Genomic DNA, 57,671 nt, shown 5'->3' on the forward strand with positions numbered 1-57,671 from the left:
CAAACGCAAAGTCATACCAGTTGTGCTGGCGACCATAGCAAGAGTGAACCACCTGATCCCTTCCCGAACTCAGAAGTGAAACCTCTTAGCGCTGATGGTAGTGTGGGGTTTCCCATGTGAGAGTAAGTCATCGCCAGCTCATTATTCTAAAAACACCCCCTGTCAAATGGCAGGGGGTGTTTTTTTATGTAATTTTTTAATTTATTTCGAATTTTTAAAAGCAAATAAGATCATTTGATAAAAATAAGATACTAATTAATATTAATATTTAAAATGAATAGTTTAAATAGTGCATAAAAAGTACAAGGAATTGTATGTAATTTAACAAATCTATGTTATAAAAAAATAAAGCGGCATAAAAATTGCTTATAAAGCGCGGTTTGAATAATGAGGGGTAACAATGAAATTATCAGTGGGCTTAAAAGTTGCGAACTCGCTGTCATTAACTCCACAATTACAGCAAGCAATTCGATTATTGCAACTGTCGAGTCTGGAACTTGAACAGGAAATTCAGTTACAGCTAGATAGTAATCCTCTGCTGGAAAAAGTTGAAGAACAATCAAATTTAGAAAGTTTATCTACTTCTGAAGTTGAGCATGACCAAAAAGACTTAACCAATGAATTGAATGCAGATCATTTGCCTGATGATTTGCCTGTGGATACTGATTGGGATGATGTATATACCCATCAGCCCACTAGTTTAGGTGCAGCTGAATACGAAGAACGTGAGGATAATCGGCAGGGACATTTAAGCCTGCAGCAACATCTGATTGAACAGGTAAATCTTCTGCATTTTTCTAAAATTGATAAGTTGATTGCGCATTGTATTATTGACTCCTTAGATGATAAAGGCTTTCTTGAAGTCGAAATTTCGGAAATTACCACCTCAGTTCAACACTTGTTACAAAGCATGGGCTATGAGGAGGAAATTGAAGATGATGAAGTCCTTGTAGTACTCAAACATATTCAACGATTAGAGCCTATTGGTGTCGGTTCGCGCAATTTGGCTGAATGCCTGATGGTTCAGCTGGATAATTTGTCCGCTTCCACACCTTGTCGTAATGATGCGATCAAGCTGCTACAACACTATGAACTGCTCATTACCAATGAATTACCTCGGCTGATTAAGCAAACTGGTTTGAATCCAGATCAGTTGCGCTGTGCAGTAGATTTACTTAAAACATTAAAACCCCATCCTGGTCTGGAATTTGAAGATCGCGAATCTGATTATCAGGTGCCCGATGTTGTCGTGTTGAAAAAGAATGACTGCTGGCAGGTAATGTTGAATCCTGACGTGATGCCAAAACTACGTGTAAATTCTTTTTATGCCAATATGATCCGTCGTGCTGATCAAAGTGATGACAATCAATATTTAAGAAACCAGATGCTGGAAGCAAAAAATTTCATTAAAAGTATCGATGAACGTCATAAGACTTTGTTAAAAGTAGCCACTTGTATTGTCGAACACCAAAAAGCTTTTTTAGAAATTGGTGCTGAAGGGATGAAACCTCTAGTATTACGTGATATTGCTGAAGAAGTTGAACTTCATGAATCTACTGTTTCTCGGGTAACAACCAATAAATACATGCTGACACCGCGTGGCCTTTTTGAATTGAAATATTTCTTTTCCAGTCATGTCGGTACGACTTCGGGTGGGGAAGCATCTTCAACTGCGATTCGTGCCAAGATTAAGAAATTGATTTCTGAGGAAAATATACGTAAGCCGTTGTCGGATAATGCAATTGCCAATATGTTAAAAGAGGAAGGTATTGATGTAGCAAGACGTACAGTCGCTAAATATCGTGAATCGTTACATATTCCTTCATCTTCTGAACGAAAGGTCTTGATCTAAGTTTTAAAATCTGACTATTCTAGAGATTCATCATGACACTATGATGAATCTCTTTTTCTTTTGAGGAACCGTAAAATGATTTGATCCAATTTCTGAACTGTAACCTTGCATTGGTTATTGTCATCGAATCATTTGACTGTGACTCGTCTAATCCTAACGAAGTTGAGGGATAGAACTATGCAAATAACAATTCGTGGACATCATTTATCTATTACGCCAGCAATTGAAGATACTATAAAAACAAAGTTCCAGCAGATGACTAAACATCTGGATCAAGTGAACAGTATGCAGGTTAAACTTTCAAAAGATCATCAGATTGATAAGCGCTCTAAAAAAGGAAGCAGTAATCATATTGCGGAAGCAATTATCAGATTACCGGGAATCGAATTTTTTGCGCATGCCAATGCCGATGATATGTATACCTCGATCAAGCTTTTGACAGAAAAATTAAAAAAACAAATTGATCGATATCGAAAAATGAACCTGGATTATCAGCCATTGGCTTTATAATCGGGCAGAATGGAAAAAGAGGTTTTTAAAAGCCTCTTTTTTTATATATATAATGTATGTGACTAATGAATTATTTTTTTTATTTATAGTAAAATGATCCGTTTTACACCCTTAGTCCTATAAGAGGTCTTGTGATGAATAATGAACAGCTCGCTGAAATCTTAAAAGCCGCGTTCCCAGAGGCTGACATTGCTGTGAGTGGTCAGGGCGGCAAATATGATCTCCGTATTGTGGATGATCAATTCGATGGTAAGCGACCAGTTGCTCGACAACAAGCTGTTTATGCTCCTCTCAATTCTTATATCGCCAGTGGTGAAGTCCATGCCGTAACAATTCGCGCAATGACCAAAGAAGAATGGCGCAAAGCAAGCTTATTTGGAGCTTAATAGATTAATGGATAAATTTTTAATTCAGGGCGGCAATAAGCTCGAAGGTGAAGTGCGTATTTCCGGTGCGAAAAACGCAGCACTTCCACTACTGGCTGCAATGATTCTTGCAGATACTCCTATTACCTTGACCAATGTGCCTAATCTGAAAGATGTAAACACACTGGTTAAACTTATTGCCGGTCTCGGGATCACCATGAAATATGAAGGTGATACTGTTGTTGCGGATACTTCAACCCTGGATAACCAGTTTGCACCATATGAGTTGGTAAAAACCATGCGTGCATCCATTTTGGTGCTTGGTCCATTGCTGGCGCGCTACGGTAGTGCACAGGTGTCTTTACCTGGCGGTTGTGCAATTGGTTCTCGTCCTGTGGATCAGCATTTAAAAGCTTTGGAAGCGCTTGGTGCTGAAATTCAGGTTGAAGCTGGTTATGTCCATGCCAAAGTTGATGGTCGTCTGAAAGGTGGCGAAGTTGTCTTTGACATGGTGACCGTGGGTGGTACCGAAAATATTCTGATGGCGGCTGTGCTGGCAGATGGCGTAACGACAATCCGTAATGCAGCACGTGAACCTGAAATTACCGATCTTGCGCAAATGCTGATTAAAATGGGTGCCAAGATTGAAGGTTTAGACACAGATACGCTGATTGTCACTGGTGTTGAAAGCCTACATGGCTGTGAATATGCTGTGGTTGCTGACCGTATTGAAACTGGTTCATATTTAGCTGCTGCTGCAATTACTGGTGGTAAAGTAAAAACAACGAATACAGATCCAAACCTGCTTGAATCAGTATTGGAAAAATTTGAAGAAATGGGTGCAGAAGTTACACGTGGTGACGACTGGATCGAACTGGATATGATGGGTAAACGTCCGAAAGCTGTCAGCTTCCGTACTTTGCCGCATCCAGAATTTCCAACAGATATGCAGGCTCAGCTAATGGCAGTGAATGCAATTGGCCGCGGTTTTGCGACAATTTCCGAAACGATTTTTGAAAACCGTTTCATGCATGTTCCTGAATTGGCTCGTATGGGGGCAAATATTCAGGTTGAAGGTAATGATGCTGTGGTGACTGGTGTGGAAAAACTTTCTGCAGCACCAGTGATGGCGACAGATTTACGTGCTTCATTCTCTTTGGTATTGGCAGCGCTTGCCGCTGAAGGGGAAACAGTGATTGACCGTATCTATCATATTGACCGCGGTTATGAAGATGTCGAAGCGAAGTTACAAGGTTTAGGCGCCCAAATTAAGCGAGTAAGTTAATGAGCGATATGAGAAACGATGATCCAAACTTTGACGTAATGGGCAATTTTGATCATGGTTTAACTTTAGCATTAAGTAAGGGCCGTATTTTAAAAGAAACTCTACCGTTACTTGAAACGGCAGGTATTAACCTGCTGGAAGACCCGGATAAGTCTCGAAAGCTAATTTTCCCGACAACCCATAAACACGTTCGTATTCTGATTTTACGTGCTTCTGATGTGCCAACCTATGTTGAAAATGGCGCAGCAGACATCGGTGTGGCAGGTAAAGATGTGTTGATGGAGCATGGCGCGCAAAATGTCTATGAGCCATTAGATCTAAAAATTGCCAACTGTAAACTGATGACAGCAGGCAAGGTTGGTATGGAACGTCCGAAAGGCCGTCTTAAAATTGCGACTAAGTATGTGAATTTAACCCGTCAATATTATGCAAGCCTAGGTGAGCAGGTTGATGTGATCAAGCTTTATGGTTCTATGGAACTTGCACCATTGGTGGGTCTGGGTGATTATATTGTTGACGTTGTCGATACAGGCAATACACTTCGTGCTAACGGTCTTGAGCCACTGGAAGAGATCTGTAAAGTATCTTCACGTTTGATCGTCAATAAAGCCAGCTTTAAGCGTAAACAAGCGTTGTTAAATCCAATTTTGGCACAGCTTGAACAAGCGGTTGAAGCACGTGAACAAGCGAAAAAAGCTTAATTTTTATTGTTCTAAAAGACCGTCTGCAAGGACGGTTTTTTTATATTCAGAATTTGATAGAGAGTTTAGAGAAATCATTAATTTTGTCGAATGCTATTTTCAATAAAACTCATGCTCAAGAAAGTAGATAGATAACCACAAAGCCTGTTAAAACAGGTAAACTAATCTTTTCCATATCAACCTTGTGGGTAAATTGATGCGACGTTTATCGACTCAAGATCAAAACTTCAAGCAGGTATTTGCTGACTTGTTAGCTTTTGAAACAGTGAGTGATCCTGAACTTTTAAAAACCGTAGATCAAATCATTGCTGATGTGCGTCAGCATGGTGATGCTCATGTTCTTAAACTTACTCAGCAGTTCGATCGACATCCAGCGCATCAATTTTCAGATCTGGAACTGACTCAAGAACAATTGAAAGCTGCCTTTGATGGTTTAACAGTTGAAGTGCGTGAAGCTTTAGAACTCGCTGCCAACCGTGTACGTGAATTCCACCAAGCACAAAAGCAAGATGGCTGGACCTATGTCGATGCTTTAGGTAATACCTTAGGTCAAAAAGTCACACCGCTGGATCGTGTGGGTATTTATGTACCGGGCGGTTTGGCATCGTATCCATCTTCAGTATTGATGAATGCAGTACCTGCCCATGTTGCAGGTGTACCTGAAATTATCATGGTGGTTCCTGCACCAAATGGTGAATTGAATCCATTGGTATTGGCTGCTGCATATTTGGCGGGCGTAACACGTGTCTTTACCATTGGTGGTGCGCAAGCAGTTGCAGCATTAGCTTATGGTACAGAAAGCATTCCATCTGTAGATAAAGTCACAGGCCCGGGTAACCGTTTCGTTGCTGCGGCAAAACGTGCGGTATTTGGTCAAGTCGGTATCGATATGATTGCCGGACCTTCTGAAATTCTAGTGTATGCGGAAGGTGAAAATAATGCTGAGTGGCTGGCAATGGATTTATTGTCACAAGCTGAGCATGACACGGTTGCGCAAGCAGTATTCATTACACCTGATGAAGCGTTGTTGAATGCAGTTGGTGAATGGATTGAAAAACACTTAGAAGCTTTACCAAAAGCTGAGATCGCACGTACGTCTATCGAGAACCGTGGTGCACTGGTATTAGTGAAAGATCGTGCTGAAGGTGCTGAACTGATTAACCAAGTCGCGCCTGAACACTTAATGCTTTGTTTAGACGAAGCAGAAAAAATGGCTGAAGATATTCGTCATGCAGGTGCCATTTTCATGGGTCGTTATACGCCTGAAGCGATTGGTGACTACTGTGCAGGTCCAAACCACGTATTGCCAACCTCAGGTACAGCACGTTTTTCATCACCACTTGGTGTATATGATTTCCAAAAACGTTCAAGCCTGATTATGTGCTCTGAACAAGGTGTGAAAACTTTAGCGCAAACTGCTGATATCTTGGCGCAAGAAGAAAATCTTGATGCACATGCACGTTCTGCACGTTATCGTTATCAGTAATTAAAAATATAAAACCTCTCCCTAACCCTCACTTGTGCTTCATTTTAAAGCAGTGCTTTAAAACTTGCTCAGGAGAGGGAGATTACATGATTGAATTAATTATCTAGTAAAGCAATATGTAAGAGTTTGGAGATCCCTCTCCCTTCGGGAGGGGTTAGGAGAGGGCTAATAAGAGAACAAAGATGTCAAAGATCACTACAGAACAAATGCGTTTTTGGAGTCCTGAAGTACGTGAGTTAGAACCGTACACACCGGGTGAACAACCAAAAATCCAAAATCTTTTAAAATTAAATACCAACGAAAATCCATATCCACCGTCACCAAAAGTGGTGGAAGCGGTGCAGAAGGTTTTAGCCAATGGTGCAGATGTTTTACGTTTGTATCCTGATCCTGATGCCTCTGAACTGAAGCACGCAATTGCGAAACAGCAAAGTGTGCCAGTTGAGCAAGTCTTTGTCGGCAATGGTTCGGATGAAGTCTTAGCGCATATTTTCAAAGCATTCTTCGTTCAAGAATTGCCATTGCTCTATCCAGATATCACCTACAGTTTCTATCCGGTTTATAGTCAGTTCTTTGGTGTCGAAACTAAAGTATTGCCGCTCAATGATGATTTTGAAATTGTAGTGGCTGACTATAAACAGCCAAATGGTGGCATCATTATTACCAATCCAAATGCACCAACCAGTATTGCACTGGGTTTATCTGCAATTGAAGAAGTGCTTCAAGCTAATCCAAATTCGGTTGTGGTGATTGACGAAGCCTATGTGGACTTTGGTGCAGAATCAGCGGTGGCGTTGGTTGAGAAATACGACAATTTGGTGGTATGCCAAACGACGTCTAAGTCCCGCTCATTAGCAGGTCTACGGGTTGGTTTTGCGATTGCGCAGCCACATTTAATTGCAGCATTGGAAGCGGTTAAAAACAGCTTTAACTCTTATCCAATGGATCGTTTTGCCATTGCAGCAGCAGTAGCTTCCTTTGAAGACCAAGCTTACTTTGAAGCGCAAAATGCCAAAGTGATAGCGAGCCGTGAGAAATTGACAGCACAGTTAAAAGAACTTGGATTTAAAGTTTTACCATCGGCTGCCAATTTCATTTTTGCATCATTGCCAAGCAAAGATGCAGGTGAGTTAGCAGCTGAATTACGTGAACATGGTATTATCGTGCGCTATTTTAATAAGCCACGTATCAATCAGTTCTTACGTATTACTATTGGTACAGATGAGCAGAATCAACGTTTGATTGATACATTGAAAAATGAGATTTTGATTTAAGTGAATCTATCCCTTGCGGAGCAATGCTCCTCAAGGGGAGAGATTCATAAAAAAACGACTCAATTGAGTCGTTTTTTTATTTATTCAGGTGTGTACCAAGTATTGAGTAGATTCAACATCGCTTCGACTTTATCAAAACATTCCTGATATTCGGCATCGCAGTCTGATGAAATGGTAATCCCCCCACCAGCCCATAGTGACACCTCATTTTGGTATTTCTGTATTGAACGGATCAGAATATTCCAGGAACCAGTGCCATCAAAATTAAAATATCCCATTGAGCCACAATACGCTCCACGTGGTGCGTCTTCTAGTTCTTCAATAATCTGCATAGCACGGATTTTAGGTGCACCAGTAATAGATCCGCCAGGAAGGGCAGACATTAAAACATCAAATGGATTTACATCTTTTTTTAATGTAGCTTGTACTTCACTGACCATATGATGGACTTGATTAAAGCTTTCAATATTAAACAGCTTTGGTGTTTTAACTGAACCAGTTTCCGCATAAATACTCAAATCATTACGCAATAAATCCACGATCATCACATTTTCAGCTTGATCTTTTTCAGAATTTTTTAAAGTCTGTTTGGATTGCTCATCCAATATTGGATCTGTATAACGCGGCATCGTGCCTTTGATCGGTTTGGTAATAATCCGTCGCTCAGATTGAAAATCAATAAACAGTTCGGGTGAACAACTTAACAGCTCAAACTCTCCTACGCGTAAATAACCAGCATAAGGTGCATTGGTTAGTTGCCAAAATTGTTCTGCTGTAGCTAACACCGAGCCTTTAGCTTGTGCTGAAAATTCTTGAGTCAGATTGATCTGATAACAGTCACCAGCTTTGATATATTCCTGAACCTGACTGAAAGCCTCCTGATAAGCTGATTTATTCCAACGCGCTGTACATGGAGAAACTAAATTAAATTCAGACTTATCCTGGAATTGATCAAGTAAAGCCTGAATCTGCTGAAAAATATGTTCCGCTTGAGGATCACTACTCTTAAAAATCCATCCTTCACGACCAAGTTCTAAATAAGTAGAGAATTGCCCAATAAAAAGTGCTGGCTGCTGGCGCTGTCTATAATGAACTTGCTGCTGAGCTGCGTAGTCATAAGAAATGAATCCGACAAAGCCGCCATTAAATCTTGTAGAGTCCGAGATTGATTTAGACGTGAAATTAACAGTTAAATCTGGCGCAACGACTTCATAATGATTAAAAGAAACAGCCTGATAAGTTTGTATAATATCATCCTGCATAACTGTATAACGTTCAGCACAGCAGGCAATAAATGGCGTACCGTTGTCATATAAATATACAGCATGATCCAAGGAGCTCAATGCTTCCAAGATGGCATGTGGAGAAGTATTTGAAGCAGACAGGAGATGTTGATAAGTTGGGCTATGCATTCAGTTTAAAGCATTCAAGAGACTGAGATGATTCTATCTCAATTATCAAGAAAAATGAGGTAGAACTTGTATATACCGTTTATCGGTGAATAACGAAATGCGACCAACAACAGTTGAACAAAAAATGACACACGGCTAATTTAGGGGGGCGAGCAAATCACTCAAGGATTAATTGTTCGTGCTGTCGTAAAATAAAAATACATCATGGACAAAGAGTGATTCACAACCAAAAAAAATAATACTCTTGGGAGAGTACGAATGAAAAAATTCACTAAATTAGCTTTAATTTCTTCAATGGCAATCAGCGCAAATGCGATGGCAATGCAAGCCATGGACGATTCTGCACTTAGCGCAACTACAGGTCAAGATGGTTTGAATATCGGGATCGGTATCTCTAAAATCGAAATTAATAAATTATTTATCCATGATAATGATGGTTTGGCAGGTGGTTATAAAGAGCTTCAAGCTGATGGTGTTACACTTGTAGATAAAACTGCTGCTGCTGGTGCTATTTATATTAAAGGGAATGGTATTTCTGAGAAAGATAAAGATGGCAATGAGACTAACCTTGTAATAAATAAGGGTATTGTAATTGGTGCAAACTATGATGAAAATGGTAAATACCTTCTTCAATCACGTAATTTGGCTGACTTGGTAATTGATTCAGATGCAGGTGACGGTAATCCATTTATCAACATTGCAGCAAAAGTTTCAGGCTTAGATATCCATATTGGTGAGATTGGTGTAGTTGCGTCAGCTGCTAAACCAGCAGCTAACGCTGCGAATATCCAACGTGGTAGTACAGGTAAAGAAAACGCGATTTTATCAGGTCTTTCTATAAAAACTGGTCAAATGACTGCAAATATTCAATTAGGTGCTGCTCCGCAAGGTGCAATGATCAAGTTGAATACTACTATGATGGGTGGTTTAGAAATTAAAAATTTAGGTATTCTTGATAACTCAACGCTTGATAAGGTAGTTGTTCCTGCTGCTCTTTCACCGACTCAAGCCGATATCGTTACAACTAAGGCTGGTGAAATCTTTATTGAAAGTATTAAAGTGACAGATACTAACAGCAAAAATTTAACTTTGAATCAAAACATTAATGTATTCGGTGAATCAGCTGCAAACAAAGGTTTTATTCGTATTGTCAGCACAAGCGGTGCACATGATACCTACGTGTCAGGTATCCACTTAGGCAGCCGTGGTGCAGCCTCTATTGGTGATGTAGAAGTTCAGGGCATGCAAACTTACTATAGCCCATCACAAGGTACTTATAATCCAGGTGCAATCATTACTATTGCGGGCCATTAAGTCTAATCAAAAAAAGCGCGTGTTTACACGCGCTTTTTTTTGACTTTATCATTTATCTAAAAAAATAAAAAAAGACTGTATTTTTTTGAAAAAGAAGGTATCTTTCTAGTTACAAGGAAGTAGGGTGAAAACTCTATAAAAAGAATAATCAGGCGCATCATGCCGATGATAAGAAAAGTAAAAAAATATGTTAGAGATCGCGTTGGGCTCGGCATTGATCTACTACGCTGCCAAAGAAGCCTTTGATATAAAGGAACAACCCGCTGAAACAGTTCGCTATACCGAAACCCTAGACTCCCGTCAGGATTCTTTTGTACGTATGCATCGTGAGCCCGTGCGGATTAAACCTGCCTTACAGGATCAATTTAGGGGAATTGTTAGACAAGCTTTTGACTACAGTTGTGGCTCGGCAGCGCTTACGACCTTATTGAATGGTTATGTAGGTACGCAACTGGATGAGCAGCAAGTAATGAATGGCTTAATGCAATTTGGTGAAACAGATAAGATTGTTGAACGCCGTAGCTTTTCTCTTCTGGATATGAAACGTTTTGTAGCCGCTTTGGGCTTGGAAAGTGGAGGCTATAGAGGAGAATTTGAAGACTTGGTCAAACAAGGGCAGCCGGCTATTGTTCCTATTTCTTATGCAGGATTTAAACATTTTGTTGTCTACAAAGCATATAAAGATGGGCGTGTTTATGTCGCGGATCCAGCACTCGGTAATATTAGTTTTGATGAACAACGTTTTAAACAGGTCTGGGAAAATAATACGCTGTATTTAATCAATGTGCCTGAACAATATCGTAAAAATTTCTTAGCACTCCAAGATTCAGATATGCGCCATGTTGAGGATGCCACGATTAACCGTTATGCGTTGGTAGATTTTCAATATCCACAGTTCTATATGGAAAAAATCGCGGATAAGGCATCTACAATTCGTCTGGATACCAATATGAATCCGGAGTCCGCTTCCTATGGGAAGCCAACCTATAACTTCTTAAGACTTTATTATAAGAGCAAGTAAAAGCGAATTAAAAAACTGAATTAGAAAAATAAAAATGGTGGGATGCAACATGAAACGTGAATGGATGAACAAAACTCTCTTGGCACTTAGTGTTCAAATGGTCATGGGGGCAGCATATGCTGCAGGTGAGCCGGCATTAGGGGAATACGAGGAAGTCGTAGAAGTAGAAGAAACTGTTGCTGAATCTGTAGCTGAACCTGAATTAGGTGGATATGAGCAAATCATTGAGACAGAGGAGAAAACAGCAGAATCTACACAACCAACTACCGTAGAACAACGAGTTACAGAGCCAGTACAAGCTTCATCTGCATTACAACAGCGTGAAGGGGATGCATCTCAAGAAACGAATCTTGAGGAGGTCTTTACTTCAAATGAGCGTCAGTATTCACTTATTAAGCAAGGTGAAATTTCATCGTATTATGATATTGACTATACCTATTATCGCGATACTCAGCTAGATCTAGAAATGGCACAAGGCCAGCTGTATCAGTTACGTGTTCAGGAAAATGCAACCCATACGCTGACTAACACATTCACTGCTCAATATGGTTTAAAAGATAACTTAACCTTAACTGCGTCTTTACCGCTGGTGACTAAAACAGATTTACTGAAAGATACGTCTACAGCAGGTTTAGGTGATATAAGTCTTGGGGCGCGTTGGGAACCATTTCCATTAAAAGCAGGACGTCTGCCACTCATTTTATTTGGTAATCTTTCCACTAAGACCGGTGATAGTCCATATGAAATTAATGCGGCTGATGATTTATCCACAGGTAAGGGCTATTACGCTGTAGGCGTGGGAGCAAGTACCCGTAAATATATTGATCCAGTCGTATTGTTTGCTTCTGTTTCTGCCAATTATGGATTTAAAGTAACTGACTTAAATCAGCGTCGGGGTTACCGTGTAATTGATGAATTTGAACCCGGAATCAGTGGTGGTTTTGCTTTTGGTTTTGCTTATTCCTTTAATTACGATGTCTCAATGACAATGTCCTATCAGCAAAGCTTTAATACTGGTTCAGAGTTCAGATATTCAAGTGGTGAAAGTTACTCGCCAGCAGATCAAACCAGTTCAACCTTTGCAATTTCCCTCGGGGTACGTATCTCTCCTGAAACAATTGTCAACGGTACTGTAGGGCTAGGATTAACAGAAGATGCACCTGATGTCTCGCTTGGTCTATCTTTCCCACTGGATATTTTAGGTTTTGGTAAGAAAATTCGCTAAGGGGCTGTCTTATGAGACAAATTCGACTCAGCCCGTTAGTGAGTGCCATTCTTTTAACGGGTTGTTCAGGTGCAGCATTTGCACAATTAGGAACAAATTTATCGGTTGACCTGCGCTCGCTTTCACTAGGTAATGCAGTCACTGCAGATCCGCCAGGAGTTAATGCTGTTCATTTTAACCCGGCAGGTTTGACTAAAATTCAGGGCTTACAAACTGAGCAGCAGATTATTATTGCTAATTTTGATATTGGACGTGAGTTCAGTGTCCCTGCTGGTTATAACGTTTTCGGTTATTCAGATGATCCTTTGGTTTGTAATGATGGACCAGAGGTTAATTCAGATCTATGTACTGATTTTAAAGATGGGCCAATCAGAGGTGATGTTGAATACGTTAGCTTATATGTACCTATTTTAAAAAAGATGGTGGATCTGGGTGAAGGGATGCCAGTGGCTGCACCCACTATGGGGATTGCCTATAATCCACCAGGCTCCAAAGCAACTTATGCGACAGCTGTATATGCACCTCTTATGGCGGGTTTTGGTGCTGAAAGTGGTAATCCTGCAAACTATATGGGGCAGCAGGTTGCACTTGAGCGGATTACCTATCTGTCACCTTCGGTAGGCTATCAGGTCAGTGATACGCTTTCGATTGGAGGTGGTGTCGGAATGTCATATCAAGCGATGGGTATGAAAACCGACTTACGTTTTCCGAATGAACTCATCGGTATGCTGAGAATGATCGATGAAGTGGTATGTACACCATTTAAGGAAAACTCGGACATTATCACCGATATTCTTTTACTCGGGATGTGTAATGCTCAAGAAGGAATGAATCCATTTGGCAAATTCGGTCAAATGCAACTTGGATTGGAACAATCCCTGAGCCCGAGTTATAACTTGGGTGTACTATGGGAACCTACTGAAGATTTCAGTTTTGGTATGGTCTACCAAAGTTCAGCAAAAATGCGCCTTAAGGGTAAATATCACATTGATAATGCCAGAGCGCCGCAGGAGATGATCAAGGGCTTGATGTCTTCTCCGACAGGGCAGATTCTTGCAGCGATTCTCGGATTCCCAAATTCTGTCCCATCGAGTGAATCTGGTTTGGTATCCATGGATCTGGAATTTCCTGCACATTTTCAGGCAGGGATGAAATATAAATTATTGCCTGATTTACAAGTTAATTTTGATGTGGGTTGGACAGATTATAAAGCCTGGGACAAATTCCGTTTCGAATTTGATCGTCAAATTTCAGCATTGAAAATTGCCAAACTTTTATCTGCAAATGTTACCGATACTTCATTAGCATTACCCCTTGAGTTTACCTCGCCATGGAGTTGGGGAATCGGGTTTGAATACTCAGCAACAGACCGATTGAAGCTGCGTGCGGGTTATGAACCACGTTCGAGTGCTATTCCTGATAACAAGCGTAATACGATGGTGCCGATCAATAATGCTCAATTATTTGGCCTAGGTGTAGGCTACAAGTTTGATGCAGACACAGATCTCGATTTATCTATTGGTTTCTTACGCAGTAAGGATTACATCCCGGCTAATACCAGTAGCCTTTCAAACCAGACAGGTGTTAACAACTTATTATTAAACCCATATGCGGGGTTAAATGTTAAAACAGATACTAAAATCACAATTTTAGGACTTAACTATAGAACAAGATGGTAGGCATATCAGGATGATAGGATATTTATGGCTAAGGATGATAGTTGTGTTGACAACGGCACAATTAGGGAATGTCTATGCCGGTACATTTCATACGATTATTGGTCCAGATGGCCGACCGATGGTAGTACAAAAAAATAATATTCAAACTAAAAAGGTCTTAGAATCAAATCAGAAAAATCAGATTTTATATCCTCAATCTCAGGTCATGACTGCCCCCCCTAAACTTCAAAGCAGTCAAATCGTTAGAGAACAGAGAATTAAACAGAATAATCCAATTGAAGATAAAAACAACTTATCTCATTCTGGGATTATTAATAAAACAGATACTTTATCTTCTTCTATTTTTACCAAAGAGATTTTAAAGACTAGATCGACCAACACCTTAAAACAGAATGTTAATAATTCCATTGAACCTATTGTAGACCAGCAATCTGTTCTTAAAACTGAAGATTTCCAGCCAACATCAGCCGAAAATTTAAAAAAGCGCCTTGATGATCAAAATGATATTTTGGAAATAGAAGGAAACCAATACGTCAAAAATGAAGTACTTGAGGAAAAAGAATTTAATCTGGATGGTAAAAAACGCTTCTATACCATGCCGGAAGGTATAATTGATACTAAAAATGGAGCAACACGCCTGCAAACGGTTCAACGTGAAAAAGGTATTGGACAATCGGTTATGCAGGCTTTATTTAAGAAAAATAGGGCTACTGGGCAGGATACTCCTCTCATTCTAGCTGTTACCTACTACCGTATTTCTGCAGAAACTGCTTCTGAGGGAATGGGACGGACCTGTTTTCAGGATAAAAAACTTAAAAAGGCCAAGGATATTGCATTAGATACTCAGGTCAATCTCTGGCCTCGAGCACCTTTAAAGGATGAATTTGACTTTGAAGTGGTGAAGTTAAAACAACCTTTACAAAATATTCAGATTCAATCTTATGCATCCCGTCAAAAAGACCCTACTTTTTATTGGCCTTTTGCAGTGTTCTTGGATGAAAAAGGTTGTATTCTGGAAGGAGCTGGTGGATTTAAAAATAATGATTCAGCATCGGATTACCTGAAATATGAAAATATTGAAGGCATGATACAGGTACCACGTAATAGCCACTATTTATTATTAACGCCATTGGCCTCAGCAATTGATGTTGAGGAACGGGTATTAAGTAATCAGGGACAATTAAAATTAATAGGTGTCCGTTAAGGATAACGATATGAGCATCATGATGAATAAGAATAAAATACTATTACCTTTTGCATTCTTAGCTATGGCAATCATACTGCAAGGATGTGGCGGTGAAAGCGCGGATGTTATTCCAGAAAAATATGATAGTAGTACAGTCAATGGGGCCTGTATTGGCACAAATTCGGGTTGTATTGAATTTGCTTTAGATTATCCATTACAAACTTTAGATTTTTATTGTGGTGATGATACAAAGCAAACATTTGTCACAACCTATGATGTAGATAAGGGTGTGGCAACAGGTGCCTGTAAAGTAGGCCAGTCAATTACTTTCTATATTCTAGGTAAAGATGGAAGACGCGTAGATTTGGGTTCATTCTCAATGAATAGGATTGGTAATGTTACATCTAAATCTCATTATCCACGTATGAATTTATTGGATATCGCTGAGGGCATCCGTAACACCAACTCAGCAGGTGATCTGTCTCAATATGATATTGCTATTCGCTTAGTCCAGTTAATTCAAGCCATGGGTTTAAATACTGATCAATTACGATCAGCAACGGAAATCTATCCTGTTGCGATAAATGAAGATATTCGAGCTGGACTTGATCAATTAGATGAAGATATTACTGTTGAAAAAATTAAGACTTTATCTGATCAGGATTTTGATGCCTTACTGAAAAAATGGTTGGGACCAACAACGATTACTAAAGAACAGGCCGAACAGGTACTTCAAGCATTATTAAATATTTCAAATGCTGCTGTTTATCAGCCAGAATTTTCCCTGTTTTCTACTGAATCCTTAGGTAGTTATGTTACCGGTTCAGAAGGGTTAGTAGGATGCAGTAATCTTAACCGAGAATGCTCGCTAGCAGATACTGACCTGACACATATCTTGGGTCACTTTATATTGATGACAGACCGTCAGGGGATGACTTTCGGCAGTGGCTTACAGTGGAAAGGCAAAATAGAAAGCACAACCCAGAATCCTGGTGATTTCACCACGATAGGTGGACTGAATGCTCATTTAATTCGTAGTATTAAACCTGTACAAATGACTGCTGATGCCCAAAATTCATGGATTAACCCGGAAACAAAACAAATTGCCAATACACCAGGTTATTTATTTAGAGTAGGTGACTCTACTACCGAGAAACTCAAGATAGAACAAGGTCGCTTATATAATGATTATATGATTGCTGGTAAAGAGCGTTTTTATAAGGTTTTGACCGGTAAGAGCGTGAGTTATAAATTAAACGAAAGTGAAAAGCGTGAGCTAGGTCTATGGCAGCAAACCGGGGGGGCGCTGAATTTTGCTGGTACGATGGATCTTTATAAAATCTATCCAATTACACATTTAGACCGTAGGGTATTTAAAACTCAAAATAATGTAAGAAATCAAGAAAGTTATTTTTTCCCACTGTATGGAAATTTAAAATTTACCTTAACAAATGATTCAAACAGAATAATTAATTTGGGTATTGTGATTGATGAAAATGGTGATATTCGTACGAATATTAAACCTGCTACAGCAAAAGTTGATGAATGTAGTGCTGAATATAATCCATCTACAATGCAAACAACCTATTTGGTCGAGGATTCTGAAGATGAGGATGCGGTAGAAACAGTACAACAATATCGTATTGGAACCGTTTCACGTGCCTTTGTACCTGCAGTAGTAAGAAAGAAAACAGACAATACACTTTCTATTCGTATGGTTTTCGCTAATGAGGAATTAGGCGATTTGAACGGCGCTCTCATTGGTATGAACTCCACCATCAAGACCTCAACTGATGGTTCTTCCGAATCCATAGTGGTAGGAGGAGCATTAGTGAATTTGACTGATTTATTTAATGTGAGAGTAACAGGTGACGGTACGAATACTCCTAAACCGACGATCAGTTTGACAGACTCTGAAGGGAATACGGTAAAATGGGCAAATAGCTTTGCTAGCTTTAGCCAAGTTTATGGTAAACAGAATCCTTCTGATGAAAGTGTTAAGAGATTATCCAAACTTGCAGGAGGTACAGTTAATCTTGCCGCTGCTGACTGCTATAAAGTAAAAGCGAAATCTTAATAAAAGAATTTTCAATAAAAAACCAGTCGTATTGACTGGTTTTTTATTATTTGGTTCAGCTATTTTCCAGACTGGCCATGTTGTTACATGAACCCTTCAAGCGGAAGCCAAGACACAAACTTTAACAGGGCTTTTTGATGCCATTTCATTTTCGGTTCTTTGGTCAAAGTTTTAATTTCACCATCCGGTTGCTGGATCTTCCAGTTGATATTCTGATTGGCATCTAATACCAGCTTATAAGCATATTTACTCAAGTTCTGATCCATGGTTTTATGCACAGCTTGTGCTAAGGAAGGGCTATTGAGTAATACACCAATCTCTGTATTTAGATAGGCTGAACGCGGGTCGAAATTAAATGAACCAATAAACACCTGTTTCTCATCTAAGGCCATCAGTTTTGCGTGTAAACTGGAACGACTCAGACCTTTCAAGCTCACTTTAGCCTTGTCAGCAATTTCCTTGGTATTGGCATTCAGGTTTGCTGCATCTGGCGCCGCTAGAAATTCGTACAACTGTACATCATGTTCCAGTAAATCTTTACGGTACTTAGAATAAAAAGCATGCACAACAGGAACATCATTGGCTTTATAAGAATTGGTGAGTACTCGAATCTTTATATCTTTCTGAGCCAGACTTTTGAGCCGTTCTGCACCTTCTTTTTCTGGTACAAAATAAGCAGAGACAATATCTACACTTTGTTCAGGTTTTTCCAGATGTTGTAACAACTGGAAATTGAGGTGTTCTTCTTTCTTTGCCTTGGACCTGATCTTGGTGGGAGGGTCTTTGACTACTTCTGCTTCAACCCAATCCAGCTGGATATTATGATCAAGCCATTTATCAAAAGCCTTAGACCTGTTAGCTAAGTCGAGGTAGTTTTGTACTCGTGGGTCATCCTGATGTGCTTTTAGCTGCTGTTTAAGGCTTTCAAAGCGTAGGCTATGGTGACGTGGATTAACAATATTCCGCACTGGATAGGCATAGTCATCATTCCAGTATTCATCAAAGGAATGGATAATCTCATCTGAGGCGGCACCAACCAGCAACACATCTACATCGGAAAATTGATAGGCATCACTTACATTGTAATACTGATTGCTCATATTACGTCCGCCAATCAAGGCAATCTGATTATCTGCAATAAAGCTCTTGTTGTGCATACGACGATTGATACGTTTCAAATCCAGTACCATATCCATGGCACGATGCTGGCGGAAGCGATAGGGATTATATAAGCGAACATCGATATTTTGATGCTGATCCAGTGCCAGATAAATGCCTTCCATCTTCTTGGCATTGTTGTCATCAATCAGGAGGCGGACCTTCACTCCACGGTCGGCGGCCTGAATAATGCCATTTAAGGCCAGTGCGCCAATCCGGTCATTGTCCCAAATATAATATTGCAGATCTAAAGTCTGCTCAGCCTTATGAATCAGTTGCATACGGGCTGCAAGTGCTTCAAGTGGATCATAAAGAACATGATATCCAGTCAAACCTAGATATTGATCACGTAAAGGTTGAACAATTTTAGCTAAGGAAGTCTGTGAAGTATCAGTTTCAAAGGCAGTATGTGAAGGTCGTTCTGCCTGCGGAGGAAGCGTGCTGCAGGCAGGGATCCCCAGAACAAGGCTCAAACCCAGTAAAACAGCAGATTTATATGGAGTATTACGTTGGGAAGTGACCATGGGCTGGTCAGCCTTGGAGCGGGGAGCATTCGTCATATGAATCTAAGCGTGATAAATTAGGTTTGAGTATAATTGCCAGCTGTGAAAAGATAAATACAGAGCAGAGAATGTACTAAAGAACTGGACAAGGCGAAATTATGGGGAATATCGATTCCGTGATCTTATATTTCTATATCGGAATGGCGATTTTGGCGCTATGGTGTATATCGCAGGCGTGGATCAGTCAGTCACATACCCAGACGATTCATCCCTTTAAAGCCTTTACCCATCTGCTCGCTTATTATCTATCTTATCTACTGATTCCTTTATTTTTCTTTAGTATTTATAGCGGTTTTAATGGGTATTATTCCATTCATGAGGCAGTATTTATCTGTCTGCTCAGTGGTGTATTGTGTTATGCGCGTTTTATTGAACCGCATTTAATCCAGATCAAGACTACCCGTTATCAGATTAATACTGATAAAAAAATGCGGCAGCCTGTTCGTATTGCTTTAATTGCGGATTTGCATATTGGTTTATTTTCTGGTCATGAACGTCAGCTAAAACAAATTGTACATAAATTAAATCAGCAGCAGCCTGATTTGGTGGTCGTCGCAGGCGACTGGACCTATGAACCGGAAGATACTCTGACCCAAGAACTCGCCATTTTGCAGGAAATTCAGGCACCGGTATATTCTGTGAATGGTAACCATGACGAACAGTATCCGGGACCGCCTATTCAGGAGTTATTACATACTGCTCTAGTAAGCAATAATGTTATAGATATTGAAGGGCAAATTGTTGAGTTTGATGAATTTCGCCTGGTGGGTATTGGTGATCTCTGGGCGGGTAAAGCGGATATGCGGTTCTTGCCGGAGTTGCCGCAAGATAAGCCCTGGGTGATCCTGTCACATAACCCGGATACGGTAGACATGGTGCCGAAATTGCCAAGCCGGCCATTGATGCTCTCTGGACATACGCATGGCGGGCAAGTGGAATTGCCGTGGTTGACGGATTATGTGATGAAACGGGTGTCAATTCTCGGACATAAGCGCGGCTTATATCGACATGCACATGCCGATGTATTTGTCACTGTCGGAACAGGTCTGGTGGGCGTACCTTTCCGTTTTCGTGTACCACCTACCATCGATATCATCGAGCTTGTATAAATAAGTTGGCTGATTTCAATAACTAGCCAACCATCCAGATAATCAGCAGAATCAGAAGAATAATACCTGCAATGATCCAGATCAGATGCGGTCCATTTTTTGCAGTGACCGGTTCAGCGACTTTTTCCTGTAACTCTTGGGTCGACTCTGGAATGGGTGGGCGGGTAGCATGATCTTGTGTAGCACTTGCAGGGATGGAGACTGCAATAGAGTCGGTTAGCGCTTCAGTCTTCAGCTGTGGATTAATGGTGACATCATCACTAAATCTTGCACCTTGTGTCTGTACCTGTAAGGCAGCATCATGCTCCATCACGATCGCGGCAATCACTTCAAGCGCCTGCTGTTGGTCTAATGGCGTATGTTGAACAATATATTGGATGGCTTCGCTTTTCTTGTCTTCTTCCAGTAAGACCACAATATGAACCAGCTGGTCTTCGGTCAAATATTCGATTGGATCCTGCATATCTTATCCTTCTCGTTATGAATCCGTTTCTGTATTGTTCCGTAAATAGAGGAGGAGAAATAGCAGTTTTTTGTTGCACACCAAATTTCGGAAATAAAAAAGCCAGTGCATTTACACCGGCTTTTTAGAGGGTAATCCTAGAATTAGATCTGATTGTTTACATCATCATTCTTGGTTTCACGAATGAGTAGGAATGCCAGCAGTGACAGGATTGACGCCGCTGTCAGGTAATAACCTACAGCAGATAAGCCATATTGTGTTGCCAGCTTGGTTGCGATCAATGGCGCAAAAGATGCCCCGAAGATGCCTGCCAAGTTGAAGGTCAAAGCGGAACCTGTATAACGTACTGAAGTCGGGAAGATTTCAGACAATACAGTACCAATCGGACCATAAGTTAAGCCCATGATCGCAAGTCCGATACACAGGAACAGGAATACGATAACTGTACTGCCTGATTCAAGCATGTCGGCAAAGAAGATACCGAAGATTGCAGAAACGATACATACACCGATTGAAGTCGCTTTACGACCGAACTTTTCTGCGAGTACGGCAGATAACGGAATGAATGCTGCAAAGCATAGCGTTGCAACTAATTGCAACTGAAGGAATTCTTCACGTGAATAGCCTAGCTGCTTAGTACCCCATTGCAGCGCAAATACAGTTGTTAAGTAGAACACAACGAAGGTACAGATAGCTGCAATTGTACCCAGTACTAACATTTTAGAATGTTTTTTAAATACTTGAACAAAAGGTACGTTTACTTCTTTTTGCTTGTCCAAAACGTTCTGGAATGCAGGTGTTTCATGCAGTTTTAATCGAATCCAAAGGCCTACAATAACAAGAAGCGCACTTGAAATGAATGGAATACGCCAGCCCCAAGCCATGAAGTCAGCTTCAGACATCAATGCACCGAGCGTCAAGAATGAGCCAGTTGCCAGGATAAAGCCAATTGGTGCACCCAATTGCGGGAACATACCATACCAGGCACGTTTACCTTCAGGTGCATTTTCAGTTGCAAGTAAGACCGCACCTGACCATTCACCACCCAGACCAAGGCCCTGACCTAAACGGCATAATGCCAAAAGCAAAGGCGCTACAATACCAATTTGACCATAAGTTGGCAGCAGGCCAATCGCTACAGTAGACAGTCCCATGGTCAGCAAGGCAGCGACCAGGGTGGCTTTACGACCAATTCTGTCGCCGAGGTGACCAAACAATGCCGCACCGATCGGACGTGCGATAAAGGCAATTGCGAAAGTCGCAAGTGACTGGATCGTTGCGGTCATTGGGTCTGTACTTGCCGGGAAGAACAAATAAGGGAAAATAATGACAGCGGCAGTAGCATAAATATAGAAATCGAAGAACTCGATTGTAGTGCCTACTAAACTCGCTGTTAAAACGCGGAATTTTGAGTTTTGTGCTGGCTGAGCAGCAGAATTTGACGACGCCATGAATGACCTTACACTTACTAAAAATAAAAGAACTTAGTTTTAAAAGCGTAATCTTTTTAAAAAAGGCGTAATTTCTTAAAAAAACAACTGCAATCTTCTCAATTCAACTCGCTCAGGGTCACTGAAATGGAGAATGAGAGGATTAAATCACGTAAAGATAGATAGACAGAAAATGTGATCCTGCGCCTATCAATACAAAAATGTGCCAGATAGCGTGCGTATATCTTACTCTTTTTAATGCATAAAACAATGCACCCACCGTATAAGCAAGTCCCCCAATGATGAGAAAGGTTAAAGATTGTACTGATAAATATTTCTGCATATCATCAATAACTAACAGTGCAAGCCAGCCCATTGCCAGATAAGCAAACAGGGAAAGTTTCTGAAAACGATGAATGAAAATGAACTTGAATAGTGTTCCAAGGACAGCAATGATCCATAAAGCAATCAACAAATACTGGGCTTTGGCCGTTGGAATGGCAATTGCCAGAAAGGGGGTATAAGTACCGGCAATCAGATAATAGATCGCAGTATGGTCAATTTTTTTATAGAAATAACGTCGGTCTGCAGTTGTGGCCATGTGATACAGCATGGATGCAGAAAAAAGTACAATCATGCTCAGTGCATAAACCCATAAGCCAATCCATTGACCCGTACTAAGATAAGAGCCTTTAATCACCAGTAAAATACCGGCAATTACTGACAAGGCAGCACCTACACCGTGACTGATGTAGTTGATGCGCTCTTCGATAGCATCATAATCCTGAAGCAATGGTGCATTTGACATAGTTATCATTCTTCTTAAATATACAAATGTATAGTAATTCAATTTTGCTTTTAGGGTAAGAACATTTACACTTTAATGGCAATTCATTTCAGGTTTCTTTTATGTCCATTTTGGCTTCTTTCTCGGTTCAAGAACAGCAATTTCTGGATGCTTTCCAGCAAGCCATTGAAACAGATCAATTTGATCGTCTGATTTTAAGTCAGTACAAGGGCGAACTGGAACAACTGGAGAAAATGACCTTGCGCGTCATTTGGCTGAATGAGCAAAAAGTACTGAGTTGTCTGTACCGATATAAAACCCAGGACGTCACTAAAAATTATCCTTTAACTGAGGCTTTGTCTCAGGTCACTGAATTATTGACCTGTTGCAAGCAGGCTAATCTGATCACTACAGCCGAAGAATTGCAGCTGAAAAAAAACAAGAAAAAAGTCATGCTGACCCACAGCAAAACTCAAACTGTCGTTAAATCCAAAACTGCTGAACAGGGCCATGACCGGGTCAAGCAGCGTTATGTGGATCAGGACAGTGTGTTTCTGCAGCATCTCGGCATTACTGATCAGCAAGGTCAGGTCATTCCGAGCATGGCGCGCAAGTGGAAACAGATTAACAAGTTTGTGGAAATTTTCTCGAATGCGCTTTCGCAGATTAAATCCTCTCAGGAAGGTCTGCGGGTAGTAGATTTTGGTTCAGGTAAGGGCTATCTGACTTGTGCCTTGTATGACTATATGCAAAAGCATGGACAGACACCGTGGGTGACGGGTGTAGAACTGAATCCGAAAATGGTCGAGTTTTGTCAGAAGGTGGCAGACCAATCCCAGTTTAACCAACTCGATTTCTTCCAGGGTGATGTGCGCACCTATGAGCCTGAACATCTGGATGTGATGATTGCCTTACATGCTTGTGATGTGGCCACGGATTTTGCCATTCATACCGGCATTCGTCTGAATGCGCAGATCATCATGTGTGCCCCATGTTGTCACAAGGAACTACGCCCACAGTTACAGGCGCCAAAAGTTTTGAGTCCAATGCTGCAATTCGGGATTCATGCGGGCCAGCAGGCAGAAATGCTGACAGATACTATTCGTGCCTTGTTGCTGAAAGCCTATGGTTATGAAACTAAAGTATTCGAATTTGTTGCGCTTGAGCATACCAGTAAAAACAAAATGATTCTGGCGGTGAAGCGCAAGGACGATCAGGAACCGGATCCGGACGTGTTGAACCAGATTCAGGCTTTGAAAGAGATGTATGGGATTCAGAAACACTCCCTTGAATTATTGCTCAAGGATGAATGGGATCAACAGGGGATTGGTTGTAAATGCTAAATCATGCTGAGCTAGAAATTGTTGCAGGCACTTGGGCCGAGCTGGCTGCCGAAGCCAGACTGATTCGCGAAGCTGTGTTTATTCAGGAGCAGCATATTGCACCGGAAGATGAATGGGATGCAGAAGATAAGCTGTGCGTTCATTTTGTGGCTTATCTGCATGATCAACCGGTTGCCACAGCCCGACTATTAACAAGTAATAGTATCGGTCGTGTCGCAGTACTGAAATCAGCGCGTGGTTTCAAGATCGGTCAGCAGTTAATGCAGGCAGTGATTGACTATGCATGCGCTGAAGGACGGCAGTTTATCAAACTTTCCTCTCAAGTCCACGCTATCGGCTTTTATCAGGCTTTGGGTTTTCAGCTACAGGGTAATGAATATCTAGACTGTGGAATTCCACATATCGATATGTATTTACAACTTTAAAGATTCATTTTCAGATATAAAAAAGCGAGGCATGAACCTCGCTTTTTTTATCGTAAGATCTTAATGACCATGTGCACCATGTTCGGTATCCATATTGGCATGTTCATCTGCTGACATATGCTGTTTTTCAGCAGCTGTTGATTGCGGTTCAGTACCTTGTTGAGCTGCTGCACGCGCTTCACGATCTGCCTGAGCTTTGGCAATAGCTTCTTCTGACATGGTTGGGGCATTTTTAAATGCGTGTTGCTGGGTATCCTGTTTCTTCTGCTGGCTTGGCATGTAGTCCGGTTCATTGCTGACAGCTAACCAGAAGATAAACATGAATATACCACCAATTATGCAGAAGATAATCAGTGCTTTCCAACCCCAAGGTGAATTTTCAGGAGTATTTTGATCAGACATGGTATGAACCCAAAGAGGATATAGAATCTATGTTACTTTATAACATAGATTGGCTGAAAAGCAGACTGGATTTGTAGTGTAAAATATGACCATTTTTCAGTAGACTTATAAAAAAGAGGAGCTTAACGCTCCTCTTTATTCTGTGCGAATGAGATTAAAAAGTTTCAGCAGCAGAAACCTTATTTTTTAACAGTGTCGGTGCTTTAAAGCGTTCGCCATATTTTTTTTCCAGTACATTGGCACGTGCCAAGGCCTTCGCCAGTCCATACTGATTTAAATATTGCACTGCACCACCGGTCCAGGCAGGGAAGCCAATGCCAAAGATCGAGCCAATATTACCTTCTACGGTTGACTGCAACACACCTTCCTCCAGACAACGTACGGTATCCAGCGCTTGCACAAACAGGAAGCGTTCAATCATCTCCTGCTCAGAAATCTCGGTATTTTTATTCCAGTGACTGAGGCCTGACCAAAGTTGTTTTTTCCCACCTTCAGGATAGTCATAAAAGCCCGCGCCAGCTGCCTTTCCTTTGCGATTAAACTGGTGAATCATGGTTTGAATGACTGCATCGGCAGGTGAGGCCTGACGTTCTTTACCTTCTGCCTGAAGTGCCTTGCGCGTTTCATTGCTAACATGCTCGGTCAGAGTTAAGGACACTTCATCCTGAACTGCCAATGGACCAACGGGCATACCGGCTTTTAAAGCAGTCATTTCAATACGTGCTGGATGCACACCTTCTGCCAGCAGACGCAAACCTTCTTGTACAAAAGTACCAAAGACACGGCTAGTAAAGAAACCACGACTATCATTCACGACGATTGGCAACTTGCCGATCTGCTGGACGAAATCAAAAGCTTTGGCGAGGGTTTCGTCTGAGGTATTTTGCCCCCTGATGATTTCTACCAGCTGCATTTTATCCACCGGACTAAAGAAATGCAGACCGATAAATTTATCTTGATCCTTACTTGCCTGTGCCAGATTGCTAATTGGTAAGGTCGAAGTATTTGATGCCATTACGCCGTCGGCAGCCAGATATTGTTCTGCTTCCTGAGTCACCTGAGCTTTCAGTTCCTGATTTTCAAAGACCGCTTCGATGATCAGGTCACAGCCTGTCAAATCTTCTGTGTTTGCAGTGGGATGAATCAGATTTAAAATCTGTTCGCGCTGTCCAGCTGTAAGTCGACCTTGACTGACTTTCTTGTCCAGCAGTTTCTGGCTATAGGCTTTGCCTTTTTCAGCAGCTTCGATCGAGATATCTTTTAGAACGACCTGAATACCTCTGCTGGCGGTGACATAAGCAATTCCAGCGCCCATCATCCCTGCACCCAAAATCCCAACTTTCTTGGCTTGCCATTTGGCACAATCTTTTGGGCGATGAACCCCGGATTTAATACTGTTCATGCCATGCCAGAAGGTGCCGATCATGTTTTTCGATATCTGACCGGTCGCCAGATAGGTGAAATAACGGGATTCAATACGGAGGGCTGTATCGACATCGACCTGCGCACCTTCAACCGCTGCAGACATAATCGCTTCAGGTGCTGGATAACAAGCTTTGGTTTTATCACGAAGCATCGCAGGAGCAATTGCCAGCATTTGTGCCACTGCTGGCGTGGATGGTGAGCCGCCTGGAATCTTGTGGCCTTTTTCATCAAAAGGTTGTACGGATTTAGGATGGGCTTTAATCCATACAACTGCTTTTTCCAGCAGCTCATCCAGGCTATCAGCCGTGTCATGAATCAAGCCCAATGCTTTGGCTTTTTCTACACCGAGCTGCTTACCTTCCATCAATAAAGGAAGGGCAGTTTGTAAACCCAGTAAACGAACAGTACGGACTATGCCGCCACCACCGGGTAGCAGACCTAAAGTCACTTCAGGTAAACCAAATTTGCTTTTCGGATCATTCAAGGCAATCCGATGATGGGCACACAGGGCGATTTCCCAGCCACCGCCAAGAGCGGTGCCGTTCAAGGCTGCAACCACCGGAATACCACGGGTTTCGATATAGCGCAGCTGTGCTTTCATCTCTTCAATCATGTTGAAGAATTCAGTGGCATGTTCTGGTGTAGCTTGAATCAGTTCATCCAGATCGCCACCAGCGAAAAAAGTCTTTTTGGCTGAACGGAAAATAATTCCGGAAATTTCATCATCTACTTTAAGCCTATCGACAACTTCGCTAAGTGCAGTGCGAAAGTCGGCATTCATGGTGTTAGCAGACTGGTTTGGAGAGTCAAAAGTCAGAACAACAATATTGTCCGCTGTTTTTTCAAATTGAATGGCGCTCATGGTTCTCTCCTTAAACCAGTTCAATAATGGTGGCAATACCCATGCCGCCACCGACGCATAAAGTTGCTAATCCACGTTTTTTACCCTGGCGTTCCAGCTCATCTAACAAAGTACCGAGAATCATGGCACCGGTTGCACCGAGTGGATGTCCCATGGCAATGGCGCCACCGTTAACATTGACTTTGGCTGGATCAACGTTGAGTTCTTTAATAAAGCGCATAACGACTGCGGCAAAGGCTTCATTGACCTCAAACAGGTCAATATCATCAATGCTGAGACCAGCTTTAGCCAAAGCTTTACGTGCAGCCGGAGCAGGACCGGTGAGCATAATGGTTGGATCAGCGCCTACCAGAGCCGTCGCCAAGACTTTGGCGCGCGGTTTCAGATTCTGCTCTTTAACAGCGTGTTCTGAGGCAAGCAGGACCAATGCAGCACCATCTACGATGCCAGAAGAATTTCCCGCATGGTGCACATGATTGACTGTACCGACTTCTGGATATTTTTGCAGGGCAATTGCATCAAAGCCCATCTGTCCCATGGTGGCAAAGCTTGGGTTGAGTTTGCTGAGTGTTTCAATGGTCGTATTCGGTTTAATGAACTCATCTTTATCCAGAATCATCACACCGGCTTTATCTTTAACTGGCACAATCGATTTATCAAAATGACCACTGGCCTGAGCTGTCGCCGCTTTTTTCTGGGACTGTTCTGCAAAGCTATCTACATCATCACGGCTATAACCATCAATGGTCGCGATCAGGTCGGCACCAATGCCTTGTGGAATAAAGTCACAAGCCATATTGGTTTCAGGATCGAGCGCCCAAGGGCCGCCATCCGAACCCATCGGTACGCGGGACATGGATTCGACTCCACCCGCAACCACTAAATCTTCCCAGCCTGAACGGACTTTTTGTGCGGCCATATTGACTGCTTCCAGACCAGAAGCGCAGAAACGGTTAATCTGTACACCAGCCACATCGTTATCCCAACCCGCTGCAATTGCTGCAGTTTTGGCAATATCAGCACCTTGGTCACCAATCGGGGTGACACAGCCCAAGACAATGTCATCAACCTTGGAGGTATCTAAGGAATGACGCTCTTTCAGTTCATTGAGCAGGGTAGTGAGTAAACTGATCGGTTTGACTTCATATAAGGATCCGTCCTTTTTTCCCTTGCCACGTGGTGTGCGAATGGCATCGATAATATAGGCCTCGCTCATACAATTTCCCTTTTTTGAATGAATAAGATTTGTTCTAATCATTTTGAGTGTAATGATTCTTTAGCTAAGCGCAATGACGAGAACGAACCAGGTCATTTGAGCAATCTGGTCAATGGCGATGATTCAAAAAAAGATCAGACAAAAAAATGCCCAAGTCTGGAGCTTGGGCATGAACTGAGATTAGCAAAAGAGCTAATATTGAATATGAAGAGGATGTGGCTTAATGGTAACCATGTAATTGGCGATATAAACCTGGTGTTACACCGGTCCATTTTTTGAAAGCACGATGGAAGGTGCTGGTTTCACTAAAACCAACTTGCTGCGCGACATCTTCCAGGGTTAAATCTGGATTTAACAACAGGTGAATGGCAGCATCTCGACGCAGTGCATCTTTAACGCCTTGATAACTCTTGCCTTCCGCAGCCAGACGACGACGTAAAGTTTGTGGAGATAGATATAGCATGGAAGCGACATCATTCAGCGTCGGCATTTCTTCGCCGATCTGGCTCTTCAGTACATCACGAATACGGGAGGTTAGAGAATTGGTATTTTTGAATTTTACCAACAGTTGAGCAGGTGCAGCTTTCAGGAACTCTTCCAAGGTTTCTTCATTCTGACGGATTGGTAAATCGAGATAATCTGCTGCAAAAGTAATTTCAGTACGCGGCGCATCAAACTGCATCACGGGTGCGAAGAATAATGCATCATATTCATCCGCATGATTTGGACGTGGATAGCTGAAATGTACACGTTCTAATGGGAGGCGGCGTTCAATCAACCACGAAGCCAGACCATGCCAGATCATTAGCATGCTTTCAGTGATGAAATGATCCGGGTCCATCTCTTTTGGAATTTGAGGGGCTAAACGTGCTTCATGCTTGTCACGTTCCAGTGTCACCGCCCAGTCATCACCAAACAGCTTGTAGAACTGGGAAGAAAGTTCCAGCGCATCACCTAAAGTTTTAGCGTGGATGATCAGCTGACACATGATTGCGAATGTGCCCAGACGGCGAGGCTGTTTGTCAAAGCCGACATGCTCGTCCTGTGTCACCATCCACAGCATTTTAATAAAACGGGTATATTGTTCTGGCGAGATACGGGCCTTAGGCTGATGCAGAAGTTCAGCTTCAATACCAACATGAGACAATAACGTATCGACGTCCATGCCGAGACGCTTCACGCCGTAGAGTGCAGCGTTAACGAAATGGATACTGATCGTATCGCGACTCATGTTTAATCCTTCAGTCTCTTTGATGTTCACTAATGCTTGACCTAATTGACAACAAATAATAAATCAATGGCAATTTACAAAATCGGATTTGCCATTTGTTACATATTAAATTGCCGAAATGATCAAGGTAAATGGCTGAACATGACATTGTTTTTGTGTGTTTATGTTTCTAATATGCATAAAAAACCATCATAAATAGAGTAATTATACTAATGTCTTATGCATTAAAAGGATTGAAAGTCCTCGATTTTTCTACACTTTTACCTGGTCCTTTTGCCACCATGTACTTGGCAGACCTCGGTGCCGAGGTTGTGCATATTGAATCACCAACACGTCCTGACCTGTTGCGATTAGTGCCACCATACGCACATGGACAGGCAACTGCACACAATTATTTGAATCGTAACAAACAATCTATCACGCTGGATCTTAAAAATCGTGACTGTATCGAACAGATCAAAACCAGGATTTCGGACTATGACATCGTGGTTGAACAGTTCCGTCCCGGCGTAATGCAACGTTTGGGACTGGATTACGCCACCTTGGCTGAAATCAATCCGCGACTTATTTATTGTTCCATTACTGGCTATGGGCAAACTGGTTCTTATAAAGATAAGGCCGGGCATGACATTAATTACTTGGCCTTATCCGGAATTGCCGGACATAGCGGTCGGGTTCAGGGTGGTCCACCGGCTTTAGGTATTCAGGTCGCTGATGTTGCTGGCGGTTCCATGCATGCGATTATCGCTGTCCTAGCAGCGGTGATTGAGCGCCAGCGTAGCGGAATGGGACAGTATATTGATATTTCCATGACCGATTGTGCGGTGACCTTAAATAATATGGCAGCCGCCGCCAGTCTGGCAGCAGGTGTGGATGCCCAACCGGAATCGGGGCATCTCAATGGCGGCACTTTTTATGATTATCACCAAACTCAAGATGGACGTTATCTTTCTATTGGCAGTTTAGAGCCACAATTTATGCAGGGTTTAGCCCAGGCATTGCAGTTACCAGTTCTGTTAGAAAAAGGTTCATCCTTAGATGCTCAAGACCAGAAAGAAGTGAAAGCAGCAATTCAAGAGAAAATTCGCAGTAAAACTCTGAATGAGTGGCAGACTATATTTGCTACTTTAGATGTGTGTGTGGAGCCGGTATTACACCTGGATGAAGCCTTAACTTCACAACTGGCACAAGAGCGGGGCTGGGTGGTGCATGTTCCAGTCAAAGCAGGGGAACAGGAGGCTGAGCCACAGCTGGCCTGTCCAATCAAATTTTCCCGTTCTAGCTCACGCTATGATTTTATGGGACAGGCACTAGGTGAATCTGAACAGTGGTAAGTTTTTGGGTCTTTTAATGATTATTTATTGATCAGTAGAGGTGAGCTGCTTTTATATGAAAATAAATGCTAAAGATTTAAAAAATAAATCATTATTCGTTGAAAAGGAGTTTTGCTCGACAAATCCTTTAAATCACTGAATTTCTGGTAGGCTTATCAATAAAATCGCTATGAAATATGTATAAAAAGCATTTTATTGATAGATTCAATCTCGTTATCCTTGCCGACGATATAATAGAAACTACTAGCTGTACGCCATGTATTTATATACTGATTTCGATCAGCAACTGATTAATGAACGTGTTGCACAGTTCCGTGACCAAACGGAACGTTACTTAGCGGGCAAATTGACGGAAGATGAATACCGTCCGCTCCGCCTTCAAAATGGTCTTTATGTACAACGTTATGCGCCAATGTTGCGTATTGCGGTGCCTTATGGCCTGATGAATTCTAAACAACTTCGTAAAGTGGCTGATCTGGCGAAAGAGTATGATCGTGGCTATGCACACGTTTCAACTCGTCAGAATATCCAGTTTAACTGGCCTGCACTAGAAAACGTGCCTGATATGCTCGCTGAACTGGCAACTGTGCAAATGCATGCGATCCAGACTTCAGGGAACTGTATCCGTAATACTACCACTGACCAGTATGCAGGTGTGGTGGCAGGTGAAATTGCAGATCCACGTCCGACCTGTGAATTGATCCGTCAATGGTCAACTTTCCACCCGGAATTTGCTTTCTTGCCACGTAAGTTCAAGATCGCGGTATCTGCGCTGGAAGAGATTGACCGTGCGGCAACTTCATTCCATGATATTGGTGTCTATATCGTGAAAAATGAAGCAGGCGAAATCGGCTATAAAATTAAAGTGGGCGGCGGCTTGGGCCGTACGCCAGTGATTGGTAGCTTTATCCGTGACTTCCTGCCACGTGAAGACCTGATTGCATACCTTGAAGCTGTACTTCGTGTATACAACTTGCATGGTCGTCGTGACAACAAATATAAAGCGCGTATCAAAATCTTAGTAAAAGCACTCACACCTGAAGTATTTGCTGAGAAAGTAGAAGCGGAATTTGCACATACCATTAAAACATTGAAAATCGATGCTGAAACCTTGGCAAAAATGGATGAGAACTTCACGCCATTTGCTTATCAAGATTATGCAGATGAAGATTTTTCTGAACAGTTCGCGGCGCATCCGAAATTCAAGCAATGGTTCAATATCAATACCAATGCGCACAAGGTGAAAGGCTATCGTATCGTTACGATTTCACTGAAACGTGCAGGTGTGGCTCCTGGTGATGTAACCACTGAAGAGATGAACCTGATTGCAGATCTTGCAGACAAGTACACTTTCGGTGAATTACGCACGACTCATGAGCAAAATATTGCCCTTGTTGATGTCCCACAAAAAGACCTGTTCGAATTGTGGACGATCCTTGAGCAAAACAATCTGGCACGCGCTCACATCGGCTTCTTGACGGACATCATTTGCTGCCCGGGCGGTGACTTCTGTTCATTGGCGAATGCGAAATCAATTCCGATTTCTGAAGCAATTTCACGTCGTTTTGATGATCTGGATACGATTTATAACCTTGGCAAAATCGACCTGAATATTTCAGGTTGTATGAATGCCTGTGGTCATCACCACGTCGGTAATATCGGTATTTTGGGTGTAGATAAAAAAGGTGCTGAATTCTACCAAATTACTTTAGGTGGTAATGCAGACCATGATGCATCGCTTGGTGACATTCTTGGTCCATCATTTGCTGCTGAAGTAGTGCCGGATATCATCGAAGAAATCCTGAATACTTATCTTGACCTGCGTCAGGAAGGTGAAGAATTTATCGATACCTATCGTCGTGTTGGCATCCAACCATTCAAGGAGCGTGCATATGCTTAATACCGCACTACAAGTGCTCTCTAAAGATGGCACGATTGCAGACAATACTTACCAGTTGATAGGTGAAGATGGCGTATTGCCACAAGGTGATGTGGTTCTGACTGTTGAACAGTTAGAACAAATCGCCAATGTTTCGGGTAAAAAAGCACTGTACTTAACGGTAGATGCTTCTCCTGAGACCAATGAATTTCCACTGGATCAACTTGATGCAATCTTTATTGAGTTTGCAGGCTTTAACGATGGTCGCGGATATTCATTTGCAGCGTTACTTCGTCGTCAAGGTTTCCAAGGGGAACTGCGTGCAACAGGTGATGTATTTAAAGACGTACTGAACTATATGAAGCGTTCGGGTTTCGATACTTTCGTGATTAAAGAAGGTAAAGATATTCAGGAAGCGGCAGCAGGTTTAAACGACTTTAGCAATCCGTACCAGGCATCCACAGCTGTGCCAAAACCGAACTATCAGACTGGAGCTTAATCCGTCTTCAGTTAAAAGCCTCCAAATGGAGGCTTTTTTATTTCTAGAAATTTGGACTACGTTCTTCTAATAGACAGTTAATCATCCACTGCACACCAAACTGATCGGTACAGGCACCGTAAAGTGCGCCCCAAAAAGTTTTTTCCAAAGGCATTTCAATTTGACCCTTGGCAGATAAAGCCTCAAACAGTCGTTGAGCTTCGGCTTGTTCACTAGCACTTAAAATAATTGCAATATAGTGATTGGTCCCTTTGGTAAAAGTAGGGGAGCTAGGGCTGTCTAGCTTTTCATTAATATCTGATCCCATTAATTCAGTATATTCATTGATAGGAAGTGAAATATGCAAAATCTGGCTTCTATCCGTATCGGAGAGGTCAATGCCTTCCTGTCCGGGCATATCACCATAACGGCTCAAATTAGAAAATTCACCACCAAACACTGAACGATAAAAAGTAAAAGCGGCTTCAGTTTCACCCTGGAAGTTGAGATAGTGATTAAATCGCATGGAGGTTTCCTTTTTTCTTGTTTTGATTCTCTCTAATTTACTCCTTGCAACGTGTCTGATTGATAAAGAAGCTTTATGAAAATGTAAGTAAGGGAATTCTTCTATTGATAGGATAATCAAGACAAAAATAATTTTTAGTTTAAGACCCGGTTTTAAATGATTGTTCGAGTAATGCTTTAGTAGACATCATTAAGGCTAGATTTTGGATTAATAAAAAAAGAGGGCTTTAAAAGCCCTCTTCAGTCGTTTGACTTTTTGAAAATTAGATTAGCTCAATCGCGACTGCAGTTGCTTCACCACCACCGATACATAGAGCTGCAACACCTTTCTTGCCGCCAGTGCGCTTTAAAGCATGGATCAAAGTCAGGATAATACGAGAACCTGTAGAACCCACTGGGTGACCTAGTGCACAAGCACCACCATTAATATTGACTTTTTCAGGATCAAGCTTGAACTCATCCATTGGACACATGGTGACCATGGCAAAAGCTTCATTGATCTCCCAAAGATCTACTTCTTCTGCTGTCCAGCCTGCTTTATCCAGTACTTTCTGAATAGCACCAACTGGAGCAATTGTAAACTCGGATGGATGCTGAGAGTTTGACGCATAGGCAACAATTTTTGCTAATGGGTTTAAATCTTGAGCTGCTGCATTGTCAGCAGAAGTTAAAACCAATGCAGAGGCACCATCAGAAATAGAGCTGGCATTTGCTGCAGTAATGGTACCATCTTTGGCAAAAGCAGGACGTAATGTTGGGATTTTATCAATATTGGCATTGAATGGCTGTTCGTCTTTATCAACCACTACATCACCTTTACGGGTGGAAACAGTGACTGGCACAATTTCATCTGCAAAGTAGCCTTCATTGACCGCAGTTTGTGCACGTTTTAATGAACGGATAGCGAAATCATCCATCTGTTCACGCGTATAACCTTTGGTATTTGCCATATCTTGGGCAAAAGAACCCATTAGGCGACCAGTTTCTGCATCTTCTAAACCGTCCAAGAACATATGGTCTTTAATTTCACCATGGCCCATACGGAAGCCGCCACGTGCTTTGGGTAATACATAAGGCGCATTGGTCATGGATTCCATGCCACCAGCAACTACATAAGTTGCAGAACCGGCCTTGATCATGTCAGCAGCTTGCATCACTGCTTTCATGCCTGAACCACAAAGCTTATTAATAGTTACAGCACCTGTGCTGTCTGGAAGACCAGCCTTACGCATTGCCTGACGGGCAGGACCCTGTTTTAAACCGGCAGGAAGAACACAACCCATAATGACTTCTTCGATGTCTGTTGGTTGTAAACCTGCACGTGCAATGGCTTCTTTGATCGTGACAGCACCTAGTTCAGGCGCAGTTACACCTGATAAGCTGCCTTGGAAGCCACCCATGGCTGTACGTGCACCATTGACAATTACGATGTCAGTCATTGTTGTATCTCCATATGAGTTTTAGTCTTTTATTCTCGACCTAAGCAGTATATTGAAAAAACTGCAAGATTAAAGCCTCAAAAAAGTTGAATCATAAACCGGGCAGTTTTCTTAGCATGTACTCAGATTCTCTTTACGCAGATGTCCCATTTTGCTAAGTACAATTTTGTAATAATGGGAATGCTGAAAAGAACAGTAGTAAAAGCTGCCATTGGAGCCAATAGGTAAATTGGTTTGAGCCTGATAGTTGACATTTGGGATACTTAAAGCACCTCTCCAATCCAGCTGTCCATATTTAAGCCTTAGATGATCAACATGCAGTACGGTTTCGCCGGCATCAACCTGTCTGTTTTTATTTTGATCGACAAATACCAGCCAAGCATTGCTCCACTGATTTGTTTGACAGGTCGATAGATTTAATGTGGGACAAATCACAATATTCTGCCGTAATACTGCCGATTGACTGCGTGCATAGCGATTCACTGCTGTAATCTTCTGATAAATACTGTTAGCTTCTTGTTTTGACTGATATTCTTGAAACAAAGGAACTGCTAGGGTTGTGAGTATTGCAAGAATTGAAATGACAACAATAAGCTCCACAATTGTGAACGCATTATTTCTTTTTATATACATGGTTTAACCTATTTATATATTATTTTTATTTGAAACATGCTATTAATTAGGCGTTTTTTAATGCTTTTTTTTATTTACCTAGTATTTTTGTACTTGAAATAGGAGAAAGCTGTTAAAATTAGGTAAGAGACAATAAGGTATTCACAATAAAAAATTGAGTAAAAATTTACCGAATTACAACGGAAATTGTAAGTAATTTTGTCAATAATTTACTTGATTAGATTAATCAAGCACTTGGAAAATTTATTCAGTGTTTGTATGATTCCCTGTGAATAGCTTAAAAATAAAACTGGGGTAAAAGAAGCCTATCTCAGGAAAGCCAATTTAGGCTTGAGCTTGAACAACAATTTGTTATCTCTGGAGGATAAATCCATGAAAATGAGTCGTATTGCTTTAGCAATGCTTGTAGCTGCTCCTTTCGCTGCTGCAAACGCAGGCGTAACTGTTACTCCATTACTGGTTGGTTATACTTGGCAAGATACAAAACACAACAATGACGCTGCAGATCATTTATACGGCGCTACCCCTGAACTTCAAGACGACCTATTTGTAGGTGCTGCTCTTGGTGTTGAATTGACTCCATGGTTAGGCTTTGAAGCTGAATATAACCAAGTTAAAGGTGACATCGAAGGTGGTACAGTTGCTGAACGTGCTGTTATCGGTGACGAATACAAACAAACTCAAATCAATGGTAACTTCTATGTAACTTCTGATTTGATCACTAAAAACTATGATAGCAAAGTTAAGCCATACGTATTATTAGGTGCTGGTCACTACAAATACGAATATGAAAACAGTGCACTTGAAGATGATGAAGGTACTTTAGGTAATGCTGGTTTAGGTGCTTTCTGGCGCTTAAACGATGCACTGTCTGTTCGTACAGAAGCGCGTGCAACTTATAACTTTGACGAAGATTTTTGGAACTATACAGCACTTGCTGGTTTAAACGTAGTTCTTGGTGGCCACTTGAAACCTGCTGCGCCAGTCGTAGAAGTTGCTCCAGTTGAACCAGTTGCTCCAGTTGCTCCAGCTCCACAAGAGTTGACTGAAGACCTGAACATGGAACTTCGTGTATTCTTTGATACAAATAAATCTAACATCAAAGATCAGTACAAACCAGAAATCGCGAAAGTTGCTGAGAAATTGGTTGAATATCCAAACGCAACTGCTCGTATCGAAGGTCACACTGACAACACTGGTCCACGTGCACTGAACGAACGTCTATCTCTTGCTCGTGCTAACTCTGTCAAATCTTCACTAGTTAACGAATACAACGTTGATGCTTCTCGTTTGTCTACTCAAGGTTTCGCTTGGGATCAACCGATTGCTGACAACAACACTAAAGAAGGTCGTGCTATGAACCGTCGTGTATTCGCGACTATTTCTGGTAGCCGTACTGTTCTAGCTGAACAACCAGCTGCTCAATAATTCATTATTGAACACTGATTAAAAAAAAGCGACTCTCTTATGAGTCGCTTTTTTTATTTCCCTGATTTGACTACACTGCATAGCCCTAAACCTGTTTTTGAGTCTGAGCATGAGTGTGGAACTTCCTGAAGATTTACAAAATCTGGATGCCAATAGTGGCCTCTATGCGATCTGGATGATTTTTCATCACTATGGTATAGATCTGCATATTCCAGATCTGGTACAGCTCACACGCCATGATCCTGAAATGGGAACCTCCAGTATTGCGCTTGCAGTTGCTTTAAAAACACTGGGTTTGGATGTTAATTTTTATACTGAACATGACCCAGATAAACAGCCAATTGAACTTGATTTCTATCAACAAGCATCTCGTTTACAAATCCCGGTTATAGAACAGCCCTTGTCTTACGCAGACATTCAGGAAAATGTAGAAGCTGGTCGTTTTGTGATTGTGTTCTATGACACCCTGGAGGGCGTAGGGAATCATTCTTTGGTGTACGAAATCAATAAAAGTGAAATCAGCTTCTTTGACAGTTTTGAGTCCATGCGGAAAGAGGTGTTTGAACAGCAGCGTCGGGTAGAGGGAATTTGTCAGCAAACTATCATTATTGATGATCGAAATTTTGTTATGCGCCACAGTTAATACAATAAAAAAGCAGCCTGAATGGCTGCTTTTTCAGATCAAAAATTATTCATGATCTATTTTCATCGGCTGAACATCCATCTCTTTATAAGAAATGAGTTTGGTATTGTGTTTCCACTTATAACCTAACCAGATCGCTAAGAATAAGAAAATACCAATGTAAGTAGAAAGTACTGCAAGCCATTCACCATTTAGTACTGCCTGATAGTTTTGCCCCAGGACCACAATCGCACACAGCACAAAAGCAAACCATGGCGCAAACGGGAAGAACTTGGCGCGATAAGCCAGATCCTCAAGTTTATAACCTTGAGCCAGATATCCTTTACGGAAGCGATAATGAGATATTGCAATACCCAACCATACAATAAATCCACACATACCAGACATATTGAGTAGCCAGTTAAATACTTCCTGTTCACCAATAAATGTTGTCAGAAAACATAATGCTGCGATTGCAGTGGTGGCATATAGTGCATTCATTGGAACACCGCGCGCATCCAGACGACCAAACAATTTTGGTGCACTGCCTTTACGTGCCATATCAAACAGCATACGGGTAGAGGAGTACATGCCCGAGTTACCCGCAGACAGAATTGCAGTCAAAATCACCGCATTCATTACACTGGCAGCAAAAGCGAAACCGGCTTGCTCATATAGCAAAGTGAAAGGCGAAAGCGCAATATCTTCACTAGACGCTGCCTGTAAAAGACGTGGGTCATCATAAGCAATCAGGGTGCCGATAATGAAGATACACACAATATAGAATAACAGGATACGCCAGAAAATTTGCTTAATTGCTACTGGAATGGTTTTCTGCGGATCTTTAGATTCGCCTGCAGCAACACCGACCATTTCAGTCCCCTGGAAGGAGAATCCGGCAATCATCGCCACCCCGATCAGGGCAGATAAGCCGCCCACAAATGGTGCTTCACCTTTGGTCCAGTTGGCAAATGTAGCAACCTCAGGAGTTAACATGATTTTTACAATCATGAAGATACCAATGATGATAAACGCAATAATCGCCAGCACTTTGATTAAGGAGAAGAAAAATTCAGATTCACCAAAGCCTTTTACCGTCAGTGCATTAATCCCGAACACCACCGCCAGGAACAGGGCACTCCAGTAAAAACCAGGAATGTCCGGAAACCAGAATTTCATGATGAACTGGACTGCGACCAGCTCAAAGGCTACGGTGATTGCCCAGTTGTACCAGTAGTTCCAGCCTAAAGCGAAACCAAAACCGCCTTCGACATATTTAGTACCGTAGGTAAAGAAAGCACCTGAAGTCGGATTATGGGTTGCAAGCTCCCCCAAGCTGGTCATCAGGAAGTAAATCATGACACCAATGAGCGCATACGCAAGTAATGCACCACCTGGTCCGGCATTGGCAATGGTTGCACCTGACGCCAGGAACAAACCTGTACCAATTGATCCACCGATGGCGATCATATTCAGATGACGAGCACTTAGCTTACGCTGCAGCTGTGTGCTGTTTTGGGTTTCGCTCATCATGATTCCTTAACATTTTTTTGAGTGCTGGCGAAAAGCACCTTGAAGCCTTGTTGATCAGTTTTGACTGTGCATTGGCCAAAACTTTGCTCAATTAAAATCGGGTAATTTAAGAAGCGGTTCGCCACAATCCATAATTCACCACCAGACTTGAGATGACGACGTGAAGTCTTGCACAGATTTTCACTGGCATCATAGTTGGTCTGAATGCCTTGATGGAAGGGTGGATTACTGACGATGGCGTGCAAAAATAATGGTGCATCTTCAATCCCGCTCACTGCCTTAATTTCAAGTTGCTCAGGCTCAAGCTGATTTTTCTCAAAAGTCATTTTAGTAGAGGCTAATGCAAAAGCGTCTACATCTAAGGCAAAGATACGATTGTTCGGATTGAGCTTGGCAAGATAGGCACTAATGACGCCGGCACCACAGCCAAAGTCGGCAATTTTACCTGAAGTCACTTCAGACAGGTAGGGCAGGAAAACTGCTGTACCGACATCCAGATGATTCTGGCTAAATACACCAGGGAGTGCACAAATCTGTAAATCGCCTTTGGGAGTAGAGACGCTATAGGTTTGTGCCCAGTCAGCTAATGCTCTTTTCTCGACGCTGCAGTCTAGTGTCAATTGCCATAATTGGCAATGTCGTGCGCTATCGAGTTTGAGGCTTTTACCATAGGGTTGCAGCTGTTTTGCCGCGCGCTCCACGCCACCTTTTTTCTCACCCACCAAAAACACCTGGTTGCCTTGTTGTAGGTAAACCGCTACATTGTGAATCAGGTAATTAAGTAATTCTCTGGATTTTGGAACAAAGATTACAGCCTGATCAAATTCACCTTCAGGAAATTCTACACCAAAATGTACATTGGCTTGCTGGGCCTGAAAATACAGGTAGTCATTATAATTCCATGTCCACACTGCAGCCTGAATGGATTGATCAAATTCAGCCAGCAGATGATCCGTTGGAGGATTAATCAGCAGTACACGACCCGACAAATAATCATATTGTCTTAATAAGACTTCGCTTTTAGCATCCATAGGAATCTCTCCAATAGAAAAACACTGTCCAAGTTCAACTCAGACAGTGTTTTCTGGACATGAACTTACTTCTTTGTTTCAGGAAGTACAATATTTAGAATCAAGGCCGCAATACCGCCGGTCGCAACACCAGAACTAAAGATATTACGGAATAATTCAGGAAGATGTTCCAGAATCTGTGGAACCTGCGCCACACCCAAGCCTAATGCAAGAGAAATGGCAATGATCAGTAGAGCACGACGGTCCAGGTGAATACCAGACAGAATGTTAATACCAGATGCAGCGACTGCACCAAACATCACCATCACTGCGCCACCAAGAACAGCTTGAGGAACCGCCTGAATCACGCCAGCCACTGCTGGAAGTAAACCCAGAATGACTAAAAGTGCTGCAATCCAGATGCCGACATAACGGCTCGCTACACCAGTCAATTGAATCACACCGTTATTTTGTGCAAATACAGAACTTGGGAATGTATTGAATAAACCCGCAAGTAAAGAGTTCGCCCCATTCACTAACACGCCACCTTTAATACGCTTCATCCAGGTCGGGCCATCGACTGTCTGGTTAGAGAGTTTAGATGTTGCAGTAATGTCACCAATCGCTTCTAGCGAAGTCACCAAATAAATAAACGCCATTGGAATGAATAAGCTCCAAGAGAAGCTTAATCCAAAATGCATTGGTGTCGGGATCTGAACCAGTGGAGCATCTTTTAAGCCTTCAAAGTTCAGGTGACCCATAAAGCCAGCAAGAATATAACCGACAACCAGTGCGATCAGAATTGCCGAACTTTTTACCCAGGTAATGCGCACACGATTCAGTAAAATAATCAGTGCCAGAACTGTACATGACATGATCAGGTTGTCAGCATTAGCAAAGGTTTTATCATTCATGGCCTGATAACCACCACCCATGCTGATTAGGCCTTCTTTAATTAAAGTCAGACCAATCAGTAAAACCACAATCCCTGTTACTAAAGGTGTGATCAGCTTTTTAATCCATGGCAGGATTTGCGATACGCCCATTTCAATAAATGAACCTGCAATTACCACACCAAAGATCGAAGCCATGACAGCTTCTACCGGTGTACCGGCAGCAACCATCGCCGAACCAATACCAATAATTGGACCAATAAAGTTAAAACTGGTGCCTTGAACAATCAGCAAACCTGCACCAAATGGACCAACTTTTTTGGATTGTAAAAAAGTCGCGATCCCTGAAATTACCAATGACATGGATAAAATCATGTTAGTGTCTTCTTTAGAGACACCTAGTGCCAGACAGATCAGCAGACCAGGAGTCACAATTGGGACAATAATGGCCAGTAAATGCTGGAATGCTGCTAGAAATGCGATAAATGGTTTAGGGCGATCTTCAAGGCCGTACACGAGGTCAAGTTGATCTTTGGAAGGAGGAGATTGATTAAAAACAGACATGTGTCAATGCAAATTAAGGCTGGGTGGCGCTATTCTAATCGAGTTACACGTCATTACAAAAGGCATTGGAAAAAAAATTGACGAAGTCAACAAACTGTCACTGTCAAAACTTTGTATTTTTCTGTATAATTTGCCCTCAAATTTAATACGTATCGAATTTACATGTCAGATATTAAAACTCTCCGTAACATCGCCATTATTGCGCACGTCGATCATGGTAAAACCACTCTTGTAGACAAACTTTTGCAACAATCAGGTGCTCTCGGTGATCGCGCGGGTGAGATCGAGCGTGTCATGGATTCTGGCGCTATTGAAAGTGAACGTGGTATTACCATTCTTGCAAAAAACACTGCAATCAAATGGACTGATGCACGTACTAACACAGAATATCGCATTAATATCGTGGACACCCCGGGACACGCCGACTTTGGTGGTGAAGTTGAACGTGTTCTTTCTATGGTGGACTGCGTATTGCTTCTTGTAGACTCACAAGAAGGTCCAATGCCACAAACTCGTTTCGTAACGCAAAAAGCGTTCGCACGTGGTTTAAAGCCAATTGTCATTATCAACAAAGTCGACAAGCCAAGCGCGCGTCCTGACTGGGTAATTGACCAAGTATTCGATTTATTCGATAACTTAGGCGGTACTGACGAACAGTTAGACTTCCCGGTTGTATATGCATCTGGTCTTCGTGGTGTAGCGGGTCCTTCTCCTGAAGAACTTGCTGACGACATGACGCCGTTGTTCCAAACAATCGTAGACATTGTTGAACCACCAGCAGTTGACGTTGATGGTCCATTCCAAATGCAAGTGTCTTCACTTGACTATAACAGCTTCGTAGGTGTAATCGGTGTTGGTCGTATCCAACGCGGTTCAGTGAAATTAAACACGCCTGTGACTGTGATCGACAAAGAAGGTAACACTCGTAACGGCCGTATCTTGAAAATCATGGGTTACCATGGTTTAGAGCGTGTTGATGTTGAATCCGCTCAAGCAGGCGACATCGTTTGTATCACTGGTATTGATGCACTCAACATTTCTGACACAATCTGTGATCCGAAAGCAGTTGAAGCACTTCCAGCACTTTCTGTAGACGAGCCTACAGTGTCTATGACCTTCCAGGTCAACAACTCACCGTTTGCTGGTAAAGAAGGTAAATTTGTAACTTCACGTAATATCCGTGAACGTCTTGACCGCGAATTGATCCACAACGTAGCACTTCGTGTTGAAGACACTGACAGTCCAGACCGTTTTAAAGTATCTGGTCGTGGTGAGCTTCACCTTTCAGTTTTAATTGAAAACATGCGTCGTGAAGGCTTCGAAATGGGCGTGTCTCGTCCACAAGTCATCATCAAGGAAATTGATGGTGAAAAACAAGAGCCCTATGAAAACGTAACGTTTGACGTTGAAGAGCAGCACCAAGGCGCTGTAATGGAGCAAATGGGTCACCGTAAAGGCGAAATGACCAATATGGAAGTTGATGGTAAAGGCCGTATCCGTATTGAAGCAACTGTACCTTCACGTGGCTTGATCGGTTTCCGTTCAGAATTCCTGACCATGACTTCTGGTACGGGTATCATGACGTCTAGCTTCTCGCATTATGGTCCAATGAAACAAGGTACTGTTGCGAAACGTCAAAACGGTGTACTGATTTCTATGGTTCAAGGTACTTGCTTGGGCTATGCATTGTTTACGCTGCAAGACCGTGGTCGTCTATTTGCTAAACCACAGTTAGAAGTTTATGAAGGCATGATCGTGGGTATTAACTCACGTTCTGATGACATGGTTGTTAACCCAACTAAAGCAAAACAGTTAACCAACGTACGTGCCTCTGGTACTGATGATGCGTTAACACTTGTTCCTGCAATTGAATACACGCTAGAACAAGCGCTTGAATTCATTGAAGATGACGAGCTTGTTGAAGTAACACCGAAGTCAATCCGTATCCGTAAGCGTTACCTGACTGAAAACGAACGTAAGCGTAACCGTGCTAAATAAGTTCGATTACTAATAGTTTAAAAAACCGCTGACATTGTTCAGCGGTTTTTTTATATATCTAGATAAGGTTGGACAAGATTACATAAACCTGATCAATTAGGCTTAAATAGAAATATCTAACTCCTGTATAATCTATCGCAAAATTGAAAATTGTATAAGAAACAGGTGACTTTATGAGTATTATTCAAGAATTTAAGGAATTTGCGGTTAAGGGCAATGTCATGGATCTCGCAGTCGGTGTGATCATTGGTGGCGCCTTCGGTAAGATTATTGACTCGATGGTAAAAGACGTCATCATGCCTTTAGTGAGCTGGATTCTAGGTGGGGACGTCGACTATTCCAACTGGTTTGTTGTATTAGGAGATAATCCAAACAATATAAGCAACCTGGCTGCTGCACAGGCAGCGGGGCTGAATGTCCTTGCTTATGGTAATTTCCTGACCATTCTCATTAACTTCCTGTTATTGGCATGGGTTGTATTCTGGTTAGTAAAACTAATGAACAAAATGCGTCGTAAACAAGAGGTAGACCCAGAGCCAGCAGCAACACCGGAAGATGTTGCATTATTACGTGAAATTCGTGATGAATTAAAAAAACGACCTGAAGTCTAAGCTTTCTAGATCAAAAAACGGCGCTTCTCGCGCCGTTTTTTATTTCTTAACCTCTCCCTAAAAGAAGAGGGGAAGTCCCCCTTTACTTATAGAGGGATTTAGGGGGATTAAAAATCCATTCGGAACTTGATTTCTAGCAAATGAAAACCAAACTGACTTTTCACTGGTCCATGCAAAACACGTTCGGCAGCAGTAAAAACCAGTTTATCAATCACTGGGACCAGCTGACCTTTTTTCACTTCACCCAGTTCACCACCGCGTTTAGCTGAATTACAGGTCGAATATTGTTTAGCGATCTTGGCAAAATCTGCGCCTGCTAGAATCTTTTTCTTGAGCTGTTCGGCAGTTTCTTTATCTTTGACCAGAATATGACGGACGATTGCAGTCTTCATTAGTTTTTACCTCGTACAGCTGCTACACGTTTGCTAGAAAGCTTTACTTTCTTTAGCGGCTGGCATTCAGGACAGTAGACAGATGCACGTTGTCCTAATTTGATATTTTCTAGCGTGGTTTCACAGTTCACGCACATTTCCCCAGCACGGCCATAAGCCAGCAGCGTTTGCTGAAAATAGCCATTTTCTCCCATGGCATTGGTATAGTCGCGTAAGGTTGAGCCACCCAGATCAATCGCCTGTTTTAAAATACGCTTAATTTCAATGACCAGCTTTTCAATCTGCTCAAAACTCAAGGTAGAGGCAGGTTGTGCAGGATGAATGCCCATATTGAATAGGCTTTCGGTTGCATAAATATTGCCTACACCCACGACAACATGGTTATCCATAATTGCAACTTTGGTGCCAACATTTTTATTTTTTAATTTTTCAAATAGATATTCAGCATTGAAACTATCACTGAGTGGCTCTGGTCCAAGTGTATCAATCAGCTTGCTTTGAGATTGTGCATCTAACCACAGGATGCAGCCGAAACGGCGTGGGTCATGATAGCGTAGCTGGATATCTTCAAACTGAATAATCAGATGATCATGCTTACGCAATTCTTCACTGGCTTCACATAAACGAAAGCTACCTGACATGCCTAAATGCCATAGCATCGTATCCTGTTCAAATTGCGCCAGAATATATTTGGAACGACGTGTCAGTTGAATCAGGCGCTGTCCTTGCAGACGAGCAATATCCTCAGGAACCGGCCAGCGTAAGCTTGACTGATGCACCTCCACGTATAGAACTTGCTGATCAAGGAGAGGCAGGAGACTGGTTTTGGTGGTTTCAACTTCTGGTAATTCAGGCATAACATTTAGCAGCTAATATCATGACGCTAATATTGGGCGTTTTATAGTTGAATGCAAGTCCTGTTTAAAAGAGAACTGAAAATTGAAGATGGAAATTTATTTTAACAATTGTTTAAAAAATAAACTTTAATATCAGGTGTATTTTTACTGTTAGGTTTAAAGAGAAACGGATTTTAGATCTTATTAATTAATTAAATAATTGAAAAATATACATTATATAAATTAAATTTTATATAAAATATTATTTCTTATAACTTAAAGTTTTACCAATAATAAAAAAAATGCTGTGTTTTTAAGTGAAAATTTATGTAACGTTCTGTATCAAGTCATACAGGGCAAGTCTCAGGCTGCCTTTACTCTCTCCGTATGTTTAGGTTTTATATGAAAAAGTTAAGTCTAGCTTTACTGCCATTCATGGTAGCCATGACTTCAGCTCAAGCTGAATCTGCATTTGACCCTCAGGGGCAGTACCTGTTAGGGGGCTGGGATGGAAAGCGTACAGAACTTGCTCAGCAAGGTATTAAGTTTGAGGCAAATATACTGACAGATACGGCTTATCTGGCAGAGGGTGGCCGTAATGAAGGAGCAGATCCATTAACTTCTGCACAGTTATGGTTAGGCACCCAGTTAGATATGGAAAAACTGGCAGGCTGGGATGGTGTAACTGTTCGTGCAGTAGCTACCGCACGTCAAGGCCAAAGTACTTCAGTGCGTGATTTACAAGGAAATGCTCCTCACCTGGCCAATGTTCAAGGTACTTTTGGTCGTGGTAACCAGGACAGTCGTTTAAGCGAACTGTCAATTGAGAAGACCTTCAAAGATCAAGGATTGAGTATTAAAGCAGGTCGTTTAGGTCTGGGTATGGACTTTAATGTCATGGCTTGTGATTTTGCCAGTACAGCATTCTGCGCTGCACAGATGGGTAAATGGCAGGGTAATATCTGGATGAATACCCCAGTATCTCAATGGGGAGCACGCGTTAAACAACAGTTAAATCCTGAAGTTGCAGTTCAAGTGGGAGTTTATGAATTTAACCCGGACAATGGTAATGGCAAGGCTGAAGGTCAAGGCTGGAGTCTGGATACGGATCATGCGGATGGTGTAACCATTCCGGCAGAGGTGGTCTGGACTCCAAAATCTTTTGTGAACGGTTTACCGGGTAGCTACCGTGTTGGTGGTATGTATAACACGGCTGATGATATTGCTAACCAAAAAGACATCGCAACAGGTGAAGGAAAAAACCGTACCTTTGCAGGCTGGTTAGCAATAGAGCAACAGTTAACATCGACAGGTAGTGGCCGTCAGGGTTTACATTCATTTGCCAATTTTACCTGGCATGACCGTGATACCAATAAAGTGGATAATTCACAACAAATTGGTGTGAAATATATTGGTTTAGTGGATAGCCAGCCAAATGACATTTTAGGTTTGGCAGTGAATCGTGTGCATGTGAATGATCGCTTTGCGGATTCACGGCCAGCTTTCAATGCTAGCGCTGAATACAATATCGAACTCAACTACAGCTATAACGCAACAAAGTGGTTAATGTTACGTCCAAACCTGCAATATGTAGTAAATCCAGGGTCTAGCAATCAAGTAGACAATGCATTAGTACTAGGTTTAACTACACGAGTGATCTTCTAAAGTTGGATCATTCACGTTATAACTAAACAGGCTCTTGGGAGCTTGTTTTTATTTCTAGAGTGAAACTGTGCAATAAAAAGAGGAAATACAGCGTGGCATTACTATTTCAACCTATTCAATTTGGATCACTGCAACTTCAAAATAAAATCGTAATTGCGCCGATGTGTCAGTACTCTGCAACAGAGCAGGGGGAAATTACCTATTGGCATGAGCAGCAATGGGCCAATTATGCTTTGTCTGGTGCCGGTTTATGTATTGTGGAAGCGACTGCGGTACAGCCACAAGGTCGGATTAGCTATGCAGATCTGGGATTGTGGAATGATAGCCAGACAGCACAGATCAAGACCTTACTGGAAAAGGTGCGATCTCTTTCGCCAATGCCCTTTGCGATTCAGCTGGCACATGCTGGGCGTAAAGCCTCTACAGATAAACCTTGGGAAGGCAAGGGGCAAATTGCACCAGATCAGCCTTTAGGCTGGCAGACTGTCTCTGCCAGTGATATTCCCTTTCAAGCACATGAGCACCCACCAAAAGCCTTAAGTCTTGAGGAAATCCAGCAAGTAATTCAGGACTTTGCTGCCAGTGCCAAGCGTGCTGTCGAAGCAGGATTTGAGCTGATTGAGCTTCATGCTGCGCATGGCTATTTGCTGCATCAATTTATGTCACCTCTGTCGAATCAGCGCCAGGATCAATATGGCGGTTCATTTGAAAACCGGATTCGTCTGACTTTAGAGGTCTTTAAAGCGATGAAAGATGCGGTTCCTGAAGGCTATCCAATTGGCGTGCGTATTTCTGCAACCGACTGGATGAAAGAGGTTGAAAGCTGGAACATTGAGGCTGCTGTTGAACTTTCTGAAGCGCTGGAAGCATCGGGAGCTGTTTATATCCACGTTTCGAGTGCAGGTTTACATGTAGACCAGAAAATTGATGTGCATCCGAATTATCAGGTTCCTTTTGCAGAAGCGATTAAAAAGGCGGTCAATATTCCAGTGATTGCGGTCGGTTTGATTACGGAAGCAATGCAGGCAGAAGGAATTCTACAATATGGACAGGCAGATGCTATCGCGCTTGCGCGTGGCATTTTGTATGATCCACGCTGGCCATGGCATGCAGCTGCGACACTCGGTGAAACCGTAGAGGTGACGCCTCAGTATTTGCGTTGCCAGCCACACGGTTTGCGTGATCTGCTTAAGCCTTTCTCCTCAGCGGACAAATAAAACTGCTTGTTGAATGAGTGGAAGTTAATCGTTCAGGGATGAACATATTAAGGAACAATGCAGTAAAACTGCAGAAAATTAATGTTATTCACTATTCTATTTCCAATTTGTGCCGTCGTGTTTTTAGGTTATATCGCTGCACAAACCCAATTTATCACCCCCTCGCTGATTACGGCGATGAGCCAGTTTGTAATGAAGATTTCCTTGCCAGCTTTTCTGTTACAAGCCTTGGCAAGTAAACATCTCAGCGATATCTGGAGTCCACAGTATTTTATTGCCTATGCAGGCGGTTCTTTGCTGCTCTATGGCGCGGTATTTTTCTGCTGCCGCTATTTCTTCAAGGTTTCTCTCACTGAGTCCGGTGTGCTGGCCATGGGTGGCTCCATGTCCAATACCGGGTTTATCGGCACGGCGATACTGACTTTATTGATTGGTTCACATTCAGCAATTTATCTTTCATTGACTCTTATTGTAGAAAATCTGCTGATCGTGACCTTGATGCTGATTCTGGCTGAACGGGGTCTGCAGGCTCCCGGTACAACTGGCAAAAGTATATTGACTGGAACATTGCTACGGATCTTGAAAAATCCGGTGATTCTTTCGATTATGCTGGGTATTTTGTGCATAGTTCTAGATATTCAACTACCAGAATTACTTAGCTCTACCTTAAAAATGTTAGGGCAAACTGCATCGCCACTGGCCTTATTTGTGATTGGTGGTAGCCTGATTGGCATGAATCTCAGCTCACTGACGGCCTTTAGCTGGTTCCTGACAGCCATGAAAGTCCTCGTCATGCCATTGCTGATTTTCAGTTTATTATCGGCTTTTGATGTCAGTCGTGAGATGCTTTTTATCGGCACATTGCTGGCGGCATTGCCAATGCCAATCGCTTTTGGGATTTTTGCCCAGCATTATGGGGTACAGGAAAAAGCTTTACCGCCATTGGTACTCAGTACCTTAATGGGCTTTATTGTGGTGGCAGTCATCCTGACTCAGTCTGGCTATTTTCTCAGTTAAACATTCCAATAAAAAAGCCCCGAATCAGGGGCTTTTTATAGCTTAGGTTAGCTTTTCTTTTGCGCCGTTGGTTGAGCTGGTTTCTTGCTTTGTTCAGCAATCATTTTCTCTACTGCCGCCAGAGACTCTTTGGCCTGTGGAATATTTTCCTGAGCCAAGGCACTAAAGATTTTCTTCGCTTCAGGCAGGTTTTGCGGCACGATATTACCATTGGCAAACATGTTAGCGACTGCCATCAGGGCAGGGATATAGCCTTTCTTGGCAAGCTCCTGAATCGAGCTTAAACCTTGCTGAATCGGTTTTTCATCCTTATTTTTAAAGCCCATGCTGATGTCATACAGGGCTTTGGCATGAATCGCCTGGAAATTATCTTTTTTAACCAGTGGTTGAAGTTTTTTCAGTGCTTGCTGATCAGAAGCAGGTTTTCCTTCAGCAAAAAGTAACACTGCCAGATCCACAGTAGCATCATCAAAACCGGCACTAGATGCGCGTTCCAGATATTGTTTGGCTTTGGTCAGATCCTGTTTCAGCCCCATTGTGCCACCTGCATAATTTTTACCGAGGACATAGTTGGCAACTGGGTAGCCTTTGCTTGCTGACTGTTCATACAGTTGTACCGCTTTTTTCTCATTCTTTGCGGTGCCCTGACCAGTCTGGGTTAAATAGCCTAAGTTATACAGTGCTTGAGCATTCCCTTTCTGTGCTAACTCATTTAGTAAAGTGTGAGCACCCTTAAAGTCATTGGCTTTGACTAGGGCTTCAACCTTGGCAAATTGAGGATCAACTGCTTCAGCTTTGGTATTTGCATTGGCAAGTGCATATTGAGTTGAAACTGCGAGCATCGCAGCAAATATTATTTTTTTCATGGTTCCTGGACCTTGTTGTATGCAACACCTGATTCCGTGGTGTTTTTTAAATTATTACAGCTACATCATAAAATGATTTTATACTTTGTAAATATCCTAATTGTCACGAAATACAAATATAATAGAGAGTGATGAAGAGAAGATGAAGACTATTTTTACCACAAAACTTTGAAATTCTATGAATCTCTGATTAAATCCGCGTTTGAGCCATGAAGTAGGGTGAAACAATGTTTATTAAAGGCATTAAGCGTGCATATGATCAAATCAGTAAGGATGCCAGTATCGCTGATGAGGATAAGTTCGATGCATTACTCATGCGATTGGGTCAAAACTTTTTAGTCAGCAATGAAGACCGTGTATATATTTTTGAGCATGAAGGTAAAACCGCACGCTTCGATGCGAAACATGCACGCGCTTTTCATTTTAAAGATTATGTGATTAAAGACATGAACAAATTGTTCCATGATTTTAATCTTTAAAAAAAATCCTCCATATAGGAGGATTTTTTTAAGGTGATTTTCTTATTGTGGACGAGCGACATCACCACTAAGTGCTTCAGGCAGGTCGAGTACAGTCAAACCTAATTCAATAAGCGCTTCCGGTTTGGCAACCACGAGTGCTTTAAAGCCGCCGTCAATATTGACACTGTTTACGACTTCTACATCATTATTCAGTTTACTTGCGATAGCAGGTGCTGCACCTGTACCTTGTACCAGATGCAACCAGTGTTTCGGTTTGGCTTTGAACCATAAACGGGCAATGACTTCCTGACCGAGGTAACACCCCTTGTCATAGTGGATGCCTTCACGCTGATGCAGGCGCAGTTCTTGTGGCTGGAATTGTTCTGCGGTTGCTGCCTGAATCCATGCCTGACCTGATTCAATTGCATTCATTTCCCAAGCTTGAGTATCCGTTGCTTCAGGACCAAATTCGCTATGAATACCTACAGTAACTGGATAAGCTGAACCTACTTCTTCCAGCTTCATTTTGGAGAAAGCGCCAAACTTGCGGATGTGCTTGGCAAAGTCTTCGGCCTGATCAGCAGTCACAACAATTTCAAAGCTTTCAGCGTTAATTTTTTTCAGCCATAAACCAAATAGAATGCGTCCTTTTAAACTACAGATTGCGGTATAGCGTGTCTGGTTTTCAGCCAAGGCTTCAGTATTTAAAGTCACTTGACCTTGCAGGAATTTTTGCGCATCTACTCCATTCAGCGTAAATAAGGTAAAAGCAGGAGATGTTGCCATGATCAGCCTCAGTTTGAATACTAAAAATCAATCAAGCTATTGTGCAGCAAGCATTATCTCTAGGCAAATAAAAAAGCCCGCAATATCAGATGCAGGCTTTTAATTAAAAGCGAGAGTTAATGATGATGGTCATGTGAACCAGGTAAATCGGCATTACAGTCAAATTTGCCGCCACAGATTCGTACATATTCCATCATGCCCTGATCTTCATGATCGAGAATATGACAATGCTGTACAAAGTCACCTTCGAATTTCTTGTAATGACTTCGAACAATCACTTCATATCCCGGTTTAACAAAAATGGTATCCTTGAATTGTCCTTTTAAACCTCGGTACTGGACATCATCCAGCTCATTGGGCGTGGTTGCAGGTTCAGATATTGCTTCACTTACGTCCTTTTTATCCGGGTTTAAAATTTTAACAATCTGGAACGGATTGACATGGATATGGAAAGGATGTCCCAGATTTGCGCTGGTCAGTACCCATTCATCGACTTTACCTATTTCTAGCTTACGCACATATTTGCCATTGACCACACTTTCTCCAGTGAAGGTTTCTCCAAAACTATAAATGCCTGGATGATCAGCATAGCGATAACCGAATTTACCATTTGGACCAAAAGAGGCATCAAAAGTAGAGCGTTGTGGCGGTCGGTCTTGAATCAGCTTATCTATTTCTCTGGTCATCAATGAGGGATGATCAGTAAAGGCAGACAGATTAAGTTGCGCTAATTGCGCCTGAATTTCCTTGCTTAAGCCGATTTTCTGTGCCTGATCTCTTAAAAACTGAGCAGCAGTTTGCGCCTTCAACTTGGTGGATTTTACATTTACCCAGCCCAGCAGCTGTGCATTTAGCCCATTGTTAGGAGATAACTGTGGGGTGATTTCACCGGAAGTTCTGGTATTGATTTCATCATCAACATTTAATCTTGAATCAAAGATGCAGTATTTATTGGTGGAGGGAAAGCTGAGCATGGCATCGTGACGATAACCTGGCTGGAACACGGAAAGGGTACGGGTCTGGGCCTGGGTCATCGTTAAACCGTCTTGGGCAATCGTGTGAACTGGCAGGCTGGTCAGTTGATCGAAAGCAACTTTTGAGGCGGGAATGAGAATATCCCCCTGATAGGAAAGACAGGTATCCACCGTTTGTTTGGCAGTATATTGGCTGGAGCCAGGTAATTCTTTAATGATTAGGCCAATAGTGTCCCGGACCCCTCCATGAATCATACGCCAGCGATTAAATTCATTTTGATTGACCTGAATTTCGCCTAATACTTTGCCATTAATTGAAGTGTAGTAGTTATTTAACCCCCAAGAGTTGAAGCTATTCAGACCAGCATAGTTTTCCATCGTGCCTATGCCTGCACCTTTACAATCATTGCTGTTTAAAGATTGGCCTTCAGTGTCAGTACAGTCATATTGAATTTGCTGGAAGACCAGGATTTTTTCATTTGCATCATTATGCTTGGCTTTATCTTTCCATAAAATGTCGAGATCACCTGTAAACGTCACCTTGCCATTTTTCACTTTAGGTACACGGCTTCCTTCCACAATGAGCGGACCAGCCATCCCACTAGATACCTGAATTGCGGTCGAGCCATGTAAATGGGCATGGTACCAGTAAGTGCCCGCAGGATGATTGGGTTCAATCTTATATTGATAGTCAAGATTCGCCTGTGGGGCAATTTTCAGAAAGACATTGTCACTATTTCCCTGAGGGCTGACCCAGAAACCATGTGTATGCAGGTTGGTGGTATTAAAACAATGGGGTTCATTCGGATCGAGAATATTTTCACAGCTTTCAGGTGTTTCATCAGGTAGCTGATTATTTAAATTAATCGACAAGGTTTCACCCTGTTTGACCCGAATCTGTGGACCAACCAGTTCATCTACAATTCCGGTTTCACGTGCTTCCTGCTTGTTCAATAAACTGGCTTTAGTCAAGTAACCCCGAACCAGTAATTGATCCCATTGCAATTGCCTCGGGTTATAAATCTTATTGGTCTTATATGCCGCAACCAGTTCGTATTTACCTTTAGCACCTTTTTGCAGCAAGGGTGGATTATTAATGCGTGATTCCGATTTACCAGAGGCGGGGGGGGAAGGGGGAGAAGGATGATCCGGTTTAGTGGGGTGGGTAGGAGTAGGTTTAGTCGGATTGTATGGATCGGAGGGCTTTTTCCCTCCAATCCAGCTGGAAGCCAAAACTGCCACTAATACAGTAATGATCCCAATAATGGCGATCTGTAACATGTTCTTCACCTTTATTAATTTTTATGTTGTGTGTTGTTGTTATGAAGTACTTACCGCCTAGATGTACTGAAATGTTTTAAGGGTGAATATCACCAAATTGGGATATACAGATAGATGACAGGGAAAGGTCAAAACTATTCAAGTAATAAGCTACCCAAAAGAAGTATTAAGTTTTTGAATTAATTATGATATTTAAAGTAATTTGCAAGAAATCATCGACTGTAAAAAAATCTTAAAAAAGTTAGGGATTTTAATCTGACTCACTTGCTTTACAGGTTCTCAGGTACCAAGCGCATATTACATTTTCCTAAAAACTAAAAAGAGATAGAAATAAACCTGGAAAATTTTATTGATGCTATGGTTTATTGTCAGGCTAAGGACTTTGCCAAAGATGAAAAAGAGTCAAAAAATTATCTATTCAACTAGTGCTATTTCTACCCAGAAACTCAGTTCATCTAAAAATCGTCTTTTGCCTTTAAATGAAAAAATAAAAGATACCGTTAATCTTAAATAAGTCTATTTTTTGAGCTACAAGGCTATTCTCATACTAAAGAATAAGAAGGATTTGCCCGGTTTTTTTCTAGAAAATAAGGATTTAGAGCCATTCTTTTAAAGAATATGTATCCATTTATTTCAAAAACGCTATTTTTTATATATAAGTTTATGAAATATAAAAGATTTGGGAAATGGCTTTTCCACAGTGTACTATGCCTGCAAAACGATGTGAAACATCTACAACAAGTATGCAGTACAAAAGAACGATTCAAGAGGCAGGTAAGCTATGAACAACAACTACCGTAAACCACTGCAAGGTACCCAGCTGGAATATTACGACGTGTGTCAGGCCGTTGAAGATATTCAGCCAGGCGCATATGCCAAGCTTCCCTATACTTCCAAAGTGCTGGCAGAGCAGTTGGTACGCCGTTGTGATCCTGCCATTCTGGAACAGTCACTACGTCAGCTAATTGAGCGTAAACAGGACCATGATTTCCCGTGGTATCCAGCCCGTGTGGTATGTCATGACATTTTGGGGCAAACGGCACTGGTCGATCTTGCCGGTCTGCGTGATGCGATTGCCGATCAGGGCGGTGACCCCTCCAAAGTCAATCCGGTGGTGCCAACCCAGCTGATTGTCGACCACTCGCTGGCAGTGGAATATGGCGGCTTTGATCCGGATGCATTTGAGAAAAACCGTGCGATTGAAGACCGCCGTAACGAAGACCGTTTCCATTTTATTGAATGGACCAAAACGGCTTTTGAAAATGTTGATGTTATTCCAGCCGGTAACGGCATCATGCACCAGATCAATCTGGAAAAAATGTCACCGGTGATTCAGAACCGTGACGGTGTTGCATTCCCGGACACTTGTGTTGGTACAGATTCGCATACGCCACATACTGATGCATTGGGTGTAATTTCGGTGGGTGTTGGTGGCCTGGAAGCTGAGAACGTGATGCTGGGCCGTGCATCTTGGATGCGTCTGCCAGATATTATCGGTGTAGAGTTAGTTGGACAGCGTCAACCGGGCATTACCGCAACAGATATCGTTTTGGCCTTAACTGAATTCCTACGTAAGGAACGTGTTGTGGGTGCGTACTTAGAATTCTTTGGTGAAGGTGCTGACAGCATGTCAGTGGGTGATCGCGCCACAATTTCTAATATGACCCCTGAATATGGTGCAACGGCTGCCATGTTCTATATTGATCAAAACACCATTGATTATCTGACCCTGACTGGTCGTGAATCAGAACAAGTCAAACTGGTTGAAGGCTATGCCAAGGAAATTGGTCTGTGGTCATCGGAAATGACACAAGCGGAATATCCACGTGTATTGCGTTTTGACCTGTCGACTGTGACCCGTAATATTGCTGGTCCATCGAATCCGCATGCGCGTGTTTCAACTGCTGACCTGAAAGAAAAAGGTATTGCCGGGGTAGTAGAAAACCGTACCGATGGCCTGATGCCAGATGGTGCGATCATCATCGCGGCGATCACTTCATGTACCAATACTTCCAACCCACGTAATACTGTTGCAGCAGGTTTATTGGCACGTAAAGCCAATGAGCTTGGTTTAGTGCGTAAGCCATGGGTGAAATCATCTTTTGCACCGGGTTCTAAAGCAGCTGCGCTGTACTTGGAAGAAGCAGGTGTACTTGAAGATCTGGAAAAACTCGGCTTTGGTATCGTAGCTTATGCCTGCACCACCTGTAACGGCATGTCAGGTGCGCTTGATCCAAAGATTCAGCAGGAAATTATTGACCGTGACCTGTATGCCACAGCGGTATTGTCCGGTAACCGAAACTTCGATGGCCGTATCCATCCGTATGCAAAACAGGCTTTCCTGGCATCTCCACCATTAGTCGTGGCTTATGCAATTGCCGGTACGATTCGTTTTGATATCGAAAAAGATGCACTAGGCACAGACAAAGATGGCAATCCGATTTACCTGAAAGACATCTGGCCATCTGATGAAGAAATTGATGCTTTGGTAAAAGAGTCAGTCAAGCCGGAGCAATTTAATAAAGTTTATATTCCAATGTTTGATCTGGGCGAGCGCGAGAAGGCAGCGAGTCCACTGTATGACTGGCGTCCGCAAAGTACCTATATTCGTCGTCCACCGTACTGGGAAGGTGCACTGGCTGCACCGCGTACACTCACCAACATGCGTCCACTGGCTATTCTTGGCGATAACATTACCACCGACCATTTATCGCCTTCAAATGCGATTGTGCGTGATTCGGCAGCGGGTGAATACTTAGCAAAAATGGGTGTGCCCGAGGAAGACTTTAACTCTTATGCGACGCACCGTGGCGATCACCTGACTGCACAGCGTGCAACCCTGGCGAATCCTAAGTTGTATAACGAAATGGTGGTCCGTTCTGATGGCACCATCAAGCAGGGTTCAAAAGCACGTGTGGAGCCGGAAGGCGAAGTGATGCGCATGTGGGAGGCGATAGAAACCTACATGAACCGCAAGCAGCCGTTGATCGTGATTGCTGGTAAAGACTATGGTCAGGGTTCAAGTCGTGACTGGGCTGCGAAAGGTGTGCGTCTGGCAGGTGTAGAAGCGATTGTGGCTGAAGGTTTTGAGCGTATTCACCGTACTAACCTGGTGGGTATGGGCGTTCTTCCACTTGAGTTTAAACCGGGTACAGACCGCAAGACTTTAAAGCTGGATGGTACTGAGCTATATAGCGTGATTGGTAATATTGCACCACGTTCGACTTTGACACTTGTGATTGAGCGCGCAACTGAAGATGGTAAGGAACAGACGATTGAAGTGCCTGTGACCTGTCGTCTGGATACCGAAGAAGAAGTATCTGTGTATGAAGCAGGAGGGGTATTACAACGCTTTGCGCAGGATTTCTTGGAAGGGAATGTGGCTTGATTTAAGTTACTTCTTTTTAATCCACCCCAACCCTCCTTTT

48 protein-coding genes and 1 rRNA gene are annotated in these 57,671 nt (G+C 42.2%); 29 read left to right on the forward strand and 20 right to left on the reverse strand.

The features are described from left to right. Positions 1–24: 24 nt before the first annotated feature. The 8 genes from rrf (at position 25) to hisC (ending at position 7,473) form a co-directional block, all read left to right on the forward strand. A 5S ribosomal RNA gene (rrf, locus tag ACS72_RS09880) occupies positions 25–139 on the forward strand. A gap of 261 nt (positions 140–400) precedes the next feature. Then, positions 401–1,852: an RNA polymerase factor sigma-54 gene (locus ACS72_RS09885; protein WP_048882007.1), complete on the forward strand. Its 1,452-nt coding sequence runs from the start codon at positions 401–403 to the stop codon at positions 1,850–1,852. A gap of 177 nt (positions 1,853–2,029) precedes the next feature. Next, the gene (gene raiA, locus ACS72_RS09890) at positions 2,030–2,362 is read left to right on the forward strand and encodes a ribosome-associated translation inhibitor RaiA (protein WP_005223166.1); all 333 of its coding nucleotides are present in this window, start codon (positions 2,030–2,032) and stop codon (positions 2,360–2,362) included. 134 nt (positions 2,363–2,496) lie between these two features. Then, positions 2,497–2,748 carry a BolA family iron metabolism protein IbaG gene (ibaG, locus tag ACS72_RS09895; RefSeq protein WP_004814457.1) on the forward strand — a complete coding sequence of 84 codons (252 nt, stop codon included), beginning with the start codon at positions 2,497–2,499 and terminating at the stop codon, positions 2,746–2,748. A gap of 7 nt (positions 2,749–2,755) precedes the next feature. Then, positions 2,756–4,012, forward strand: coding sequence for a UDP-N-acetylglucosamine 1-carboxyvinyltransferase (gene murA / locus ACS72_RS09900; RefSeq protein ID WP_004814459.1), 1,257 nt, complete (start codon positions 2,756–2,758; stop codon positions 4,010–4,012). Further along, complete coding sequence (gene hisG / locus ACS72_RS09905) at positions 4,012–4,713, forward strand: ATP phosphoribosyltransferase (protein ID WP_004891537.1); 702 nt, start codon at positions 4,012–4,014, stop codon at positions 4,711–4,713. Before murA ends, hisG begins: the two co-directional genes overlap by 1 nt. Before the next feature lie 184 nt (positions 4,714–4,897). Beyond that, entirely contained in the window at positions 4,898–6,199 is a 1,302-nt protein-coding gene (gene hisD / locus ACS72_RS09910) for a histidinol dehydrogenase (RefSeq protein WP_081405852.1), read from the forward strand. 182 nt (positions 6,200–6,381) lie between these two features. Then, the gene (gene hisC / locus ACS72_RS09915; protein WP_048882009.1) at positions 6,382–7,473 is read left to right on the forward strand and encodes a histidinol-phosphate transaminase; all 1,092 of its coding nucleotides are present in this window, start codon (positions 6,382–6,384) and stop codon (positions 7,471–7,473) included. Positions 7,474–7,553: 80 nt separating this feature from the next. Here the strand turns inward: hisC and pabB are convergent, their stop codons facing one another. Continuing rightward, the gene (pabB, locus tag ACS72_RS09920) at positions 7,554–8,885 is read right to left on the reverse strand and encodes an aminodeoxychorismate synthase component I (RefSeq protein ID WP_048882010.1); all 1,332 of its coding nucleotides are present in this window, start codon (positions 8,883–8,885) and stop codon (positions 7,554–7,556) included. Positions 8,886–9,143: 258 nt separating this feature from the next. On the opposite strand from pabB, the gene ACS72_RS09925 reads away from it, so the two are divergent. The 6 genes from ACS72_RS09925 (at position 9,144) to ACS72_RS18405 (ending at position 17,387) form a co-directional block, all read left to right on the forward strand. Continuing rightward, on the forward strand, positions 9,144–10,199 hold the full coding sequence (locus tag ACS72_RS09925) for a DUF6160 family protein (RefSeq protein WP_048882011.1): 1,056 nt from the start codon (positions 9,144–9,146) through the stop codon (positions 10,197–10,199). 187 nt (positions 10,200–10,386) lie between these two features. Then, the gene (locus tag ACS72_RS09930; protein ID WP_048882012.1) at positions 10,387–11,220 is read left to right on the forward strand and encodes a C39 family peptidase; all 834 of its coding nucleotides are present in this window, start codon (positions 10,387–10,389) and stop codon (positions 11,218–11,220) included. 49 nt (positions 11,221–11,269) lie between these two features. After that, positions 11,270–12,445, forward strand: coding sequence for a hypothetical protein (locus ACS72_RS09935; RefSeq protein WP_171249860.1), 1,176 nt, complete (start codon positions 11,270–11,272; stop codon positions 12,443–12,445). An 11-nt stretch (positions 12,446–12,456) separates the two neighbouring features. Beyond that, positions 12,457–14,124, forward strand: a complete 1,668-nt coding sequence (locus ACS72_RS09940; protein WP_048882014.1) for an OmpP1/FadL family transporter — start codon at positions 12,457–12,459, stop codon at positions 14,122–14,124. 43 nt (positions 14,125–14,167) lie between these two features. Next, on the forward strand, positions 14,168–15,328 hold the full coding sequence (gene filE, locus ACS72_RS16990) for a putative pilus assembly protein FilE (RefSeq protein ID WP_053215404.1): 1,161 nt from the start codon (positions 14,168–14,170) through the stop codon (positions 15,326–15,328). A 10-nt stretch (positions 15,329–15,338) separates the two neighbouring features. Beyond that, complete coding sequence (locus tag ACS72_RS18405) at positions 15,339–17,387, forward strand: hypothetical protein (RefSeq protein WP_212771691.1); 2,049 nt, start codon at positions 15,339–15,341, stop codon at positions 17,385–17,387. Between the two features lie 83 nt (positions 17,388–17,470). On the opposite strand, the gene ACS72_RS09955 is transcribed toward ACS72_RS18405, so the two are convergent. Continuing rightward, on the reverse strand, positions 17,471–19,069 hold the full coding sequence (locus tag ACS72_RS09955; RefSeq protein WP_048882015.1) for a phospholipase D family protein: 1,599 nt from the start codon (positions 19,067–19,069) through the stop codon (positions 17,471–17,473). A gap of 137 nt (positions 19,070–19,206) precedes the next feature. On the opposite strand from ACS72_RS09955, the gene ACS72_RS09960 reads away from it, so the two are divergent. After that, entirely contained in the window at positions 19,207–20,217 is a 1,011-nt protein-coding gene (locus ACS72_RS09960; RefSeq protein ID WP_048882016.1) for a metallophosphoesterase, read from the forward strand. A gap of 22 nt (positions 20,218–20,239) precedes the next feature. On the opposite strand, the gene ACS72_RS09965 is transcribed toward ACS72_RS09960, so the two are convergent. From ACS72_RS09965 to ACS72_RS09975, 3 genes are all read right to left on the reverse strand, one after another. Further along, positions 20,240–20,680, reverse strand: a complete 441-nt coding sequence (locus ACS72_RS09965) for a hypothetical protein (protein WP_008304534.1) — start codon at positions 20,678–20,680, stop codon at positions 20,240–20,242. 143 nt (positions 20,681–20,823) lie between these two features. Further along, positions 20,824–22,131 (reverse strand): MFS transporter, encoded by a 1,308-nt coding sequence (locus ACS72_RS09970; RefSeq protein ID WP_048882017.1) that lies wholly within the window; start codon positions 22,129–22,131, stop codon positions 20,824–20,826. A gap of 142 nt (positions 22,132–22,273) precedes the next feature. Next, positions 22,274–22,918: a hemolysin III family protein gene (locus ACS72_RS09975; protein WP_048882018.1), complete on the reverse strand. Its 645-nt coding sequence runs from the start codon at positions 22,916–22,918 to the stop codon at positions 22,274–22,276. A gap of 101 nt (positions 22,919–23,019) precedes the next feature. Between ACS72_RS09975 and ACS72_RS09980 the strand changes: the two genes are divergently transcribed. Both ACS72_RS09980 and ACS72_RS09985 read left to right on the forward strand, forming a co-directional pair. Then, the gene (locus ACS72_RS09980) at positions 23,020–24,240 is read left to right on the forward strand and encodes an SAM-dependent methyltransferase (protein ID WP_048882019.1); all 1,221 of its coding nucleotides are present in this window, start codon (positions 23,020–23,022) and stop codon (positions 24,238–24,240) included. Beyond that, on the forward strand, positions 24,234–24,665 hold the full coding sequence (locus tag ACS72_RS09985; RefSeq protein WP_048882020.1) for a GNAT family N-acetyltransferase: 432 nt from the start codon (positions 24,234–24,236) through the stop codon (positions 24,663–24,665). Before ACS72_RS09980 ends, ACS72_RS09985 begins: the two co-directional genes overlap by 7 nt. A 60-nt stretch (positions 24,666–24,725) precedes the next feature. On the opposite strand, the gene ACS72_RS09990 is transcribed toward ACS72_RS09985, so the two are convergent. The 4 genes from ACS72_RS09990 to ACS72_RS10005 all read right to left on the reverse strand — a co-directional run bounded on the left by ACS72_RS09990 (position 24,726) and on the right by ACS72_RS10005 (position 29,801). Next, positions 24,726–25,067 carry a hypothetical protein gene (locus ACS72_RS09990; RefSeq protein ID WP_048882021.1) on the reverse strand — a complete coding sequence of 114 codons (342 nt, stop codon included), beginning with the start codon at positions 25,065–25,067 and terminating at the stop codon, positions 24,726–24,728. A gap of 154 nt (positions 25,068–25,221) precedes the next feature. Further along, positions 25,222–27,354 carry a 3-hydroxyacyl-CoA dehydrogenase NAD-binding domain-containing protein gene (locus tag ACS72_RS09995; RefSeq protein ID WP_048882022.1) on the reverse strand — a complete coding sequence of 711 codons (2,133 nt, stop codon included), beginning with the start codon at positions 27,352–27,354 and terminating at the stop codon, positions 25,222–25,224. Positions 27,355–27,364: 10 nt separating this feature from the next. Continuing rightward, positions 27,365–28,570 (reverse strand): acetyl-CoA C-acetyltransferase, encoded by a 1,206-nt coding sequence (locus tag ACS72_RS10000; RefSeq protein WP_048882023.1) that lies wholly within the window; start codon positions 28,568–28,570, stop codon positions 27,365–27,367. Positions 28,571–28,790: 220 nt separating this feature from the next. Continuing rightward, positions 28,791–29,801, reverse strand: coding sequence for an AraC family transcriptional regulator (locus ACS72_RS10005; RefSeq protein ID WP_048882024.1), 1,011 nt, complete (start codon positions 29,799–29,801; stop codon positions 28,791–28,793). 212 nt (positions 29,802–30,013) lie between these two features. Between ACS72_RS10005 and ACS72_RS10010 the strand changes: the two genes are divergently transcribed. From ACS72_RS10010 to ACS72_RS10020, 3 genes are all read left to right on the forward strand, one after another. After that, on the forward strand, positions 30,014–31,135 hold the full coding sequence (locus ACS72_RS10010) for a CaiB/BaiF CoA-transferase family protein (protein WP_048882025.1): 1,122 nt from the start codon (positions 30,014–30,016) through the stop codon (positions 31,133–31,135). Positions 31,136–31,391: 256 nt separating this feature from the next. Then, positions 31,392–33,035, forward strand: coding sequence for a nitrite/sulfite reductase (locus ACS72_RS10015; RefSeq protein ID WP_048882026.1), 1,644 nt, complete (start codon positions 31,392–31,394; stop codon positions 33,033–33,035). Further along, a complete protein-coding gene (locus ACS72_RS10020) occupies positions 33,028–33,513 on the forward strand; it encodes a DUF934 domain-containing protein (protein ID WP_048882027.1) in 486 nt (161 codons plus the stop codon). The genes ACS72_RS10015 and ACS72_RS10020 overlap by 8 nt, the downstream gene beginning before the upstream one ends. A gap of 43 nt (positions 33,514–33,556) precedes the next feature. On the opposite strand, the gene ACS72_RS10025 is transcribed toward ACS72_RS10020, so the two are convergent. From ACS72_RS10025 to ACS72_RS10035, 3 genes are all read right to left on the reverse strand, one after another. Then, positions 33,557–34,018, reverse strand: a complete 462-nt coding sequence (locus ACS72_RS10025) for a VOC family protein (RefSeq protein ID WP_004814501.1) — start codon at positions 34,016–34,018, stop codon at positions 33,557–33,559. Positions 34,019–34,280: 262 nt separating this feature from the next. Next, a complete protein-coding gene (locus ACS72_RS10030; protein ID WP_004891575.1) occupies positions 34,281–35,456 on the reverse strand; it encodes a thiolase family protein in 1,176 nt (391 codons plus the stop codon). A gap of 111 nt (positions 35,457–35,567) precedes the next feature. After that, the gene (locus tag ACS72_RS10035) at positions 35,568–36,089 is read right to left on the reverse strand and encodes a GspH/FimT family pseudopilin (protein WP_048882028.1); all 522 of its coding nucleotides are present in this window, start codon (positions 36,087–36,089) and stop codon (positions 35,568–35,570) included. A gap of 372 nt (positions 36,090–36,461) precedes the next feature. Here ACS72_RS10035 and omp38 point away from each other — a divergent pair, with 372 nt between their 5' ends. Further along, positions 36,462–37,517, forward strand: coding sequence for an outer membrane protein Omp38 (gene omp38 / locus ACS72_RS10040; RefSeq protein ID WP_048882029.1), 1,056 nt, complete (start codon positions 36,462–36,464; stop codon positions 37,515–37,517). A gap of 109 nt (positions 37,518–37,626) precedes the next feature. Then, entirely contained in the window at positions 37,627–38,160 is a 534-nt protein-coding gene (locus ACS72_RS10045; protein ID WP_048882030.1) for a cysteine peptidase family C39 domain-containing protein, read from the forward strand. A 45-nt stretch (positions 38,161–38,205) separates the two neighbouring features. On the opposite strand, the gene ACS72_RS10050 is transcribed toward ACS72_RS10045, so the two are convergent. The 3 genes from ACS72_RS10050 to ACS72_RS10060 all read right to left on the reverse strand — a co-directional run bounded on the left by ACS72_RS10050 (position 38,206) and on the right by ACS72_RS10060 (position 42,139). After that, on the reverse strand, positions 38,206–39,669 hold the full coding sequence (locus ACS72_RS10050; protein ID WP_008304503.1) for an amino acid permease: 1,464 nt from the start codon (positions 39,667–39,669) through the stop codon (positions 38,206–38,208). Continuing rightward, positions 39,669–40,703: a methyltransferase gene (locus ACS72_RS10055; RefSeq protein WP_048882031.1), complete on the reverse strand. Its 1,035-nt coding sequence runs from the start codon at positions 40,701–40,703 to the stop codon at positions 39,669–39,671. Before ACS72_RS10055 ends, ACS72_RS10050 begins: the two co-directional genes overlap by 1 nt. A gap of 65 nt (positions 40,704–40,768) precedes the next feature. Further along, complete coding sequence (locus ACS72_RS10060; protein WP_048882032.1) at positions 40,769–42,139, reverse strand: uracil-xanthine permease family protein; 1,371 nt, start codon at positions 42,137–42,139, stop codon at positions 40,769–40,771. 162 nt (positions 42,140–42,301) lie between these two features. On the opposite strand from ACS72_RS10060, the gene typA reads away from it, so the two are divergent. Further along, positions 42,302–44,137, forward strand: a complete 1,836-nt coding sequence (gene typA, locus ACS72_RS10065; RefSeq protein ID WP_004814517.1) for a translational GTPase TypA — start codon at positions 42,302–42,304, stop codon at positions 44,135–44,137. Positions 44,138–44,310: 173 nt separating this feature from the next. Beyond that, complete coding sequence (gene mscL, locus ACS72_RS10070; protein WP_048882033.1) at positions 44,311–44,748, forward strand: large conductance mechanosensitive channel protein MscL; 438 nt, start codon at positions 44,311–44,313, stop codon at positions 44,746–44,748. Between the two features lie 107 nt (positions 44,749–44,855). Here the strand turns inward: mscL and ACS72_RS10075 are convergent, their stop codons facing one another. Then, positions 44,856–45,140, reverse strand: a complete 285-nt coding sequence (locus ACS72_RS10075) for a peptidylprolyl isomerase (protein ID WP_004891582.1) — start codon at positions 45,138–45,140, stop codon at positions 44,856–44,858. Further along, positions 45,140–45,997 (reverse strand): bifunctional DNA-formamidopyrimidine glycosylase/DNA-(apurinic or apyrimidinic site) lyase, encoded by an 858-nt coding sequence (mutM, locus tag ACS72_RS10080; RefSeq protein WP_048882034.1) that lies wholly within the window; start codon positions 45,995–45,997, stop codon positions 45,140–45,142. The genes ACS72_RS10075 and mutM overlap by 1 nt, the downstream gene beginning before the upstream one ends. A 381-nt stretch (positions 45,998–46,378) precedes the next feature. On the opposite strand from mutM, the gene ACS72_RS10085 reads away from it, so the two are divergent. From ACS72_RS10085 to ACS72_RS10095, 3 genes are all read left to right on the forward strand, one after another. Beyond that, positions 46,379–47,641 carry a carbohydrate porin gene (locus ACS72_RS10085; RefSeq protein ID WP_048882035.1) on the forward strand — a complete coding sequence of 421 codons (1,263 nt, stop codon included), beginning with the start codon at positions 46,379–46,381 and terminating at the stop codon, positions 47,639–47,641. 92 nt (positions 47,642–47,733) lie between these two features. Continuing rightward, entirely contained in the window at positions 47,734–48,858 is a 1,125-nt protein-coding gene (locus tag ACS72_RS10090) for an NADH:flavin oxidoreductase/NADH oxidase (RefSeq protein ID WP_048882036.1), read from the forward strand. An 81-nt stretch (positions 48,859–48,939) separates the two neighbouring features. Next, a complete protein-coding gene (locus ACS72_RS10095) occupies positions 48,940–49,875 on the forward strand; it encodes an AEC family transporter (RefSeq protein WP_048882037.1) in 936 nt (311 codons plus the stop codon). Between the two features lie 47 nt (positions 49,876–49,922). On the opposite strand, the gene ACS72_RS10100 is transcribed toward ACS72_RS10095, so the two are convergent. After that, positions 49,923–50,741 (reverse strand): tetratricopeptide repeat protein, encoded by an 819-nt coding sequence (locus ACS72_RS10100; RefSeq protein ID WP_048882038.1) that lies wholly within the window; start codon positions 50,739–50,741, stop codon positions 49,923–49,925. Between the two features lie 227 nt (positions 50,742–50,968). Here ACS72_RS10100 and ACS72_RS10105 point away from each other — a divergent pair, with 227 nt between their 5' ends. After that, positions 50,969–51,220, forward strand: coding sequence for a hypothetical protein (locus ACS72_RS10105; RefSeq protein WP_048882039.1), 252 nt, complete (start codon positions 50,969–50,971; stop codon positions 51,218–51,220). Positions 51,221–51,262: 42 nt separating this feature from the next. Here ACS72_RS10105 and ACS72_RS10110 read toward each other — a convergent pair whose 3' ends face one another. Next, positions 51,263–51,988 (reverse strand): folate-binding protein YgfZ, encoded by a 726-nt coding sequence (locus tag ACS72_RS10110; RefSeq protein ID WP_048882040.1) that lies wholly within the window; start codon positions 51,986–51,988, stop codon positions 51,263–51,265. A 116-nt stretch (positions 51,989–52,104) separates the two neighbouring features. After that, complete coding sequence (locus tag ACS72_RS10115) at positions 52,105–54,243, reverse strand: multicopper oxidase family protein (protein ID WP_048882041.1); 2,139 nt, start codon at positions 54,241–54,243, stop codon at positions 52,105–52,107. 781 nt (positions 54,244–55,024) lie between these two features. On the opposite strand from ACS72_RS10115, the gene acnD reads away from it, so the two are divergent. Beyond that, positions 55,025–57,631: a Fe/S-dependent 2-methylisocitrate dehydratase AcnD gene (gene acnD / locus ACS72_RS10120; RefSeq protein WP_048882042.1), complete on the forward strand. Its 2,607-nt coding sequence runs from the start codon at positions 55,025–55,027 to the stop codon at positions 57,629–57,631. Positions 57,632–57,671: the final 40 nt, after the last annotated feature.

This window comes from Acinetobacter sp. VT 511, from assembly GCF_001077515.1.
GTDB classification, from domain to species: Bacteria; Pseudomonadota; Gammaproteobacteria; order Pseudomonadales; family Moraxellaceae; genus Acinetobacter; species Acinetobacter schindleri.

What these genes read in the sequence shown, in the direction of transcription:
- ACS72_RS10035 (WP_048882028.1), bottom strand. Translation starts at nt 36,089, where the DNA reads ATGTATATAAAAAGAAATAATGCGTTCACAATTGTGGAGCTTATTGTT.
- ACS72_RS10005 (WP_048882024.1), bottom strand. Translation starts at nt 29,801, where the DNA reads ATGAGTCGCGATACGATCAGTATCCATTTCGTTAACGCTGCACTCTAC.
- acnD (WP_048882042.1), top strand. Translation starts at nt 55,025, where the DNA reads ATGAACAACAACTACCGTAAACCACTGCAAGGTACCCAGCTGGAATAT.
- ACS72_RS10100 (WP_048882038.1), bottom strand. Translation starts at nt 50,741, where the DNA reads ATGAAAAAAATAATATTTGCTGCGATGCTCGCAGTTTCAACTCAATAT.
- raiA (WP_005223166.1), top strand. Translation starts at nt 2,030, where the DNA reads ATGCAAATAACAATTCGTGGACATCATTTATCTATTACGCCAGCAATT.
- ACS72_RS09935 (WP_171249860.1), top strand. Translation starts at nt 11,270, where the DNA reads ATGAAACGTGAATGGATGAACAAAACTCTCTTGGCACTTAGTGTTCAA.
- ACS72_RS10030 (WP_004891575.1), bottom strand. Translation starts at nt 35,456, where the DNA reads ATGACTGACATCGTAATTGTCAATGGTGCACGTACAGCCATGGGTGGC.
- ACS72_RS10045 (WP_048882030.1), top strand. Translation starts at nt 37,627, where the DNA reads ATGAGTGTGGAACTTCCTGAAGATTTACAAAATCTGGATGCCAATAGT.
- typA (WP_004814517.1), top strand. Translation starts at nt 42,302, where the DNA reads ATGTCAGATATTAAAACTCTCCGTAACATCGCCATTATTGCGCACGTC.
- ACS72_RS10020 (WP_048882027.1), top strand. Translation starts at nt 33,028, where the DNA reads ATGCTTAATACCGCACTACAAGTGCTCTCTAAAGATGGCACGATTGCA.
- ACS72_RS09970 (WP_048882017.1), bottom strand. Translation starts at nt 22,131, where the DNA reads ATGGCGTCGTCAAATTCTGCTGCTCAGCCAGCACAAAACTCAAAATTC.
- hisG (WP_004891537.1), top strand. Translation starts at nt 4,012, where the DNA reads ATGAGCGATATGAGAAACGATGATCCAAACTTTGACGTAATGGGCAAT.
- ACS72_RS10055 (WP_048882031.1), bottom strand. Translation starts at nt 40,703, where the DNA reads ATGGATGCTAAAAGCGAAGTCTTATTAAGACAATATGATTATTTGTCG.
- mscL (WP_048882033.1), top strand. Translation starts at nt 44,311, where the DNA reads ATGAGTATTATTCAAGAATTTAAGGAATTTGCGGTTAAGGGCAATGTC.
- ACS72_RS09925 (WP_048882011.1), top strand. Translation starts at nt 9,144, where the DNA reads ATGAAAAAATTCACTAAATTAGCTTTAATTTCTTCAATGGCAATCAGC.
- ACS72_RS10060 (WP_048882032.1), bottom strand. Translation starts at nt 42,139, where the DNA reads ATGTCTGTTTTTAATCAATCTCCTCCTTCCAAAGATCAACTTGACCTC.
- ACS72_RS09965 (WP_008304534.1), bottom strand. Translation starts at nt 20,680, where the DNA reads ATGCAGGATCCAATCGAATATTTGACCGAAGACCAGCTGGTTCATATT.
- ACS72_RS10015 (WP_048882026.1), top strand. Translation starts at nt 31,392, where the DNA reads ATGTATTTATATACTGATTTCGATCAGCAACTGATTAATGAACGTGTT.
- ACS72_RS10010 (WP_048882025.1), top strand. Translation starts at nt 30,014, where the DNA reads ATGTCTTATGCATTAAAAGGATTGAAAGTCCTCGATTTTTCTACACTT.
- ACS72_RS09955 (WP_048882015.1), bottom strand. Translation starts at nt 19,069, where the DNA reads ATGGTCACTTCCCAACGTAATACTCCATATAAATCTGCTGTTTTACTG.
- ibaG (WP_004814457.1), top strand. Translation starts at nt 2,497, where the DNA reads ATGAATAATGAACAGCTCGCTGAAATCTTAAAAGCCGCGTTCCCAGAG.
- ACS72_RS09985 (WP_048882020.1), top strand. Translation starts at nt 24,234, where the DNA reads ATGCTAAATCATGCTGAGCTAGAAATTGTTGCAGGCACTTGGGCCGAG.
- ACS72_RS10050 (WP_008304503.1), bottom strand. Translation starts at nt 39,669, where the DNA reads ATGAGCGAAACCCAAAACAGCACACAGCTGCAGCGTAAGCTAAGTGCT.
- ACS72_RS10000 (WP_048882023.1), bottom strand. Translation starts at nt 28,570, where the DNA reads ATGAGCGAGGCCTATATTATCGATGCCATTCGCACACCACGTGGCAAG.
- ACS72_RS09980 (WP_048882019.1), top strand. Translation starts at nt 23,020, where the DNA reads ATGTCCATTTTGGCTTCTTTCTCGGTTCAAGAACAGCAATTTCTGGAT.
- ACS72_RS09940 (WP_048882014.1), top strand. Translation starts at nt 12,457, where the DNA reads ATGAGACAAATTCGACTCAGCCCGTTAGTGAGTGCCATTCTTTTAACG.
- ACS72_RS10085 (WP_048882035.1), top strand. Translation starts at nt 46,379, where the DNA reads ATGAAAAAGTTAAGTCTAGCTTTACTGCCATTCATGGTAGCCATGACT.
- hisC (WP_048882009.1), top strand. Translation starts at nt 6,382, where the DNA reads ATGTCAAAGATCACTACAGAACAAATGCGTTTTTGGAGTCCTGAAGTA.
- ACS72_RS09975 (WP_048882018.1), bottom strand. Translation starts at nt 22,918, where the DNA reads ATGTCAAATGCACCATTGCTTCAGGATTATGATGCTATCGAAGAGCGC.
- ACS72_RS18405 (WP_212771691.1), top strand. Translation starts at nt 15,339, where the DNA reads ATGAGCATCATGATGAATAAGAATAAAATACTATTACCTTTTGCATTC.
- ACS72_RS09930 (WP_048882012.1), top strand. Translation starts at nt 10,387, where the DNA reads ATGTTAGAGATCGCGTTGGGCTCGGCATTGATCTACTACGCTGCCAAA.
- ACS72_RS10105 (WP_048882039.1), top strand. Translation starts at nt 50,969, where the DNA reads ATGTTTATTAAAGGCATTAAGCGTGCATATGATCAAATCAGTAAGGAT.
- omp38 (WP_048882029.1), top strand. Translation starts at nt 36,462, where the DNA reads ATGAAAATGAGTCGTATTGCTTTAGCAATGCTTGTAGCTGCTCCTTTC.
- ACS72_RS10025 (WP_004814501.1), bottom strand. Translation starts at nt 34,018, where the DNA reads ATGCGATTTAATCACTATCTCAACTTCCAGGGTGAAACTGAAGCCGCT.
- ACS72_RS09995 (WP_048882022.1), bottom strand. Translation starts at nt 27,354, where the DNA reads ATGAGCGCCATTCAATTTGAAAAAACAGCGGACAATATTGTTGTTCTG.
- ACS72_RS10075 (WP_004891582.1), bottom strand. Translation starts at nt 45,140, where the DNA reads ATGAAGACTGCAATCGTCCGTCATATTCTGGTCAAAGATAAAGAAACT.
- ACS72_RS09990 (WP_048882021.1), bottom strand. Translation starts at nt 25,067, where the DNA reads ATGTCTGATCAAAATACTCCTGAAAATTCACCTTGGGGTTGGAAAGCA.
- ACS72_RS10110 (WP_048882040.1), bottom strand. Translation starts at nt 51,988, where the DNA reads ATGGCAACATCTCCTGCTTTTACCTTATTTACGCTGAATGGAGTAGAT.
- ACS72_RS10115 (WP_048882041.1), bottom strand. Translation starts at nt 54,243, where the DNA reads ATGTTACAGATCGCCATTATTGGGATCATTACTGTATTAGTGGCAGTT.
- ACS72_RS09960 (WP_048882016.1), top strand. Translation starts at nt 19,207, where the DNA reads ATGGGGAATATCGATTCCGTGATCTTATATTTCTATATCGGAATGGCG.
- ACS72_RS10095 (WP_048882037.1), top strand. Translation starts at nt 48,940, where the DNA reads ATGTTATTCACTATTCTATTTCCAATTTGTGCCGTCGTGTTTTTAGGT.
- mutM (WP_048882034.1), bottom strand. Translation starts at nt 45,997, where the DNA reads ATGCCTGAATTACCAGAAGTTGAAACCACCAAAACCAGTCTCCTGCCT.
- pabB (WP_048882010.1), bottom strand. Translation starts at nt 8,885, where the DNA reads ATGCATAGCCCAACTTATCAACATCTCCTGTCTGCTTCAAATACTTCT.
- murA (WP_004814459.1), top strand. Translation starts at nt 2,756, where the DNA reads ATGGATAAATTTTTAATTCAGGGCGGCAATAAGCTCGAAGGTGAAGTG.
- ACS72_RS09885 (WP_048882007.1), top strand. Translation starts at nt 401, where the DNA reads ATGAAATTATCAGTGGGCTTAAAAGTTGCGAACTCGCTGTCATTAACT.